Raw genomic sequence first — 55,315 nt, 5'->3', positions numbered from 1 at the left:
GACAGGTCGCCCGGAGGGACGGCCTCGCCGCCCGCGGACCGGAGTGGTCCCGAAAACGCACTCCCTCGATCCGGGGGTCGACGCGCGCGGGGGCCCGCTCTAGCCTTCAGGCACGTGCACGTCGTGACGACGCCGTGAACGATCACGGAAGGAGCCCGGATGGACACCTGGAGGCACCGTCTCCCGATCGAGGACTGGACCCCGCTGTTCTCCGGCCCCGTCGACTCCGTGCCCGCCGAGGCGCTCGACGCCGCGGCGCGCATCCTCCGCCTCCTCCCCGACATCGAGCGGCTCACCATCGGCACCCCCGACGGCCCGATCATCGCCGAGCGCGGCTCGTCGGCCTCGGCCTGGCAGGCGGCCGACCGGGTCGCGATGGCCCTGTTCGCCTCCTCCCCCGCGGTGACGGGCATCACCGCCTCCGCGTTCGACGCCCGCGACGGCGTCCGGCACGCCACCCCCGCCGACCCCTTCCTCACCCGCGAGGGCGGCCGGGCCGCGGCCCTGCGCGCCTCGATGGACCTCGGCGAGATCTCCGCCGAGGAGGCCGATCGCCGGCACGCCGAGCTCCTGGCCGGCGAGGACGCGGACGACCCGCTCGAGATCCTCTGGGACGCGGACACCTCTTCGCGCCACTGACGCGCACCGGCGGGGCCGGTCGCCCCGCCGCTCAGGACCCCCGGCGGTCGAGCCGGTCCAGCCGCGCGTTGTACGCCGCGAGCTCGGCCTCGCCGTCCCGGTCGGCGCGGCGGTCGTAGCGCTTGGCCGTCCGCTCCTCCGAGCGCACCCACTGCGCGACGACGACCAGCGCGATCAGCACCATCGGGATCTCGCCCGCCGACCAGGCGATCCCGCCGCCGACGCCCTGGTCCGCGAGCAGTGCCTCCGTGTCGGTGTACCCGAGCGCCGTCCACCAGGGCGCGGCGAGGACGGTGGTCTGCGACATGATCGCCAGGCCGAAGAAGGCGTGGAAGGCCAGCGTCGCCAGCATCACCAGGAGCCGCAGCACGTGCCCCGGGCGGTCCGGCCCCGGGTCGACGCCGATCAGGACCCAGAAGAAGAGGTAGCCGGTCGCGAGGAAGTGCAGGGTCATCAGCACGTGGCCCTGGTGGCTGAACATCGCCCACTCGAACCAGCCGGTGTAGTAGAACGCGACGAGGCTGCCCGCGAAGAGCACCGCGGCGACCGGCGCCTTCGACAGCACGGCGAGGTAGCGCGAGTGCACGACCGCGAGGATCCACTCGCGCAGCCCCCGCCCGCCGTCGCGGCGCACCGGCAGCACCCGCAGCGCGAGCAGCACCGGCCCGCCGAGCACGAGCAGCGGCGGCACGACCATCATCAGCAGCATGTGCTGGATCATGTGCGTGCTGAAGTGCACCTGCCCGTACACGCCCGGCCCGCCGCTGGTCGTGTAGGCGAGGGCGGCGCAACCGGCCACCCAGGCGAGCGTGCGGCCGAGCGGCCAGGCGTCGCCGCGGCGCCGGAGCTTCAGCACCGCGTGCACGTAGAGGGCGGCGCCGACGACGGCGATCCCGAGCCAGACGGCGTCGAGGTGCCACTGGTCGAGCATCCGCGCGGGCGTCACCTCGGGCGGGTAGCGGAAGCCCAGCAGGCTGCGGCGCGCGTCGCCGCTCACCGGGTCCTGCGAGACCGGTGGCGCGCTGTTCGAGAGCGCCACCGAGACGCCGATGGTCAGCGCCATCACCAGCACCTCGCCGACCGCGACCGCGGTGAACGCGCGGCGGTCGGCCGGGTCTGCGCGCAGCCGCGGGATCAGCCGCAGCCGGTGCCAGGCCCCCGCGCCGCCGAGCGCGAGCAGCGCGACGGCCTTCACGATCAGCAGCTGCCCGTAGGGCGTGCCGAGGTCCTCGACCCCCTCGATCCGGAGCGACGCGTTGACGAGCCCGGAGAAGGCGACCGCTCCGAACGCCCAGCCGGCCAGCACCGAGTAGCGCGCGACGACCGTGCCGATCTCGCCGCCGACGGTCCGCCGCAGCAGGATCACCGCGGCGAGCCCGCCCGCCCAGGCCGTCACTCCGATCAGGTGCACCGCGAGGCTGTTCACCGCGTTCGCGTGCTCGTCCGCGCCGGCCGCGTGCCCGGAGAGCGAGAGCGGCAGGAGCGCCAGCACCGCGATCGCGGTCGCCGCCGCCACCCAGCCGAGCCGCCGGGAGAAGAGGGTGAGCAGCAGCACCGCCGTCGCGCACGCCGTCGACGCCACGAGCGTCTGCCCCAGCTCGAGCTGCGTGGCGTAGAAGACCAGCTGGGTCCGGAAGCCCGGCGCGTCCAGCGGCTGCCCGATCGCGTTCGCCGCCGTGAAGACGAGCACGGCGAGCGCCGACGCCACCCAGACGGCCGCCGACCAGGTCGCCCAGCGCAGCGCCCGGTTCTGCGAGTACGAGACGATCCCGGGCGCGATCCGCTGCCCGGGCAGGAGGAAGGTCGCGGCCGTGAGCAGGCCGATCGTCAGCGACGCGGCGGTGTCGTGCACGACCCGCGCGATCGGCAGGCCGCGGGTCACCAGCTCGCCGGGATCGATCAGGCGGGTCTCGGTCGAGAACGCGCCGGTCCAGGTGAGCCCGGCGAGCGCGACCGCGACCGCCGCGGGGACGGCGAGCAGCAGGGTCGCCTCCGCCGCGCGGAGCGGAGCGGCGGCCGGCCGCCCGGGTGGGAGGAGGTCGTCGTCGTCGGGGCCGTCGTGGCCGAGGGGCGTGGAGGACGGTGCGTGCGCCACAGCAGTGGCTCCCTTCGCGCGGCCGGTCCGGAGGGACGGGGCATCGCGCACAGACCCCGCCCGCGGGCAGGGGTCGATGAGGACGCGCAGCGCGCGTCGAGGATCAGGAGGCGGGGGCGGCGGGCGGCCCGCGGCGGGGCACGGCGTCGGAGAGCACGTCCGCCACGACCGGGAGGATCGCGCGCGGCGCGGTCAACGAGCGGCGCCCGGTCGCCGACGCGAGGACGGGGACGGCCGGCACCCGCACGAGTCGCGCGGCCGCGTGGGCCGTCGTCGCGGCGACCGCGATCAGCAGCGCCTCGCCCCGGTGCAGGACGGCGATCGTGACGACCGCCGCGAGCAGGTGCGCGATCCCCATCGAGGAGTCGTGCCCGCCCGCGTGGGCCGTCGCGGCGCTGATGTCGATCGGGCCGCCGTGGGCGTGCGCGGCACCGGCCGGCCCGGCCACGGCGCCGATCTCGAAGAGCGCGTGGAAGAGCAGCTGGCTCACTCCGACCGAGACCGCCAGGCGCGCGAGCGAGAGCCCGCGGCCGGCGAGCGCGACGCAGACCGGCACCGACAGCACGAGCGGCACCGCGAGTCCGAGGAGACCCGGCACCTCGCCGCCGCCCGCGACGTGCAAGAACAGGGCCGTGAGGGTCGCCACCGTCGCCGCCACGACACCGCGGAGGGTGCGGAGCGAGCGGGAGGACGACACCTCTCCAGTGTCGCAGGCGGATCGGCGCGGGCACCCTTCGCATCCGAGTCCATATGTGCAAGAGTGTGCATACGACAATACGTCCGCGGTCGTCGCGGCGAGCGGAGCGCAGGGAGTCGCATGGGTCACGACCACGGGCACGCCGGCTCCGCCGCCGCCCGCCACCGGCGCCCCCTCGTCATCGCCTTCGTGCTCACCGCCGCCTTCGCGGTCGTCGAGTTCGTCGTCGGCCTCACCACCGGCTCGCTCGCGCTGATCTCCGACGCCGCGCACATGGGCACCGACGTGATCGCGCTCGGGATGTCGATCGCCGCGATCTCGCTCGCCGGCCGCCCCGCCGCGAAGGCGCGCACCTACGGCTCCTACCGGCTCGAGGTGCTCGCCGCACTCGCCAACGGCGTGCTGCTCTTCGGCGTCGCCGGCTTCGTGATCGTGGAGGCGGTCCGCCGCTTCGCCGAGCCGCCCGCGGTGCCCGGCGCGCCGCTCCTGATCACCGCGATCATCGGCCTGACGGTCAACCTGGTCAGCCTGCGCCTGCTCTCGGCCGGCGCGAAGGAGAGCATCACCCTGCGCGGGGCCTCGCTCGAGGTCCTCGGCGACGCCCTCGGCTCGATCGGCGTGATCCTCGCCGCGATCGTGCTGCTGACCACCGGCTGGGCCTGGGCCGACCCGATCGTCGGCGTGCTGATCGGCCTGCTGATCCTGCCGCGCACCTGGTCGCTGACCCGCCAGGCCCTCGGGATCCTGATGGAGTCGGCCCCCGCGCACGTCGACCTCGCCGCCGTCGAGCGCGACGTCCGCGCGGTCCCCGGCGTGCTCGCGCTGCACGACCTGCACGTCTGGACCATCACCTCCGGCATGGAGAGCGCCACCGGCCACATCGTCGTCGCCCCCGACGCCGACTACCGCGAGGCGCTCGCCGGCGTGCTCGCCGTCCTGCGCGAGGACCACGGCATCGACCACGCCACCATCCAGTGCGAGCCCGAGGCGTTCCGCGAGCGCCCGCGCTCGGTCTGAGCGCTGAGCCACTGAGGCGCTGAGCCGCCGACCGCCCTTCCGCCTGTTGACGTCAACATGTACAGTCGGAGGCCACGGGCGTGTTCACGTGAACAGCTCCCCTTTCAGAGTTGAAAGAGAGACGCATCGATGTCGATGTCCACTGCCAGACGCACTCGCCGGAAGGCGGGCCGGATCGCCGCGCTCGCCACGAGCGCCGCCCTCGCCGCCGGAGCGCTGCTCGCGCTCCCCGCGGCCGCCGCCCCCGCGCAGGCCGCCGACGCCTTCCGCATCACCCCCAACCCCGCCGCGGCGGGCGAGTCGTTCGAGGGCTGGGGCACGAGCCTGGTCTGGTTCGCGAACGCCACCGGGAACTACCCCGAGGCCCTCCGCGAGGAGCTGTATCAGAAGGTCTTCGGCGACGACGGCCTCGACCTCAACATCGCCCGATACAACATCGGCGGCGGCAACGCCTCCGACGTGAAGGACTACCTCCGCCCCGGCGGCGCGGTCGAGGGCTGGTGGAAGCAGAACCCGGCCGGCGACGCCGCGACCTACGGCGGCACGAGCACGAACTACGCCGACCGCGACGCGCTCCTGGCGAAGTGGAACGCCGGCGACGCCTCCTCCTACGACTGGACGAGCGACGAGACGCAGCGCTGGTGGGTCGAGAAGCTCGCCGAGGAGAAGCAGATCTCGCACTGGGAGGCGTTCGCCAACTCCGCCCCCTACTTCATGACCGAGAGCGGCTACGTCTCCGGCGGCTTCAACGCCTCGAGCGAGCAGCTGAAGCCCGCCGCCGAGGCGAAGTTCGCCCAGTACCTCGCGACCGTCACCGCGCACATGGAGGACGAGTACGGCATCGAGTTCGACACCCTCGACCCCTTCAACGAGCCGAACACGAACTACTGGGGCACGCAGCTCACCAACGGCGTCCCGACCGGCGGACGGCAGGAGGGCATGCACATGGGCCCGACCCGCCAGGCCGACCTGATCCCCGACGTCGCCGCCGCCCTCGACGCCTCGTCGAGCGACGCCGGCATCGCCGCGATGGACGAGACCAACCCCAGCATCTTCAAGACGAACTGGGCCGCCTACTCCGCCGCCGTCCGCGCCGAGGTGGACCGGATGAACGTGCACACCTACGGCACCTCCGACCGCCTCGCCGTCCGCGACCTCGCCAAGCAGGCCGACAAGGACCTCTGGATGAGCGAGATCGAGGGCAACTGGGTCGCGGGCTACGACCCGGTCAACATCGAGAACGGCCTCGGCATCGCGGGCCGCATCAACGACGACCTGCGCGAGCTCGAGCCGAAGGCCTGGGTGCTCTGGCAGCCGGTCGAGGACCTCTACAACATGAGTCCGAAGGGCGAGAACCTCAACTGGGGCTCGATCTTCATCGATCTCGACTGCAAGCCGTACCAGGAGGGCGGCGCCGAGGTCTGGAAGTCCGCGCGCCGCGTCGCGGACGCCGGCGGCGACTCCACGAAGGCCCCGGTCTGCGGCGTCGAGACGAACTCGAAGTTCAACACGATCCGCAACTTCACCAAGTTCGTCCACGAGGGCGACCACCTGATGCCCACGAACGACACCTCCTCCACCGCCGCCGTCCGCGGCGACGGCAGCGGCGCGACCGTGGTGCACACCAACACCGGCGCGACGGCGAAGACCGTCGTGCTCGACCTCTCCCGCTTCGGCAGCATCGCCGCCGGCGCGACGGTCACCCCCTACGTCACGACGCAGGCCGCCTCGGCCGCCGCGCCCACCGGCAACGCACTCGTCGCGAAGCCCGCGGTGACCATCGACCGGGAGTCGCGCACCGCGACCGTCACGGTGCCCGCCAAGTCGGTCACCTCCTTCTCGATCGACGGCGTCTCCGGCGTCGCCGACTCCGCCCCCGCCCTCCGCGACGGACACCGCTACCAGCTGGTCGGCACGCAGAGCGGCAAGGCGCTGACCGGCAACCCCACCGGCGCCGCGACCACGATCACCACCCTCGCCACCGACTCCACCGCCGCCGCGAAGCAGAGCTGGACCGTCCGCGAGGTCGCCCCCGGCGAGCGCGAGGCCACCCGCCGCGTCGTGCTGCAGAACGCCGACGGCCGCGTGCTCGGCGCCACGAGCGCCGGCACCGACCTGCGCACGCTCTCGGTCGACGCCGCGAAGGCCGACGCCGCCACCCGCTGGATCGTCAGCACCACCGACGGCACCGCCTACACGCTCGTCAACGAGTCGATCGGGCTCTCGCTCGACGTCAACGGCCAATCCAGCACCGAGAACACCACGGTCGGCGTCTACGGCTCGAACGGCGGAGCGAACCAGTCCTGGACGCTGCGCGACCTCGCCCCGTCCGCCGCGCAGACGGTCGCCGTCCGCACCACCGTCGGCGTCGCGCCGACCCTGCCCGCCTCGATCGCCCCGCAGTACGCCTGGGGCACCGGCGCACCGGTCGCCGTCACCTGGCAGCGCCCGGCCGACTCGGCCTACGCCGCCGCCGGCCGCGTCGAGGTGACCGGCACCGCGACCGACCTCTTCGGCCAGTCGATCCCCGTCACCGCGCTCGTCGACGTCGGCGGCCTCACCGCCACCGACCCGGCGTCCCTCACCGTCGCCGCCGGAGCCTCCGTCGCCGCGGTGCAGGCCGCGGCCCCCACGACCGTGCCGGCCCGCGTCGGCGCCTCGACCAGCACCTTCGCGGTGCCGGTCGCCTGGGACTGGACGCCGCTGACCACCGCCTCGCTCGCGGCGCCCGGATCGGTGACGATCTCCGGCACCGCGACGGCCGACGGCCAGACCCTCCCCGCGACGCTCACGGTGCTGGTCACCGCGGGCACGCTCCGGAACTTCAACCCCGATGCGGGCATCGTCGCGACCGCGACCTCGTCCGAGTCGGGCTACGGACCGGAGCGCACCCGCAACGGCGTCGACGGCGACAAGGGCTGGTCCAACTGGACGAGCGGCGCCAAGGCCGCGCAGAGCAGCCTGACCTACACCTTCCCCGCCACCCGCCAGGTGCAGCAGGTGTCGGTGCAGTTCCAGCGCGACGGCGGCACCAGCTGGGCGCAGAGCTACCAGCTGCAGTACCAGGGCGCCTCGGGCAGCACGTGGACCGCGGTCCCCGGCTACGAGTCCGCGGTCGCCCTGGCCGCGCCCGCCGACGGCACCGCGCCGACGCTGACCGCGACCTTCGCGCCGGTGACGGCCAAGGCCTTCCGCGTCGTGATGAACGCCTACGCCAACACGCACCTGATCGTGTCGGAGACGAAGCTGTACGAGTCGGTGGCGTCGCCCGCCGCGGTCGCCACCCTCGGCGCCCTGCGCGTGAACGGAGTCGGCGTCGCCGGCTTCGAGCCGGCCCGTGGCTCCTACGCCGTGACCGTCGACGGCACGACGATGCCGGTGCTCACCGCGGTGGCCACCGACTCGGCGGCCCGGGTGCGCGTCACGCAGCCGACCACCGCGAACGGCGGAGTGGGCACGATCGCGGTCACCTCGGCCGACGGCACCGTCTCGCAGACGACGACCGTGACCGTGACGCTGAAGGCGCCCGCCGCCCTCGCCGTCGCGGTGACGGCCACGACCCGCTGCATCGCCGGCAAGGTCACCCTGACGGTCACGGCGCAGAACAACGCGACCGTCCCCGTCTCGATGACCGTCGCCTCCGCCTACGGCTCGAAGGAGTTCACCGGCATCCTGCCCGGCAAGAACGCCTCCGCCGCCTTCTCGACGCGCGCCGCCTCGGTGCCCGCCGGCCAGGCCACCGTCACCGCGACCGCCACCGTCGACGGCGCCCCCGTCACCACGGTGATCCCGGCCGCGTACTCCGCACGCAGCTGCTGACGCCCTGCATGCTGGTCGAGTAGCCGCGCAGCGGCCCCCGTGCCGGCCACGTAGCCGCGCAGCGGCCCCCATGCTGGTCGAGTAGCCGCGCAGCGGGCGTATCGAGACCCACCCTCCGAACACGTGGATCTCGATACGCCCGCTCCGCGCTACTCGATCAGCATGCTTCCGCGAGTGGACCCGGAACGGGCCCAGCGCCCCCAGCAGGCCCCCGCACGCGTCCACTCGTCCACCCCACTTCCCGCGAACGGACCCGCATCGGGCCCCGCAACTCCGCCAGACCCCCTCCCACGTCCACTCGCCGGCGCCCCCTCCCTGCTGGTCGAGTAGCCGCGCAGGGGCCCCCTCATGCTGGTCGAGTAGCCCCGCAGGGGCGTATCGAGACCCACCGTCCTCAGCGCAGCGGGTCTGCAGACCCGTCCTTCTGACGGGGCGGATCTCATAGGCCCGCTCCACGCGCTACTCGATCAGCATGAAGGCGCGAGCGGAGCCGGAACGGGCCGCGCGCCTCCTGCAGAGCCCCGCACGCGTCCACTCGCACGCCCCGCCTCCCGCGAACGGACCCGCATCGGGCCCCGCAGCTCCGCCAGACCCCCTCCCACGTCCACTCGCCGGCGCCCCCTGCATGCCGGTCGAGTAGACCCGCAGGGGCGTATCGAGACCCACCCTCCGAACACGTGGATCTCGATACGCGCGCTCCGCGCGCTACTCGATCAGCATGAAGACGCGGACTCACACGGAACGCGGCGCGCCCCTTCCCTGCTGGTCGAGCAGCCGCGCTGCGGAGTATCGAGACCCGCCGTGGCCAGGACGCCGGCCCGTCAGTCCGTCACCGCGTCGTAGACCGCGAGCAGGCGGTCGAGGAAGGCCTGCACCGTCGCGCGCTCGGCCGAGTCGAGGTCAGCGACCGCCGCCTCGACGCCCGCGATCAGCGGGGCGACCCGCTCCTGCGCGCGCCGCGCCGACTCCTCCGAGGCCGTGACGATCAGCTTCCGCCCGTCCGTCGGGTGCCGCTCGCGGCGGACGTGGCCGGCCGCCTCGAGGCGGTTCAGCACGAGGGTCGTCGCCGCCGTCGAGACGCCGAGGCGCCCGGCCAGCTCGGTCGGCGTCAGCGGCCCTGCAGACATCAGGTGCGTCATCGCGTCGAGCCCGACGGCGTCGACGCAGAGCGCACGGGTCAGCGACTGCTCGAAGAGCCGCTGCCGCTCCGTCACCTGGCGGACGCGGGTCCGGATGCCGAGATCGGGCGCGCTGTCACTCATGCTTCCACGATAACGGTGTAGATTGCCAATCTCATTGATTATCAACGAAGGCGGCAACCATGACCCGTGTCCTGATCTCCGGCGCCAGCATCGCCGGCCCCGCCCTCGCGTTCTGGCTGCACCGCTACGGCGTCGAGTCGACGATCGTCGAGCGAGCGCCCGCACTGCGGCTCGGCGGGCAGAACGTCGACGTCCGCGGCGCCGGCCGCGAGGTCGCCCGCCGGATGGGCCTCGAGGACGACATCCGCGCCGCGACGACCGGCGAGGTCGGCACCCGCTTCGTCGGCCGCGGCGGACGCACCCTCGCCGAGTTCCCGGCCGGCACCTCCGACAGCGGCGGCGCGACCGCCGAGCTCGAGATCCTCCGGGGCGACCTCGCGCGGCTCCTCGTCGACCGCACCGTCGAGCACACCGAGTACCGCTACGGCGACCGCATCACCGGCCTCGACGACGACGGTGACGCCATCGGCAGAGCCGGCGTCACCGTCTCCTTCGAGAACGCCCCCGACGAGCGCTTCGACCTCGTCGTCGCCGCCGACGGCATCGGCTCGAGCACCCGCCGGCTCGTCTTCGGCACCGAGCCGGAGATCCGCTCGCTCGGCCTCGAGACCTCCTACGCCACCATCCCCCGCACCGCCGCGGACGACGACTGGTGGCGCTGGTACAGCGCGGCCGGCGGGCGCAGCATCACGCTCCGCCCGGACCCGCACGGCACGCTCCGCGTCGCGCTCTCGCAGGTGATCGACCGCCGGCTCGACCGCGCGAGCACCGAGCGCCGATCGATCGACGAGCAGCGCGCCCACCTCCGCACGGTCTTCGGCGACGCCGGCTGGGAGGCGCAACGCGTCCTCCGCGGGCTCGACGAGGCCGACGACCTCTACTACGAGCAGATCGGCCAGGTGCACGCGCCGCGCTGGTCGAGCGGACGGGTCGCGCTGGTCGGCGACGCCGCCTACTGCGCCTCCCCGGTCAGCGGGATGGGGACGAGCCTGTCGCTCGCGGGCGCGTACGTGCTCGCCGGCGAGCTCGCGGCGCACGTGGATCCGCGCGACGGCTTCGCGGGGTACGAGCGCGTCATGCGGCCCTACGTGATGCAGGCGCAGGCGCTCCCGCCGGGGGTGCCGCGGGTCGCGAACCCGGTGTCGCGGCTGGGAGTGGCGGCGTTCGGGCTCGCGGTGAAGGTCGCGGCGACGCCGGTGATCGGGCGGACGATGGGGCGGTTCTTCACGCCGCCCGCGGACGCGATCGCGCTGCCGGAGTACTCGCACCTCGAGCGCTGAGGACGCGGGATCTCGATACGCCCCTGCGGGGCTACTCGATCACCATGAAAGGGCGCGGCTGCCGGAGGGCGCAGCATGCAAGAGCTGCGGACCCATCCAGGCTGGTCGAGTAGCCGCGGAGCGGCGTATCGAGACCCGACCCGTCAGTGGGACGCCGCCGGCTCGCCGCGCTTCAGGACGCGGCGGACGCCCGTGACGGCGGCGACGACGATCAGGCCGAGCACGAGGCCGAAGATCATCGAGACGAAGGTGTCGGCGATCCAGACGACGACGGGGCCGGCGCCCTCGACCGCGTGGGTGACGACGTGCACGAGGTCGTAGGGGCCGTGCCAGAAGGTCTCGGCCAGGTTCGCCGTGACGAGGTGCCCGCCGACCCAGAGCATCGCGAGCGTGCCGATGATGCTGATGGTGCGGAAGACGGCCGGCATCGAGGCGACGATGCGCACGCCGAAGCGCCGGACGCCGCGCGCCGCGTTCTTCATCAGCCGCAGCCCGACGTCGTCGATCTTCACCAGCAGGGCGACCGCGCCGTAGACGAGCAGCGTCATGCCGAGGCCGACCACGGCGAGCGCCCCGAGCGTCCCGCCGAAGCCGAGGTCGGTGTCCAGCCCGTCGAGCGCGATCAGCATGATCTCGGTGCTGAGGATCAGGTCGGTCCGCACGGCGCCGAAGACGAGCTTCTTCTCGTCGCGCGCCTCCGTCTCGCCCGCCGCATGGTGCACGCCGAACCACTCGAGCACCTTCTCCGCGCCCTCGAAGCAGAGGAAGGCGCCGCCGACGATCAGCAGGTACGGCAGCACCCAGGGCGCGAACGAGGAGAGCAGCAGCGCGATCGGGATGATGATCACGAACTTGTTGACGAGACTGCCGAGCGCGATCCGCCCGACCACGGGCAGCTCGCGCGCCGGGGTCAGCCCCTGGACGTACTGCGGAGTGACGGCCGCGTCGTCGATGACGACACCGGCCGTCTTCGCGCTCGCCTTCAGGGCGGCGGTGAGGATGTCATCGACGACGGCGAGCAGGCCGACCGACATGGGTGCTCCTTAGCGAGGACGGGTGAGAAGCCTCACAGTATCGCCCGCAGTCGACACCTCCGAGCGACCAGGGCGGCCCCGGGCACCTCAGCGCGGCGCCGGCCCCGTGCTCTCGCGCACGACGAGCTCCGTCGGCGTCAGGGTCACGCCCGAGCGCTCGCCCGACTCCAGCTCGCGCAGCAGGATGTCGACCGAGCGGCGCCCGGTGTCGCCGAACGACTGGTGCACGGTGGTCAGCGGCGGCCAGAAGCTCGCCGACTCCTCCATGTCGTCGAAGCCGACGACGCTGACCTCGCCCGGCACCGCCCGGCCCGCGTCGTGCAGGGCCCGCAGCACGCCGAGCGCCATCTGGTCGTTCGCGGCGAAGACCGCCGTCACGGCCGGGTCCGCGGCCAGCTCCCGGCCGATCCGGTACCCCGACGCGCTCGACCAGTCGCCGACGAGCGCCTCGGGCACCGGGGCGCCCTGCGCGCGCAGCGTCGACTCCCACGCCTCCCGGCGCCGCTCGGCCGAGTAGGAGCGCTCCGGCCCGGCGATGTGGTGGACGGTGCGGTGGCCGAGCCCGAGCAGGTGCTCGACGGCCTGGCGCGCGCCCGAGACCTGGTCGGTGTCGACGACCGGGTAGCGGTCGCCGCCGGCCGAGTCGACGACCACGACGGGCAGGTCGGGCGGCAGCACGATGTCGGCCTCGTCGAGCAGGTGCGCCTCCATCACGATGATGACGCCGTCGACCGCCTCCTCGCTCAGGCGGTGGAAGGCGACGGACACCTCGCCCTGGGTCGGGTGCGGGACGGGGATGAGGGTGATCGAGTACCCCGCGTCGGCCGCGGCGACCGCGATGGCGTCGAGGGTGCGCATGTTGCCGAAGGAGGACAGCGTGAACATGATCACGCCGATGCTGTGGAAGCGGCCGGTGCGCAGGGCCCGCGCGGCGCTGTTGGGCCGGTAGCCGAGGGCGCGCATCGCCTCGAGCACGCGCTCGCGCGTCTCGGTGTCGACGTTCTGCTTCCCGTTGGACACCCGAGAGACGGTCTGCCCGGACACGTTCGCGCGTCGCGCGACGTCGGCCATCGACACGCTCCGTCGGCGTGGGACGGCGGTCGCCGCGTTCGTCTCGATGGCCATGCCGTCCCTCCACGAGTCCCGCGCCGGAGGCGGAACATCGTTTCCCCATCGAAACCTAACGGATCGTGCGCGTGTTGACGTGGCCATGCTACGGTGGCGTCCTGCCATGTTGACGTGAACATGTCGGAACCGACCCCGAACGGAATCCCGCCGATGACGACGACGTCTCCCCCTGTCCCGCTGCGCGAGGTCACCCCTCCGGCCGCACCCCTCGCCGTTCCGCGCAGTCGCGCGAAGAGCGAGTGGAAGGGCCTGGCCTTCGTGGCCCCCTTCCTCGTTGTGTTCCTGCTGGTCTTCATCGCGCCGGTGATCTACTCGATCTACCTCAGCCTGTTCCGCGAGCAGCTCATCGGCGGCAACGCCTTCGTGGGCTTCGAGAACTACCTGGCGATCTTCCGCGACCCGAACTTCTGGGAGGGCTTCGGCCGCGTCCTGCTGTTCCTGGTCGTCCAGGTCCCGGTGATGCTCGTGCTCGCGCTCGTCGCCGCCCTCGCGATCGACAGCGGCCGGCTGCACGGCACCGGCTTCTTCCGCATCGTCGTCTTCCTCCCCTACGCGGTCCCCGCCGTCGTCGCGGTCCTGATGTGGGGCTTCATCTACGGCGACAACTTCGGCCTCACCGCCAATGTCAACGACCTGCTCGGCTCCGACCTGATCGCGCCGTTCTCGCGCGACTGGATCCTGGTCTCGATCGGCAACATCGTCACGTGGGAGTTCGTCGGCTACAACATGCTGATCTTCTACTCCGCGCTGAAGACGATCCCCGGCGAGCTCTACGAGGCCGCCGAGATCGACGGCGCCGGCCCGCTGCGCGTCATCCGCTCGATCAAGCTGCCCGCCCTGCGCGGCGCGATCGTCATCGCCTCGATCTTCTCGATCATCGGCAGCTTCCAGCTGTTCAACGAGCCGAACATCCTCCGGACGCTCGCGCCGAACATCATCACCACCTACTTCACGCCGAACATGTACGCCTACAACCTGTCCTTCGCGGGTCAGCAGTACAACGCGTCGGCCACGGTCGCCATCGTCATGGGCGTGATCACCGCGGTGATCGCCTACGTCGTGCAGCTCCGCGGCGCGCGCAAGGAGAACTGATGGCCATCGCAACCGCACCCCGCCCCACGAAGGCCGCCCCGGCCAAGCGCCCCGCCCGCCGCGGCTCCTCGGTCGCCCCGAAGAAGTCGATCGCCTTCACCCTGCTGATGTCGGCGTTCATCCTCTACAGCCTCGTGCCGCTCGCCTGGCTCGTGATCAACGCGACCAAGACCCAGGCCGGCCTGTTCTCGAGCTTCGGCCTCTGGTTCGACGGCGACTTCGTCCTCTTCCAGAACATCGCCGAGACGCTCACCTACCGCGACGGCATCTTCCTCCGCTGGCTCGGCAACACGCTGCTCTACGTGGTGGTCGGCGCGGGCGGAGCGACCCTGCTCGCCACGCTCGCCGGCTACGGCCTCGCGAAGTTCCGCTTCGCCGGGCGCAAGGCGGTCTTCGCGGTCGTCCTCGGCGCGATCGCGGTCCCCGGCACCGCGCTCGCCGTCCCGACCTTCCTGATGTTCAGCCAGCTCGGCCTCACCAACACCCCGTGGGCGATCATCATCCCCTCGCTGATCAGCCCGTTCGGCCTCTACCTGGTCTGGGTCTACGCGGTCGAGTCGGTCCCGACGGAGCTGCTCGAGGCGGCGCGGATGGACGGCGCGGGCGAGTTCCGCACCTTCTTCACCATCTCGATCCGCCTGCTCGCCCCCGGCATCGTCACCGTGCTGCTGTTCTCGGTCGTCGCGACCTGGAACAACTACTTCCTCCCGCTGATCATGCTGAGCGACCCGCAGTGGTACCCGCTCACCGTCGGCCTCAACCAGTGGAACGCGCAGGCCACCGGCGTCAGCGCCCAGCCGATCTACAACCTGGTGATCACCGGCTCGCTGCTGACGATCATCCCGATCGTCGTCGCGTTCCTCGGCCTGCAGCGCTTCTGGCAGTCCGGCCTGAGCGCCGGCAGCGTCAAGGGCTAGGCCCTCCCCACGAACCCGTCCCCCGGTCGGAGCGTCCTGCCCCGCACCACTCCACCCGCACCACCCCACAGCACGAAGAAGTGAAGGGAATCACCATGAAGATCGCCCACTCCGCCCTCCGGCGGACCCTGACGGTCGTCGCGGCCGCAGCACTCGCCGCGGGCTCGCTCGCCGCCTGCTCGTCCGGCGGCACCACCGGCGGCGGCACGACCGCCTCCGGCACCGCGGCCGACCTCGACGCCGCGCTCGAGACCGGCGGGAAGATCACCTACTGGAGCTGGACCCCCAGCGCCGAGGCCCAGGTCGCCGCGTTCGAGAAGGCCTACCCGAAGGTCGATGTCGAGCTGGTCAACGCCGGCACGAACAAGGACGAGTACACCAAGCTCGAGAACGCGATCAAGGCCGGCTCCGGCGCCCCCGACGTCGTCCAGATCGAGTACTACGCCATGCCGCAGTTCGCGCTGTCGGACTCGCTGCTCGACCTCTCCCAGTACGGGATGAGCGACCTCGAGGACAAGTTCTCGGCGTCCACCTGGGGCAGCGTCAACATCGACGGCAAGCTCGTCGGCCTCCCGCAGGACTCGGGCCCCATGGCCATGTTCTACAACAAGACGGTCTTCGACCAGTACGGCATCGCCGTGCCGACCACCTGGGACGAGTACATCGCCGCGGCCAAGGCGCTGCAGGCGGCCGACCCGTCGAAGTTCATCACCGCCGACACCGGCGACGCCGGCTTCGCGACCAGCATGATCTGGCAGGCGGGCGGCGAGCCCTTCACGACCGACGGCACGAACGTCACCGTGAACCTCGAGGACGAGGGCACCGAGAAGTGGACCGGCGTCTGGAACCAGCTCATCGAGGGCGGCCTCCTCTCCGACACCCCCGCGTGGGGCGACGAGTGGTACAAGGGCCTCGGCGACGGCTCGATCGCCTCGCTGATCACCGGCGCCTGGATGCCCGGCGTGCTCGAGTCCAGCGTCCCCGACGCCTCCGGTGACTGGGCCGTCGCGCCCATCCCGACCTACGACGGCACCGCCGTCAGCGCCGAGAACGGCGGCGGCGGCCAGTCCGTCACCAAGCAGAGCGAGAACCCGGCGCTGGCCGCCGCGTTCCTGCGCTGGCTGAACAGCGACGAGGCCTCGGTCGACGTCTTCCTCGAGAGCGGCGGATTCCCGTCGACCTCGGCCGACCTCAGCAGCCCGGACTTCACCGGCGCCGAGTCCGAGTACTTCGGCGGCCAGAAGATCAACGAGGTGCTGACCCAGGCCTCGACGGACGTCCGTCCCGGCTGGTCGTACCTGCCCTTCCAGGTCTACGCGAACAGCGTCTTCGGCGACACCGTCGGCCAGGCCTACGCCAACAAGTCGAGCCTCGACGACGGCATCGCCGCCTGGCAGAGCAAGCTCGTCGAGTACGGCAACGCTCAGGGCTTCACCGTCTCCGAGTAGCACCCACGGCGTTCGAGGCCGGTCGGATCGCTCCGGCCGGCCTCGACCCGTCCCACGATCCTGAGGGGGATCCCGCATGACCACCGCTCCCGACTCCGCCGCGCCGGCCGCCGCGCCGACCGGCGCACCCCAGAGCCGCTTCGCCATCGGCGCGACCGACTTCGAGCTCGACGGCCGCCCGCACCGCATCCTGTCGGGAGCGCTGCACTACTTCCGGATCCACCCGGACCTCTGGGCCGACCGGATCCGCAAGGCCCGCCTGATGGGCCTGAACACCATCGAGACCTACGTCGCCTGGAACGCGCACGAGCCGCAGCGCGGCGCCTGGCGCGAGGACGCCGGGCTCGACCTGGGCCGCTTCCTCGACCTGGTCGCCGCCGAGGGTCTGCACGCGATCGTGCGCCCCGGCCCCTACATCTGCGCGGAGTGGGACAACGGCGGCCTGCCCGCCTGGCTGCTCCGCGACCCCGAGGTGGGCGTGCGCCGCTCCGAGCCGCACTACCTCGCCGCGGTCAGCGACTACCTCCGCCGGATCTCCGCGATCGTGGCGCCGCGCCAGATCGACCGCGGCGGGCCCGTCGTCCTCGTGCAGATCGAGAACGAGTACGGCGCGTACGGCTCCGACAAGGAGTACCTCGCCGAGCTGGTCCGGGTCACCCGCGACAGCGGCATCACGGTGCCGCTGACCACGATCGACCAGCCGACCCCGCAGATGCTCGCCGACGGCAGCCTGCCCGGCCTGCACCTGACCGGCTCCTTCGGCTCGCGGACGGCCGAGCGCCTCGCGACGCTGCGAGAGTTCCAGCCCACCGGCCCGCTGATGTGCATGGAGTTCTGGTGCGGCTGGTTCGACGACTGGGGCACCCAGCACCACACCACGGACGCGGCGGCGTCGGCGAGCGAGCTCGACGCGCTGCTCGCGGTCGGCGGCTCGGTCAACATCTACATGTTCCACGGCGGCACCAACTTCGGCCTGACCAGCGGCGCGAACGACAAGGGCCGCTACGCCGCGATCACCACGAGCTACGACTACGACGCCCCTCTGAACGAGAGCGGCGACCCGACGGCGAAGTACTGGGCCTTCCGCGAGGTCATCGCGCGCTACGCGCCGGTGCCGAACGAGGTGCCCGCGGTCTCCCCGCCGGCGCCGGTGCTCACCGCGCCGCTCGTGCCGGGCCCCGCGCTGCTCGGACTCGACGCGGTCTTCGGGCCGGCGACGCGCCTGGAGTCGATGGCGAGCTTCGACGACCTCGGGCTGGCCGGCGGGTTCGCGCTGTTCACGACGATGCTGACGGCGGGCGACGCTCCCGCCCGGCTCGTCGTCGGCGAGGAGGTGCGCGACCGCGCCTGGGTGCTGCTCGACGGCGTCCCGGTCGGCGTGCTCGCGCGCGACGACCACGAGCGGGCGATCACGCTCCCCCGCGGCACCGGCGAGCTGGCGGTCCTGGTCGAGGACCAGGGCCGGGTGAACTACGGCGAGCGGATCGGCGAGCACAAGGGGCTGATCGGCGGCGTGCGGCTGGACGGCGCGGAGCTTCCCGGCTGGGTCGCCCGGCCGCTCGCGCTGGAGTGCCTGCCCGAGTGCGGCCGGGTGCCCGGGAGCGGATCGTTCGCCGCCGGACCGGGCCTCGCCTCCGGCTCCTTCGAGCTCGACGCGCAGGCCGACCTGCACCTCGACACGCTGCACTGGGGCAAGGGCCTGGTCTGGGTGAACGGCTTCCTGCTCGGCCGCTACTGGCGGCGCGGGCCGCAGCGCACGCTGATCGTGCCGTCGCCGGTCACCCGGGTCGGGCGCAACGAGGTGGTCGTGCTGGAGTTCGAGTCGATCGCGGAGCCGGAGATCCGGCTGCTCGCGCACGCGGACCTGGGGCACACGGAGATCTAGCGGACGGGCCTGCGGGGCGGGGCGGGCCGGGCTGCGGCGGGAGTGTCCGAGGCCTCTGCTAGCCTCGGGCCGCCTCCGCCCCGACGCGGCGCGGGAGCAGAGGGGGAACAACCATGACGCACACCACCGCCGCCCGAGCCGGAGTCGCCCGAGCCGGACTCGCCCTCACGGGCGCTCTGCTGCTCGCGCTGACCGGCTGCACCGCCGCCGCCGAGCCCGAGCCGACCGCCGAGGCTCTGCCGCAGCACACCGACGCCGAGCTGGCGACGATCTTCGACGACATCCAGTTCGTGCCCGCGGAGTTCACCAGCACCGAGGAGATGCTCGGCTCGGTCTACCCGGGGCTCACCGCGACGGACGCCTCCTGCCTCGCGCCGTTCGGCGTCGGCTGGGACGCGGACGACACGCTCACCGACGCGGGCCTCGCCTACGGGACGAGCGCCGACCGCTCGATGACCTCGGTCGTCGCGAGCACCGGCGACGCGGACACCGCCTCCGCCCTCGTCGCCTCCGCCGAGGACGCGCTCGAGCGCTGCGCCGACGGCTCCGAGCTGTTCGCCCTGCAGGGCACCCCTGTGCAGACCACCGTCGAGCAGACCGAGCCGACGATCACCGGCACCGACGAGGCCGTCGGCTGGACCGTCACCGGCGACGTCGGCGGCGCCCCCTTCGCCCTCGTCGGCATCACCACCCGCGTCGGCGGCGACGTCGTCGCCCTCGTCGGCTGGGACCCGTCGACGAACACCTCCTACGTCCCCCAGGCCACCCAGCTCTTCGTCGACGCCCTCTAGCAGCGCGGCTCAGTGGCGAGGGAGAGCGCTCGGGCGCTGCAGAACATCAGCTGAGAAGGGGTGGCCTCCGCTGTCAGGGGAGGGACCCTGCTCTCAGCTGATGTTGTGCGCACCCACTGCTGGTCGAGCAGCGCGCAGCGCGTATCGAGCCGCGAACCCGCTTCGCGTCTCGGTGGTGAGGGAAAGGACGCGGCGGCGCCGCGTCATGGTGGTCGAGTAGCCCCGCAGGGGCGTATCGAGACCCGCCGTCACCAGCAGGGCGGGTCTGCGGACTCGCGTTCTGACGGTGGTGGATCTCGATACGCCCGCTCCGCGGGCTACTCGATCAGCATGCTTCTCCCCATACGGACTGGGTGATCTTTCCTAGGAGACCCCCGTGGTCGGCGTCAGCTCAGCCAGGAGAGCCGGCCGCCGTGCGGCGCCGCGAAGGCGAGCGGCACCCCGTCCGCCGCGAGCAGGAACGGCGTGCGCTCGGGCGCTGTCAGCGAGGCGGCCTGCTCCCGGAGCGACGGCAGCAACGCCTCCGCCTCGAGCGTCACCAGGCTCGCGCCCGACTCGGCGACCGTCGCCAGCACCCGCTCCCGCGCGGCCCACGGCAGGTACACCAGCGTCCCGAGGGACACGACGACCGTCCGCAGCCCGCGCGGCACCGCGGCGAGCACCTCCGGCAGCGCCTCCGCCGCGTCGCCCGCGACGATCGCGGGCGGGTCCTCCCGCAGCGTCGCGACGGCGGCCCGGAGCCGCGCCGTGCGCTCCGGCCGATCCGGCGGCAGCAGCGCCTCCAGCCAGGCGCGGTCCTCGGCGGAGCCGACGTCGAGCGGACGCAGGTCCAGCCCGCGCCGCCACGCCACGACGGGGAGCCGCGAGGGCGCCGCTCCCCCGGTCACCGCGCACTCGAGCACCGGCTCGCCCCGCCCCAGCCGAGTCGCCCCCTCCGCCCCCGTGAACACGTACGAGTACCGCTCCGGCGCCAGGCACAGCCCGGCCGAGGCGCCGATCTCGATCAGCGCGACCGGCTCTCCCGGCTCCGTGATCCGCTCCAGCGCCGCGACCAACGGGGCGCAGCGCAGCGCCTCGTTCGTCTGGGTGAGGCGCTCCGCTGCCACTGGCGCGACCCGCGGCCACTCCCGCCGCAGCCACTCCGCGAAGGCCGCGCCGTCCACCGCCGGCGCCCCGAGCAGCCGCGCCACCGAGAACAGCAGCGACGGCTGCCGGTGGGCGGGCGGCAGCTCGTCGATCAGCGCCAGCAGCGCCCCGTCGCCGGCGACGGCGAGCGCCCACTCGATCTGCAGCTCGGAGGTCTGCGCCAGCTCGACGGCGGCGCGGCGGTAGCGGTCGGCGGTCGGCTCCATGCCTCCATCCTCCGCGATGCCCCACATACCGCGACGGCCCACATGCCGTGACGGCCCCCTCAGCGATCCAGGTGCGGCGGGTGGTCGCCGTGCCGGTGCACGATCCGCCAGCCCTGCCCGTCGATGCGGCGGTAGACGTGGGTGACCCGGATGATCAGCGGAGCCGTCTCGCGCCCGTCGATCCGCGTCGCGCCGATCTCGCGGCCGACCGTGTAGGCCAGGTCGCCGGCGACATGGATCAGGTCGTAGTGCGGCGTCAGCCCGCCGCCGGCGAAGCGGCCCGCGACCCAGCCGAGCGTCTCGTCGATCGCCGCGCGGCCCCGCTCGATCGTGCCGAACGCGCCGTAGAGCGTCGAGTCCGCGGTGTCGGCCCAGCAGCGGCGGTACGGCTCCGCGTCGCCCGCGGCCATCGCGGCGAGCGCCTCGCCGACGGCCACGAGGGCGAGCACGAAGTCGGGCGGCAGCTCGGTGACGGCGGCGGCGCCGAGGGCGGAGGAGGCGGCGGCGTCCATGCGCGGGACTCTACTCCCGAGGTCACCCGCACCGTCGGCGGGTCGGCACTGCCGATCCCGATCACTGTCGGTGGTCGCCGGTAGAACGGACGCATGTCCGGCACCCGTCAGCGCACCCTCCTCGACGTGCGGCGCATCTACGCCGAGCCGGCCGCGCTCGAGCTGCCCCGCGGGCAGGAGATCGTCGAGCGCTGGCCCGCGGCCGAGATCGTGCCGGTCGACTCGCACTGGAACATCCCGGAGGTGCACGGCGACGAGGCGAACGTCGCGCGCTGGGTGCGGATCAAGACGGAGGCGCTCGTCGTGGGCGTCAAGAAGTCGCTGGTCACCCGCCCCAACGGCCGCTCCGCCGACTTCATCGCCCCCTCCTCCGCCAACGGCTGCGCGATGGCCTGCGTCTACTGCTACGTGCCGCGGCGGAAGGGCTACAGCAACCCGGTCACGGTCTTCGCGAACATCGAGCAGATCCAGCGCCACCTCGCCCGCCACATCGCGAAGCAGGGCGTGAAGGCCGAGGCGAACCAGTGCGACCCCGACGCCTGGGTCTACGACATCGGCGAGAACAGCGACTGCTCGGTGGACGCGCTGCTGAGCGACAACGTCCGCGACCTCTGCGACCTGTTCCGGATGTCGCCGACCGCCAAGGCCTCGTTCGCCACCAAGTACGTCAACCGCGAGCTGCTCGAGTGGGACCCGCTCGGCCGCACCCGCCTCCGCTTCTCGCTGATGCCCGCCGAGACGGCGAAGGTCACCGACGTGCGCACGTCGCCGATGGCCGAGCGGATCGCCGCGATCAACGACTTCGTCGACGCCGGCTACGAGGTGCACGTCAACTTCTCGCCGGTGATCCTCACCGAGACCTGGCAGCGCGACTGGACCGAGCTCTTCGATCAGCTCGACGCGGCCCTGCACCCGCGGGCGAAGGCGCAGCTCGCCGCCGAGGTGATCCTGCTCACCCACAACGCGGGCCTGCACGAGGTCAACCTCGGCTGGCACCCGAAGGCCGAGGACCTGCTCTGGGCGCCCCGGATGCAGGAGTCCAAGGTCTCCGAGAACGGCGCCGTCAACATCCGCTACCGCCGCGACCTCAAGCGCGCGGCCCTCGACCGCTTCCTCGCCCTGCTCGCCGAGCGGCTGCCCTACTGCCGCGTCCGCTACGCGTTCTGATCGAGGGTCCGGAGGAAGAGCGACGCCCCCGCGGCCGCATCGGCGCGCAGCCGCTCCTCCAGCTCCTCGTCGCCCGCCTCCCGCATCTGGGCGGCGAAGTGCCCGGCCCACCGGCCCTGCGGATCGAGCAGCATCGACACCGCTCCGCGGGCGACGGCGGCAGGTGGCCGTCGATAGCTGACGGCCGGCAGCTCCAGGATCGATTGCGCGGCCTCCCGCGGACCACCGGGGTTGAAGAGCACGACGAACATCAGGTCGTAGGCGTCCTTAGCCGTGGACCGCGACAGAAGTGCGGCTGATTTCGCGGTCAGGTATCCGGCGAGGGAAGCGAACCGCAGTTCGACGCGGTCAGGAGCGTCGACGTGGTCCGCTCTGACGCGCGGAGAGACGGAGAGTTCTCGAAGGATCGGCTGGACCAGGGCCGCAGCGGGCCCCTCCAGGTTCTGCACGGCAGCGCTCTCGGCGCCGGGGAGGCTGACGGTCTGTCCCGGCTGATCGACCACGTCGCACAGCGGATCCAGGCGCACCAGAGCGTCGCCGAGAACCGCGTCCCACTGCCACCCCGCCGCCCCTCTCCGGGCCCGGAAGCCGGACGTCCGCAGCACCCGATCCAGCCAGCCGAAGTCGAGCTCCTCGCGGTCGTAGACGAAGCCGAGCTCGAAGAGGAGATCGACATCGGTGGTCCCCAGGTGAGCGGCGGGCGCCGAGGGGGCGAGGAAGTCCGGGTTCAGCCCGCCGATGACGACGAAGTCCTGCGCGTGCGCTCCGGCGAGCAGCGCGAAACGGACCAGCGCGTCCTCCGCTCGGGCGCGCGCCGCTCTCGTCCTCGCCTCAGAAGCCAATGACCCTCTCCCTCAAGAACTCCGCCGCCTCGGCGCTCCGGCCCCCCGCCCGCAGGAGATCGGCGTAGACGCGAACCGGCGACGCGACCGTCACACCCTGCACGGACGAGGCCGAGGCCAGGATCTGAGGGGGCGAGGCAAGGAGGTGGATCCGACCGCCGGTCTCGACCTCGACCGCGCCCCCCTCGCCGCTCAGATCCTGGCAGGCCCGGTCGAAGTCCTCTGCCGTGACGCGGATCAACAGGTCGGGGACCCTGGTGAGGAAGGGTGCGAGCCGATCCGCCGCAGCGCTGCCGGAGGCGCACCAGCCGGTGGTCACGGTGCGCTCGACCAGGTCGAGGGAGTCCGCGACGTCTCGCCAGGGGACGTGGAACTGGCGCGACTCGTCCGCTCCCGCCGCTCGAGCCGAGTGCCCGGCCCAGTCGCTCAGCAGCCTGCCGGGGTCGCGGAACTCCCGGCCGGCCGTCCTCCCGCGCTCCGGACCCACCTTCGCGGTGTAGCCCTCCGCGTCGAGAGCGGCGAGCGCCTTGGAGGTCTGCTGATAGGAGAAGCCCGTGGCGGAGACCAGCTCGGCAGCCCGCGCCGCGGAACCACCCGGCCCTCCCCCACCGCGGACGAGAGCGGCGAGCGCGGCCTCCGCTGTAGCGAGCCTCGCGGCGCTCCACGCCCCGACGCGCGGGGGCCTGCGGCGCTCGGGCGGCAGCCGCACGATCAGGAGATCGGGATCGATCCGGATCACGGCGCTCCCCGACTCGTCAGCCCACGATGCGCCCTGCTCATGCAGGAGTGCGCGTGCGCCGGGCGACATCCCGCGGGCGAGGAAGACGGGCACGTCGTTGCGCCCTCCCGGCAGGTCGCGCTCGGGCGCCCGGCGCACGTCGGCCGGCAGTCCCTCGCCGATCCACACCGGAACCAGCGACCATCGCGCCGGCCGACCGACGACGACCCTGCCCGCGTCCACCCGCGGTGACGCCTCCTCGGGCAGGGCGCTGCGCAGGAGCTCCAGCAGCGACTTCTCTCGTCTATCCACGGTTTTCATCGTACTTGGAGAAAACCTTTCTTTCTCGAAAATAATCGAGTCCAGGCTTCGGGGGAGAGAAGTACGGTCTGAGTGCGTCGGGGCGCCCGGCATCGCATTCCTGGGAGTCCGCCCGCCGTGCCGCGGCGCCGCTTCGCAAAGCGGATAGCGGCCCCCGTTCCAGGGCCGCTCCCCGTACCTTCGGAGAACGGTCGTTCCTGCGACCACTCGCTCGACTCCCCCCTCCGCCCGGCACCCGGCAGAGGGAGTCGCCGCCAGGGCCCTTCGAGCCCGGCGGTGGGTCGGCCTCCTCCGACTCGCACGACGTCCCGGCGCTCCGCCGGTTCCCCCACGTCCCGTCGCGGCCGACACCGCGACTCCCACACAGAACGGCGGCTCCGCACATGGGCGCTCTCCTCTACGGCACTCCGGCCACCTCCCACGAGATCGACGACCGCGCGCTCGCGCACCTGCAGATCGTGATGATCAACAAGTTCCGCCGCAACGAGGCCTTCGCCTTCCAGCTGGACGCCTCGAGCGCGCACGGCACCGGCCGCCAGACGCTCTGGCTGCACCCGACCATCCCGCTGCAGTTCTCCTTCCACGGCAGCCGCGTCCCTGCCATCAACGCCGCCTGGGTGCGCGCGCTGATGGAGGAGGCCAACAGCGGCCGCGGGCTGCGCATCGTCCCCGAGCCGGCGCAGCAGCCGGACTCCGCCGTCGCCACCGCCGCGGCCTGATCCCGTCACGCAGCCGGGGGGCGGGGAGACGATGATGCACGGCACCGAGCACTGGGCCCCCGACTTCCTGCGGCTCGCCGGGCCGGCGCACCACGACGCGGACTTCGCCTGCTCCACGACGCTCGACGGCGTCACCGGCTCGCTCTGCGTCACCGAGGGACTGCTGGTCCTGGGCGGCACGCAGCCGACCGTCCGGCTGCGGGCGCTCGACATCCGCTCCTGGTGGGACACCTCGACGGGCGGCACGTTCTCGCTCGCCGTCGAATCCGGCGCCCGGCACTCGGTGGTGCTGCTCTCGCAGTTCCGCGGCGCCACGGTGGTCGCCATGACGCAGGCCTTCGGGCCGCGGAAGCGCCGCGCCGCCGCCTAGGTCGTCTCCGCAGGCTGTATCCGCCCAGCGAACTTCCGCGCCGCTGCTCTCGACCTCGATGCGCACGCATGCGACGCTTGGGGGTGATGGACGACTCGAACGGCGAGGTCATCCGCTCCGACATCGGCGGGCGGGACTTCGAGCAGGCACGCGCGCTGCTCGAGTCGGTGTACAACGGGCACCGCTTCTCGGTGGAGCCGGGCGAGGACTTCTCCTACCGCTACACCTCGGTCGGCGACGGCGACGTCACGCTCCGCGGCAGCCAGTTCGCCGGCTCGATCGAGGGGCGGATCCAGACCGACGGCGAGTACGTCGTCTCCTGGCTCACCGCGGGCGAGGGCGTCACCGACCTCGACCAGGCGCCGATGCGCCAGATCTACGGCCGCCCCGCGATCTTCGTCACCGGCCGGCCGAACGCCTTCGAGTTCCACGACTACCGGCAGAACCTCATCCACTTCGACGGCGGCTACCTCGAGGGCGTCGCCCAGGAGGTGGAGGGCACGGCGGGCGGACCGCTGCTGTTCGACACCACCGCGCGCCCCGAGGGCGAGGCGCTGCGCCGCTGGTCGGCGACCGTCGCCGCGGTCGCCCGGGTGATCTACGACGTCGACAGCTCCGCGCTCCTGCGCCAGGAGGCCGACCGCGCCGTCGCCGTCGCGCTGCTCGAGACGTTCCCGCACGAGTCGCTCGCGGCGCCGACCGACCTCGCCGTGCCGCGCAGCGGGCGCCTGCGCACCGCGATCGAGTTCATGTACGCGCATGCGCACGAGCCGATCCGCACCGAGACGATCGCCGAGGCCTGCGGCGTGGGCCTGCGCACTCTGCAGTCGGAGTTCCGCCGCGAGTTCGGCTTCACCGCCGTCGACTACCTGCGCCGCATCCGGCTCGACGCCGTGCGCAAGGAGCTGCGCGCCAAGGCCTCGGGCGAGGTCAGCGTGACCGAGGTGGCGCACCGCTGGGGCTTCGCGCACCTCGGCCGCTTCTCGGCGTCGTACGCGCACCGCTTCGGCGAGCGGCCGAGCACGACGCTCGAGAAGTGACGCGCACCCGAGTGACCGGCGCCTAGAAGAAGTCCCCGCCGCTGTCGTGGTCCTCGCTCGCGCGGGCCTCCGTGGTGGGCCGGGCCGGCAGCAGCCGCCGCGTCTTGTCGCGCATGGACTCGACCGCCTCGTCGTCGTCGAGGTCGATCCCGCGGTCGAGCGCCGGGCTGGTGAAGAGCTGGCTGGCGGGCCCGAGCAGCAGGCGGGTCTCGCCGCGCAGCCCCTCGTCGGAGAGCCCCGGGACGACGACGAGGTCGGACTTCCCGACGTTCGCCAGGGCCTGGGCGTACTCGACGACCGCGGTGCACACCGCGTCCCCCAGCAGCACGAATCCGCTCGCGTAGTACAGCTTCTGCATCGTCTTCCCCTCTCGCGCGCACGACCGCGCCGAGATCCGACGCTAGAACGCGGCGCTGAGAGCTCCCACCCCCTTGACGGAGGGCCCGAGAGCTCCCCTCCCCCTACTCCTCCGCGCCGCCGACGGGCGTGCGGTTGAGCGTGTAGGCCTGCTCGCTGCCGGCCACGCCCGCGACGATCACCGTGATCGGCGCCGTGTAGGTGCCGAGCGGCCAGGTCAGCAGCAGGTCGGCGGTCTGCTCCTGGGTGCGGCCGTCGACCGGGACCCAGGCGATGGTCTTGCGGTACGAGCCGTCGGCGAGGTCCCGGTTGGTGCGCAGCAGGAGAGTCTGCGACCCGTCGGAGCCGACGCTCGAGGAGACGACCGAGAAGTTGGGGCCGTCGGCGGCGGTGATGCGCAGCGGAGTCGCGCGCGAGTCGCCGGAGCCGGAGCGGGTCATCCGCGGCGCGACGGTCAGGGTGACGAGCTCGCCGGCGGTGAGCTGCCCGGTGATCGCGATCGCGAGCGGGCGGTTCACGTTGATCTGCTCCTCGCGGAAGCTCTCGGCGGTGAAGGAGGTGTACTCGACCGAGCGGACCGACGGCGGGGGCGGCGGCGTGGTCGAGGCCGCGGCGAGCGGGGCGGCGGCGGCGACCGCGACGATCGGGACGCTCCAGGCGGCGGCGGTCGTGAGCGTGCGGCGGCCGAGGGTGCGGGACGCGGTGGTGCGGGACGCGGTGGTGCGGGACGCGGTGGTGCGGGATGCAGTGGTGCGGCGGGAGGGGGCGGTGGTCATGTCGTCTCCAGACGTCGGCGCGGTGCGTCCCCCTTCCGGGGACACGCGCCCACGCTAACCGACACCTGACGGCCAGCCGAGTCCCTGCGAGCCCTCTCAGCCCGAGTGCCACCCCTACGGGGGAGGTGGCGCCCGGGAGCCCCGCCGGGAGCGCTACTGCTCCGCCGCGCGCGCCACCGCCTCCAGCCGGGTGACGTGCTCCGGCCACCACTCGGCGGGGACCGGCGGCAGGTTGTCGCCCGGCGTGCGCAGCCCGACGCGGCCGTCGATCAGCTCGCGGACGATGTCGGCGTGCCCCGCGTGCCGGTGGGTCTCGGCGGTGAGGTGCACGAGGATCCGGTGCAGCGTCACGTCCCGGGTCGTCCACCACGGCACGACGCCCGGGGCGTCGAGGTCCAGCGCGGCCACCGTCGCGTCGGAGTGCGCCCACACCCGGCGGTACTGCTCCACCACCTGCTCGCGCGACTCCTCCGCCGTCGCCCACATGTCGGAGTTCGGCTCGGACTCGTCCTCCATCCAGGGCATCGGCTCGGGGAACGGCCGGCCGAAGACGGCGCCGAGGTAGCCGGCCTCCGTCCCCGAGACGTGCTTCACCAGGCCGAGCAGGTTGGTGCCGGTGGGCACCAGCGGCCGGCGGAGGTCGTACTCGCCCAGGCCGTCGAGCTTCTGCAGGAGGGCGTCGCGGCCCTCCTGCAGGTAGCGGAGGAGAGTCTGCTTCTGAGGGGCGCTGCTCGGATCGGTGCTCATGCCCCCCAGCCTGGCCCGGGCCTCAGAGCACCGCCACCCGCGCGTCCTCGCGCACGACCTCGGTCAGCACGGTGCGCCGGGTCTCGGCGCCGACGGGCGACACCTCGCCGGTCAGCACGACCTCGGCGGTCGCCTCCTTCGTGGCGCAGTCCGGGCCCACCCAGAGCTCGACGAGCCCCGGCTCGACCGAGCGCACGCCGCGGCGGTCGGTGAAGGCCAGCCGCGCGGAGGGGACGTCGAAGCGCACCAGCGCCTGCTCCCCCGCCGCGAGCTCGACCCGCGCGTAGCCGAGCAGCTGCGCGACCGGGCGGGTCACCGAGGCGACCACGTCGCGCGCGTAGAGCTGCACGACGTCGACGCCGTCGCGCTCCCCCGTGTTGCGCACCCGCACGGTCGCGGTGAAGGCGCCGTCAGTGGGAGCCTCCGCCGCTCCGGGATCCGCCGACTCCAGCGCCAGCTCCGAGCGGGTGAAGGCCGTGTAGCTCAGCCCGTGCCCGAACGGCAGCACGGGCGTGCTGTCGGCGCTGGTCACGTCGGAGGGCCCGCCGAGGATCGGGTGCAGGTAGGAGAACGGCTGCGCGCCGGCCGAGCGCGGCAGCGAGACCGGCAGTCGGCCGGACGGCGAGACGCGGCCCGAGAGGACGCCCGCGATCGCGCCGGCCCCCTCCTCCCCCGGGAAGAACGCCTGCAGCACCGCCGCGGGGGCGGAGGCGCCGCGGATCGCCCAGTCGATCGCGTAGGGGCGGCCGGTGAGCAGCACCAGGGCGACCGGCGTGCCGGTGGCCACGACCGCCTCGACCAGCTCGCGCTGGCGACCGGGCAGCTCGAGGCTCTCGACGTCGTTGCCCTCGCCGACGGTGCCGCGGCCGAAGAGCCCGGCCCGGTCGCCGACGACGACCACGGCGATCTCCGCGCCGCGGGCGGCCTCGACGGCCTCCGCGATCCCGGCGGTGTCGGCGGAGGAGTCGTCGCCCTCCACCGAGCAGCCCTCGGCGAGGAGCAGCTCGCTCCCCGGGAACTCGGCGGCGAGCGCCTCCCGCACCGTGCGGATCTCGAAGCCGAGCGGCACGCCCTCGTGGTGCGCCAGCACGTGGTTGGCGAAGGAGTAGCAGCCCATCAGGGCGGGCGCGCTGTCGGCGTTCGGGCCGATCAGCGCGATCCGGCGCGGCTGGGCGAGCGGAAGTCGCCCGTCGTTCGTCAGCAGCACGAGCGACTCCTCGGCCAGGCGGCGGGCGAGGTCGCGGTGCGTGGGCGAGTCGAGGTCGATCGACTCGGGCGCGTCGTCGAAGCGGGCGTCGAGCAGGCCGAGCCGCTCCTTCTGCGCGAGCACCCGCAGCAGCGCGCGGTCGACGATCGCCTCGTCGGCGCCGCCGGAGCGGATCCGCTCGGCGAGCGGCGCGAGGAAGGCGTCGCCGGTCGGCAGCTCCACGTCGATGCCGGCCTCGAGCGCCAGCTGCGCGGCCTCGCCGAGGTCGGCGGCGACGGCGTGCATCAGATGCAGGAAGGCGACCGCGAAGTAGTCGGCCACCACCACGCCGTCGAAGCCCCAGCGCTCGCGGAGCACGCCGGTGAGGTAGGCCGGCGTCGCGCCGACCGGGTCGCCGTCGATCTCCGCGTAGGAGTTCATCACCGAGCGGGCGCCGCCGTCGCGGATCGCCATCTCGAACGGCGGGAGCAGCACGTCCGCGATCTCGCGCGGTCCGGCGTGCACCGGTGCGTGGTTGCGGCCGCCGCGCGAGGCGGAGTAGCCGATGAAGTGCTTGAGCGTCGCGTCGACGCCCGCCGACTGCAGGCCGCGCACGTAGGCGGTGCCGATCGTGCCGACCACGTACGGGTCCTCGGCGATGCACTCGTCCACGCGACCCCAGCGGGGGTCGCGGATCACGTCGAGCACGGGGGCGAGGCCCTGGTGGATGCCGAGCTCGCGCATCGAGCCGCCGATGGCCGCGGCCATCTCCTCGACGAGCTCGGGGTCGAACGAGGCGCCCCAGGCCAGCGGCGTCGGGAAGGTCGCCGCCTTCCACGCGGCCAGCCCGGTCAGGCACTCCTCGTGCACGATCGCCGGGATACCCAGCCGGGTCTCCTCGACCAGCCGGCGCTGCTCGGCCCACAGCCACTGCGCGCGCTCGACCGGGTCGACCGGGCGGGTGCCGTACACGCGGGTGAGCTGGCCGATGCCCTCGCGGGTCGCGTCGGCGTAGCCGGTGGAGGTGGCCATCTCGCCGGCCAGCGGCGCGACGACCTCGCCGCCCTGGTCGACCCAGTAGCCGACCAGCTGGGTCAGCTTCTCCTCCAGCGTCATCCGGCCGATCAGGTCGGCGACGCGCGCGGACGGGGCGGGAGTCTCGGTGGTCGGGCTCTCGTTCATGGGGGTCATCCCTTCACCGCTCCGGTGAGTCCGCCGACGATGCGGCGCTCGAAGACGCTGAAGAAGATCAGCGCCGGGATCATCGACAGCGACACGAAGGCGAGCACCTTCGCCGTGTCGACGGAGTACTGCGACGAGAAGGCCTGCACGCCCAGCGGCAGGGTGAAGCTCGACTCGTCGCTGAGGATGAACAGCGGCAGCAGGTAGCTGTTCCAGCTCGCGATGAAGGCGAGGATGCCCGTCGTGATGACGCCCGGCATCGCCAGGCGGACGACCATCCGCCAGAAGAAGCCGATCCGGCTGCAGCCGTCGATGAAGGCCGCCTCCTGGATCTCGTCGGGGATCGCCCGCAGGAACGGCACCAGGATGATGATCGTCGTCGGCAGGCCGAACGCGATCTGCGGGAGCACGACGCCGGCGAGCGAGTTCATCAGGCCGAGGCTCTTGATCACCAGGTAGAGCGGGGTGATCGCGACGGTCATCGGGAACATCAGTCCGGCTGCGAAGAGCGCGTAGAACACGCCGCGGCCGCTGAAGCTGTAGCGGGCGAGCACGTAGCTCGCCATCAGCCCCAGCACGACGACGCCGAGGGTGGTCGCTCCGGCCGCGATCGCCGAGTTGCCGACCTCGCGCCAGAAGATGCCGCCGGTGATGACATCGAGGTAGTTCTGCACGTTCCACGGCGCGGGGAACCCGGACGGGTCGGTGGTGATCTGCGCGTTCGTGCGGAATCCGCCGATGATGATGTACGCCACCGGCGCGAGCATCAGGGCGATCACGACGATCGCGACGACGTAGGCGATGATCGTGCCGCGCCCCAGCGGGCGGCGGCGGGGCTTGGGCGGCCGCGGCGAGAGCGGCGTGGTCGCGGTGGGCGGCTTGGTGCCCGGGGGCACCGCTGTCAGGGTCGTCATCTCTTGGCTCCGGCCTTCCTCGTGTCTCCCGTGAGGGCGCCTTCGGTGTCCCGCCGCAGCACGAAGCGCTGGTAGAGCAGCGCGACGATCAGCGAGACGAGGAACAGGACCACGGCGACCGCGTTGCCGTAGCCGTAGTTGCCGGCGTTGCGGCCGTTGGTGACGAGGTACGTCGCCATGGTCGAGGTGCCGGCGGTCGAGGACACGTACTGCCCCCAGATGATGTAGACGAGGTCGAACAGCTGCAGCGCGCCGATGATCGACAGGAACGCCCAGATCCGCAGGGTCGGCGCGAGCAGCGGCAGGGTGATCCGCCGCTGCACCTGCCAGTAGGACGCGCCGTCGATCGACGCGGCCTCGGACAGCTCCTCCGGGATGCCCTGGAGGCCGGCGAGGAAGAGGATCACGGCGAAGCCGATGTACTTCCACGTGATGATCAGCATCAGGGTCCAGATGGCGATCGCCGGGTCCGAGAGCCAGTCCTGCTTCAGCGCGCCGAGCCCGACCTTCTCGAGGAAGCCGTTGACGGCGCCGCTGGTCTGGAGCATGAGGCTCCAGCCGGTGCCGACGACGACCTCGGAGATCACGTAGGGCACGAAGATCAGCACGCGGATGATCGACTGCCCGCGCAGCTTGCGGTTGAGCAGCAGCGCGATCAGGATCGCGGCCGGCCCCTGCAGGACGAGCGAGAGCACCACGATCGTGCCGTTGTGGCTGAGCGCCTCGTGGAAGGTCGGGTCCTGCAGGATCGTCAGGTAGTTCTTGAACCCGACGAAGTCGGTCGGGACGCCGTAGCCCTGCCAGCTGAAGAAGCCGTAGTAGGCCGCCATCACGACCGGGAAGATCACGAAGGCGAGGAAGACGATCAGCGCCGGGCCGACGAGGATCGCGACCTCGAGGCGGCCCGACCAGCCCAATCCTCGAGGGCGCAGGCCCCGGCGGCGTCGCTTCGCCGCCGGGGCCTCGGGGCGCGCGTCCTCGCGGAGCGCTGTGGTCGTCACGGTCAGGCCTTGGCCGCGGCGGCGTCGACGGCCTCGACGAGCTGCTCCGGGTCGCTCTTGCCGGCGAGCAGGTCGACGACGGCGACGTTCAGCGCGTTGCCGACGTTCTGGCCGTAGACGGTGTCGAGCCACTGCGAGACGTAGGGCGCCGAGTTGTACGCGGCGAGGATGTCCTTCAGGTACGGCTCGGTGACGGCCTCCTGCGCGACGGTGTTCACCGGCGGCGCGTTGAAGGCGGCGTAGTACTCCTTCTGCACGTCGGAGGTGGCGAGGTAGTTCAGGAAGTCGACGCACTCGTCGGGCGCCGCGGTGGAGCAGGAGTAGCCGTCGACGCCGCCCATGATCGAGCCGGGCGCGCCGGCGCCGCCGTCCACCTCGGGGAAGGGGAACCAGCCGAGGTCGGGCAGGGGCTTCTCGTCGGGGGTGAGCGAGGCGATGACGCCGGGGTTCCAGGCGCCCATCAGCTCCATGCCGGCCTGGTGGTTGGCCAGGAGTCCGGCCGAGGATCCGGCGCCCTGCTGGGCGGCGGTGGTGAGGAAGCCCTCGTTGAACGGCTCGGTGCCGGCGAAGGACTGCAGGTCCTCGCCCGCCTTCAGCCAGCAGTCGTCCGAGAAGTCCTTGGAGTCGGCCGCCTCGGCCATGGTGTCCGCGCTGCACTCGCGCAGGGCGAAGAAGTAGAACCAGTGCGCGGCGGGCCAGGCGTCCTTCGCGCCGAGCGCGATCGGCTGCGCTCCGGCGCTCTTGAGCGCGGTGACCGCGGAGTCGAGCTCGTCGAGGGTCTTCGGCGTCTCGGTGATGCCGGCCTCGGTGAAGAGGTCCTGGCTGTAGAAGAGGCCGCCGGGGAGCACGGCCACGGGCATCGCCCAGACCTTGTCGTCGAGCGTGTTGGCGAGGAACGAGCCCTCGGGGATCTCGCTGCGCGCCTGGTCCGAGATGCCGCCGGTGAGGTCCTTGACCAGGCCGCCGGCGACCATCGCGGCGAGCTTGCCGCCGCCGCGCTGGAGGAAGATGTCCGGGGCGTCGCCCGAGTTGAGCGCCGTCTGCAGCTTGCCGTCCAGGTCCTCGTTCTGGATGGCCTGCGACTCGATGGTGACGCCCGGGTTGGCGGCCTCGAAGTCGGCGATCGTCTTCTCCCAGAACTCCTGGCCGGGGCCGGTGGTGGAGTTCTGCCACAGGGTCATCGCGACGGTGCCGTCGGAGGATCCCGCGTCCTGGGCGGAGCAGCCGCTGAGGGCCGCCGCCGCGCCGAGCAGGGCCACGGTGGCCACCGCCGTCTTCCTGAATGCTGATCTCGTGAACTTCATCGTTCGAACCGTTCTCTTCGCTGAGAGGCGCCGCCAGGGAGAGCGGCGCCGGGGTGCGCCCGTCCAGGACGGGCCCGATCAGTCTCAGAGCGGCCGAAAGGATCGGCAAACGTTTTCGAAACCATTTTCGAAGCGCCGGGCTGAGGATCTGGATCGCGCTCTCATCGGCGCGCTTCCGGGGTCTAGGGTCGACCGCATGTCCCTCCGCCCGACCATCCACGACGTCGCCGCCGCCGCCGGCGTCTCGGTCGCGACCGTGTCGAAGGCGATGAACGGCCGCTACGGCATCGCGCCCGCGACGGCGAACCGCGTGCTCGAGATCGTGCGCGAGCTCGGCTACGAGTCGAGCCTGGTCGCCAGCAGCATGCGCTCGCGGCGCACCGGGGTGATCGGCGTGCTGGTCGCCGGCTTCGAGCCGTTCAGCGCGGAGATCCTCAAGGGCGTCGGCTCGGTGCTGCGCCGGTCGCGCTTCGACCTGCTCGCCTACAGCGGCTCGCACGAGGGCGAGCAGGAGGGCTGGGAGCGGCGCTCGCTCAGCCGGCTCAGCGGCACCCTGATCGACGGCGCGATCGTGGTGACGCCCTCGGTGGTGAGCACGCCGTCGGACATCCCGCTGGTCGCCGTCGACCCGCACACCGGCCGCGCCGACGTGCCGACCGTCGAGTCCGACAGCTTCGGCGGCGCCCTCCAGGCCGTGCGCCACCTCGTCGCCCTCGGCCACCGGCGCATCGGCTTCGTCGCCGGCCGCGTCGACCTCCGCTCCGCCCGGCTGCGCGAGGCCGGCTACCGCGCCGGGCTCTCGGAGGCGGGGATCGCGTTCGACGAGCGGCTGCTCCGGGTGGGCAGCTACCACCACGACACGGCGCGGCTGCCGGCCTCGACGATGCTCTCGCTGGCCGACCGGCCGACCGCCGTCTTCGCCGCGAACGACGTCTCGGCCCTGGCGATCATCGAGACGGCCGCGCACCTCGGGCTCGACGTGCCGCGGGACCTCTCGGTGGTCGGCTTCGACGACGTGCCCGAGGCGGCCCGCTTCGACCCGCCGCTGACCACGATCCGGCAGCCGATGCAGACGCTCGGCGCGACGGCCGCCGAGATGCTGATCACGCTGATGGCGGGCGGCACCCCCGCCTCGCTGCACGTGCAGCTGCCGACCCAGCTGGTGCGGCGCGCGACGACCGCGCCGCCCTCGATGCGGAGGACACCCTGATGCCGGACGCGCTGACACCGGACGACCTGACACCGGACGACCTGACACCGGGCGAGGACGGGGCCGAGCCCCGCGACGCGCACGACGAGCTCTTCGACGCGCTGGTGTTCGTCGACCTCCCCGTGCTCGACGCGCTGCTCGACACCCGCTTCGTGATCGAGCACCCGACCGGGCTCGTGCAGTCGAAGCTCGACTGGATGGACGACATCGCCGAGGGCCTGAAGGAGTACCACGCCATCGATCACGTCGAGAGCGCGGTCTCCGGCACGGCCGCGCACCCGGTGCTCGTCTCGCGCACCCTGACCGAGGCGACGATCGGCTCGCTGCACGCCACCTGGCGGCTGCAGCTCACCAGCCGGCTGGTGCCGATCGGCGACGAGTGGGTGATCACCCGGACGACCGTCAGCACGTGGTGAGCCTCACTCCACCCCCTTGAGGGCGCTCGCCATCTCGATCCGGCGGACCCGCCGGGTGAGCAGGAGCGTCGCCGTCGAGGCGAAGCCGAGGGTGATCGCGGACGCCGCCAGCACGCTCGGCAGCGACACGTACGGGGCGTAGACCGCGCGGTCGTCGCTGAAGATGTCGGTGTAGCGGCCGAGGAACCACAGCCCCGCCGGGATGCCCGCGAGCCAGCCGAGGACGGCCGTGATCGCGTTCTCGGTCAGCGCGAGCGTCCGCAGCTCGCCGTCGCGCGTGCCGAGCACCCGGAGGGTCGCGTAGGAGCGCTCGCGCTCGGAGAACCCGAGGGCGCCGAGGTTGTAGAGCGAGACGACGACCAGGAGGATCGCGAGCACCTTCATCAGGGTGAACACCCCCGAGAGCGCCGCGACCACCGACTCGGCGTTCGCCCGCTGCTCGGACAGGGCGAGCACCGGACCGGCGGCCGCCGAGGCCGGCGCGCCGTCGAGCGGAGCCTGGGTGAGGTACGCGGTGGGCGCGAAGTCCTCGCCGAGACCGGTCCAGGCCGCCTCCGAGAGCAGCAGGCCCTGCGGCTGCGACACGTCCGCGACGGCCGCGACCATCGCCGCGACCGGACCCGCGCCGCCGACCTCGAGGTCGACCCTCGAGCCGACCCCGCCGCCGGTCGCCTCCTGGATCCGCGAGGTCACCACCGGCCCGTCGACGAGCGACAGCGGGGTGCCGGAGGCGTCGCGGAGCAGGTAGAGATCGCCCGGCCCGAGCACCGTCAGCACGTACTCGGCGGGGCCGGCGCCCGCCCCGGTCAGCCGGAACGGGCGCTGCTGGATCCACTGCCCCGGCCCCGCCTGCGCGGCGAGCTCGGCGAGCTGCTCGGGCGTCGCTCCCGGCGCCACCTGCACCGAGGCGGCGTACCGGTACTGGTCGCCGTAGCCGCGCTCGATCTGGCGCGCGAGCGACTCCGGGATCCCGAAGCCGGCGACCAGCAGCATCATGCAGCCCGCCGCCGCGACGACCCCGACCGCGACCCGCACCGGGTTGCCGGCCGCATCGCGCAGCGCCCAGCGCTCGCCGAAGCCGATCCGCGACCACAGCGCGGGGAGGCGCTCGATCGCCATCCGGTGCGAGTGCTCGGCGGGCGGGCGCATCCCCTCGGCGGGAGTGAGCCGGCGCGCGCGGGCGGTGACCGCCCAGGCGCCCGCGCCGCAGGCGAGCACGAGACCCGCGGCGAGCGCCGGCGAGGTCCAGGTGTAGGCGATCCGCCACTCCGGCAGCGCGAAGCTTCCGCGCTGCGTGTCGAGCACGTAGAGCGAGAGCACGGGGGCGAGCGCGCCGCCGAGGAGCACCCCCGTCCCGACGACGACCGAGGAGAGCCCGGCGTAGTAGAGACCGATCGCGCGCCGTCCCATGCCGAGTGCGCCGAGCGTGGCGATCTCGGTCCGCTGGATGTCGACGAGCCGGCGGATCGAGGTGAACACGGCGAGGAGCGCGACCAGCACGAAGAGCGCGCTGAACAGCACCGCGAGGCCGCGGATCTGCTCGATCCGGTCGTAGACGGGCGCGATCGCCGCGTTCGTGCTCCGGTCGGCGACGCCGAGGTAGCGCTCGCCGAGGATGCCGGGGGCGGCCTCGCGCACCGTGTCCGCGTCGCCGAGCACGCGGAGGGTGTCGCCGACGAGGGGCACACCGAGGGCGGCGGCCGTCTCGGGCGCGATCACGGCGGCGGCGTAGCGGCCCGGCTCCGGCGCGATCATGCCGGGCTCGGTGAGCGCGAGGGCGTCGGGCACGAGCACCAGTCCGCGCACCTCGAGCGTGCTCGCGACGCCCGCCCGCGAGAGCGGCACCTGGTCGCCGACCGCGATGCCGTTGAGCCGCGCGTAGCCCTCGTCGATCCAGACGCCGCCGCCGTCGGCCGACAGCGCGGCGCCCTCGAGCACCAGGGGCACGTCGACCGCGTCGGACCCGGTCGTCGTGGTCGTGGTCGTGGTGAGCAGCGTCCCGGTGCCCTCCGCGAGCGGATGCGCGAGCGCGAAGGTCGTCGTCCGCGCGACCGCGGTCACCCCGGGCAGCGCCGCGAACGCCGCGACGTCCTCGTCCGTCGAGCCGAGCGCCGACACCCAGGCGTCCGGGAGCGCGTTCTCGGCCGCGAAGGAGTCGATCTCGACCTGCATCCCCCGCCACGCGCCCTCGAGGCCCGCGTAGACCGTGACGCTCAGCGCCGACATCAGCAGCACCGACACGAACTGGCTGCTGTAGCGCAGGAGGTCGCGGCGGAGCTTGCGGACGAGGAAGCGCACGTCAGGCGGTCTCGGCGACGAGGTCGCCGTCGTGCAGGCGGATCAGCCGGTCCGCCGTCCGCCCGATGCGCTGGTCGTGCGTGACGACGACGACCGCGGTCCCCGCGTCGCTCGCCGTCTCGCGCAGCAGCGCCATGATCTGCTCGCCGGTCTTCGAGTCGAGCGCGCCGGTCGGCTCGTCGCAGAGCAGGAGCGCCGGCCGCTTGGCGAGCGCGCGGGCCAGCGCGACGCGCTGCATCTCGCCCCCGGACAGCTGCCCGGGGAAGTTGCCGGAGCGGTGCCCGAGCCCGACCCGCTCGAGGCCCTCGTGCGCGCGGTGCTCGGCGCTGACCCGGTCCGTCGTCAGCGCGGCGGCGAGCGCGACGTTCTCCATCGCCGTGAGGTTCGGCACCAGGTTGTAGAACTGGAAGACGAAGCCGACGCTGAGCCGCCGGTACTCGGTCAGCTGCCGGTCGCGGAACGACGAGATCAGCTGATCGCCCACCCGGATGCGCCCGCTGGTCGCGCTGTCCATCCCGCCGAGCAGGTTGAGCAGCGTGCTCTTCCCCGAGCCGGAGGGGCCGAGGACGACCGTGAACCGGCCCTGGTCGATCGTGAGCGACGCGCGGCGCAGCGCGGTGATCCGGCGCGTCCCGGCGCGGTACGACTTCGACACCGCCTCCAGCTCGATGAACGCCGGGCCCGTCGGGACAGCCGGGCCCCTCGAGACAGCCGGGCCCGTCAGCACTGCAGGATCACCGCGCCGTAGTGCGTGCCCGCGCCGGTGCCGACGAGCAGCAGCTGCTCCCCCGGCTGCGGCTTCGCGCGGTGCAGCGCCAGCGGGATCGCCGAGCCGATCGTGTTGCCCACCTCGGGGAGGGTGATCGTCATCGTGTGCCGGCCCCAGAGCCGCGCCATCCCCTCCATCCCCGCCTTGCTGGTCTGGTGCGGGATGACCCGGTCGATCCCGGGCGTCCCCTTGCTCAGGCCGGGTCGCACGGTCTCGAGGAACCGCGGGAAGTTGCGCAGGGCGTCCACGAGCAGCTGGCCGCCGTGCATGTCGAACTTGAAGTCGGCGACCCGCTCCGGCGCCTCCTCGATCCGGATCCGCGAGCCGAAGCCGCGGATCTCGGCGTGCCGCACCCCGCTGACCTGGGTCTTGAACCGCGAGGTCACGATGCCCTGGCCGGGCGTCTCGGCGCGGCCGATCACGACCGCCGCGGCGGCGTCGCCGAAGAGGATCGCGCTCTCGGCCTGCGCGAAGTCGATGCCGCGGCTGCCGCCCTCGGTCGACACGATCAGCACCCGCTCCGCCCGGCCCGAGCCGATCAGGAAGCCGGCCTCCTGCAGCGCGAACAGGAACGACAGGCAGGTGGCGTGCAGGCTGTAGGCGAAGACGTCGGCGAGCCCCAGCCCGGCCGCGATCAGCGCGCCGCCGTCGGGGATCGCCTGCAGCGAGGTCCCGGAGGCGTTCAGCACGACGTCGACGTCCTCGGCCTCGATCCCGGCCGCGGCCAGCGCCCTCCGCGCGGCGAGCAGGCCGAGCTCGAGCGGATCCTCGTCGTCGGCGAGCCAGTGCCGGGTCTCGACCCCGGTGCGGCGGATCGCCTCCTCGGTCGAGATGCCGCAGAGCGCGGCGACCTCGGAGGTGGGCACGATGCGGGCGGGGAGCGCCTCGCCGGTGCCGAGGATGCGGATGGGGAGCACGTCGGACACGAGGGCGTCCTTCCTGTTCCGGATCGGCGGAATCACCGGAGCGAGTCCTGTATAGCGCTGTTCACGTTTCCGCGGGATGAAGTTCTGCATTCGGCGGTGCCGTCGAATTGACGCCGGAGAGAGGCGCCGCCACTATGGGCCGGGGCGAGAGGGGCGGAATGAGCGAGAAGAACTTCTGGGTCGTGATCCCTTTCTTCGACGAGGAGAAGCTGATCGGCGGCACTCTCGAGGCGCTCGCCGCTCAGGACGACCGCGACTTCGAGCTCCTCCTCGTCGACAACGCGAGCACCGACGGCTCCCGCGCGGTGATCGACGCGTTCTCCGCTCAGCACCCCGAGATGAGCATCCGCACGATCGAGGAGGCGCAGAAGGGCACAGGCGCCGCCTCCGACACCGGCTTCCGCCACGCGATCGCTGCGGGCGCCGCGATCGTCGCGCGGACCGACGCGGACTCCCTGCCCGACCCCCGCTGGGTCGGCCTGCTGAAGGCGGATTTCCGCACGGGGGCGCGGATCGTGGGCGGCAAGGTGAAGCCGCGGACCGACGAGCCGGAGTACCGCTGGTACGACGGAGTGATCGGCGCGGTGCTGATCGGGATCATCGAGCGCGCGCCCCGCTACCTCTACCGGCGGCCGGGCCAGCGGTACCCGATGTTCATGGTCCCGGGGCTCAACATGGCGATCGACGCCGACCTCTACCTCGAGGTGGACGGCTTCCCGCGCTCCAGCATCGACGACACCGACGAGGACCTCGAGCTACACCTGAAGGTGTGCCAGCTGATCCCCGGCGGGCAGGCGAGATTCGATCGCGAGGCCGTGGTGCGCTGCTCCATCCGGAAAGGCAAGAAGCTCGGCTATCTCGGAATCCTGCTCTGGTATTGGGGCCGCAAGAAGCGCACGGACGTGGTGGACATCCGATGAGTGGCAGTGTTTCTACCGTATTTCCCGGAAAGACTTCTGTCCTCGGAAAGGGGACGTCGTGCGGATACTGATCACCGGTGCGACCGGATTCCTCGGCGGTCACGCCGTGCGCGCCTTCCTCGACGCCGGCGACGACGTGATCGCCACCGGCCGCAACCGCGCCGCCCTCGAGCGGCTCTCGGCCGACGGCGCCGAGACGGTGCCCGACGACCTCGCCGGACTCGCGAGCCGGACGATCCGGGCCGACGTCCTGGTGCACTCCGCCGCGCTCTCGAGCCCGTGGGGCACCTGGGCGCAGTTCCACGAGGCGAACGTCGCGGGCACGGCGGCGATGATCGACCTCGCCGAGCGCAGCGGCATCCGCAGGATCGTCTTCGTCTCGTCGCCGAGCATCTACTCGGCCCGGCGGCACCAGTACATGGTGCGCGAGGACGAGTTCGATCCGGCCAGCCGGATGAGCCTCTACATCCGGAGCAAGATCGAGGCCGAGCGGCTGCTCCAGACCGCGCACGCGGCCGGCCGGATCCCCGAGCTCGTCGTCCTGCGTCCGCGCGGCCTGATCGGCGTCGGCGACCCGAGCCTGATCCCGCGCTTCCTCGCCGCGAGCCGGCGCCGCGGCATCCCGCTCTTCGACGGCGGGCGCAACGTCGTCGACGTGACCTGCGTGGAGAACGCCGCCGACGCCCTCGTCCTCGCCGCGCGCACCCGGCACGCGGGCGGGAGCGTCTACAACATCACCAACGGCGAACCGGCGCCGCTCGGCGAGCTGCTGCGCCGCTTCTTCGCGGCGATGGGCGAGGAGCCGCGCTTCATCACCGTCGACCTCCGCGTGCTGAGCGCCCTCGCCGTGCTGCTCGAGCAGGTCTACGCGCGACTCCCCTCCGGCGCCGAGCCGCCCTTCACCCGCTACACGGTCGCGACCCTCGCCTACGCGCAGACCCTCGACATCTCCCGGGCGCGGGCCGAGCTCGGCTACCGGCCGGCCGTGCCGCTGGCCGAGGGCATCCGCCGGGTCGGCGAGCACTATCGAGAACAGCGTGCCTGAGCAACGCGGGTCGCTCCGGGTGTTCTCCTGCGGCGACACGACGTTCCCGCTCTCCCGGGCGTTCCGCGGCGAGGGCCTCCCGCGGCGCACCTTCCCCTCGGCCGCCTTCCTCTACACGCACCCGGACGGCCGCCGCGTGCTCTTCGACACCGGCTACCCGCCGACGCTCGAGGGCACGGGACCGGTCGGCGCGCTCTACCGCCGGATCCTGCCGGCCCGGATCGCCCCGGGCGAGACCGTCGACGCGCAGCTGCGGCGCGAGGGGATCGAGCCCGGCGCGATCGACTTCGTCGTGCTCTCGCACCTGCACCCCGACCACGTCGGCGGGCTGGCCGCCTTCCCGGACACGACGCTCGTGCTCTCCGCGGGACAGCTCGAGAAGGTGCGGCGCAGCCGGATCACCGACGGGGTGTTCGCCGCGCTGATCCCGCCGTGGTTCGCCGACGCGACCCGGATCGTCGTCGACGAGCAGCCGCGGACCGAGACCGGCGGGGTGAGCGGCTTCGACCTCTTCGGCGACGGCCGCTTCGTGGTGACGCCGCTGCCCGGGCACGCCCTCGGCCACCTCGGCGCGCTCGTCGAGGGGCGCGTCCTGCTCGCCGGCGACGCGGCCTGGGGCCGGGAGTTCCTGGAGTGGTCCGACCGCCTCCGGCCGCTGCCCCGCCTGATCAGCGACGACTCCGCCGCGCACCACCGCACCTCGGCCGAGCTGCTGCGGCTGGAGGCGTCGGGCGTGACGCTCTGCTTCAGCCACGACGCGTACCCCTCGCCGATCCTCCTGCCGTGACGGGCCGAGTGCGCTGATGTGCGGAGTGCGCTGATGGGCCGGCTGCGGATCGTCCGGGCCTTCGCGCAGGCCCGGTGGGGCCGCCGGTTCCGCTCGCGCGCGGCCCTCGAGGCGGCGCAGCGGCGGCTGCTCCGGCGGCACCTCCGCTTCCTCGAGCGGCACTCCCCGTACTTCGCGCCGCTCGTGCGTGGACTCGGCGCTGGGCTCGACCCCGAGGATCTGGCGCGACTGCCGACCATGACCAAGGCCGTCGGGATGGAGCACTTCGACGCGATGAACACGGTCGGCGTGCGCCGCGACGAGGCCCTCGCGCTCGCGCTGGCCGGCGAGCGATCGCGGGACTTCTCGCCGACCCTCAACGGCGTCGCGGTCGGGCTCTCCTCGGGGACGAGCGGGCACCGCGGGCTGTTCGTGATCAGTCCGCGCGAGCGGGAGGAGTGGGCCGGCACCGTCCTCGCCCGCTTCCTGCCGCCCGGGCGGATCCTCGGGCAGCGGATCGCGTTCTTCCTCCGCGCCGACAACTCGCTCTACGAAACGGTCGCCTCGCGCGCGGTCGCCTTCCGCTTCTTCGACGTCTACGACTCCGCCGCCGCGAACGTCGAGAAGCTCGGCGCCTTCGCGCCCACGCTCCTCGTCGCGCCGCCGTCGGTCCTGCTGATGCTCGCCGCGGCGGCCGAGCGGGGCGAGCTCGTCGTCGCGCCGGAGCGGGTGATCGCGGTGGCGGAGGTGCTGCAGCCGGGCGACGCGGCCGTGCTGCGGAGCGCCTTCGGAGTCGCCGTGATCCACCAGGCGTACCAGTGCACGGAGGGCTTCCTCGCGCACACCTGCCGCCTCGGCACCCTGCACCTCAACGAGGACGCCGTGCTGGTCGAGCGCGAGGAGCTGGGCGACGGCCGCTTCGTGCCGATCGTCACCGATCTGCGCCGCCGGGCGCAGCCGATCGTCCGCTACCGCCTCAACGACGTGCTGCGCGCCGCCCCCGCACCGTGCCCGTGCGGCAGCGTGCTGACGACCCTCGACGCGATCGAGGGGCGGGAGGACGACGTGCTGCTGCTGCCCGGGACGGACGGCGAGCCCGTGCGCGTCTACTCGGACGTGGTCGTCCGCAGCATGATGTTCGCCGAGGGGTTCCGCGAGTTCCGCGTCGTGCAGTCGGGGCCGTCGACCCTCACCGTCGCCGTCGATGTGCTGACCCCGGCGGTGCGCGCGTCGGTCGCCGCCGAGTTCGCGCTGCTCGCCGGCCGGCTCGGCCTCCGCCCGCCGACCCTGGTCTTCGAGGCGTACGCGCACGACCCCGCCCTGAAGCTGCGGCGGGTGCAGCGCAGCACGCCCTGACGAGCGGCGGGACGGTTCAGCCGCAGCTCAGCTCGCGAACTCCTCCGGCCGGTCGTGCTCGGCCAGCGAGAGCCGGACCCGCTCGATGTCGGCGTCCGACGGCAGCTCCGAGGTGACCGCGGCGATCGCCGTGCCGACGTCGACGCGGCTGGCCGGCAGCCCGCCCTCCGCCGCCAGGCGCGTCGCGACCTCGGCGACCTCCTCGTCGGAGAGCCGGCGGCGCAGCAGCGCGATCAGCGGCACGAAGTCCTGCTCGGGCAGCCCCGCGGGGTAGCCCGCGCGCAGCCAGCGGACGACGCGCGTGACGAGGCCGGCGCGCTCCGAGGCCGGGCGCTCGGGCTCGGCGAGCTCCTCCGGGCGGGCGAGCGGCCAGCCGGCGCTCGCGAGCCGTGCCGAGACCCGGACGAGGTCCTCGGGCAGCGCGGGGCCGAGGAGCGTCTCCTCGATGCGCTGCCGCATCCTCGCGGCGGAGAACTCCTCGCCGGCCGCGTCGGCGCGCACCGCGTCGGAGAGCAGCTGGCGGACGACCTGCTCCAGCTCGTCGCGGGTCAGGCTGCGCTGGAGGAGGCCGAGCAGCGGAACGTAGTCGGTCTCCGGCACTCCGGAGGGGTAGCCCGCGCGGAGCCAGCTGACCACCCGGGCGACGACGCCGTCCGCGGGAGCGGGAGCCGCCGCGTCGGGCGCCGCCGGGTCGGTCGCCGCCATGCTCAGCCCTTGGGGACGAACGTCGGGAAGACGTGCTCGAAGCTCACGGCCTGGCCGAGGCCGGTCGCGATGATGATGCTCAGGCCCACCGCCACGGCGGCGACCACGATCACGAAGCAGAGCACGCCGAGCGCGCGGAGCAGCGGCGCGGGGAGGCCGGGAGCCTGCGCGGTCGAGGCCGCGGTTCCGCTGGCTCCGTCACCGCCGGCGAGGGCGAACGAGCGGACGCCGACGGCGAAGAGCACGGGCAGGCCCGCGCCGAGGAGCACGGCGATGAGCGCCACCTGGCCGGCGGCAGTGAAGAAGAGGGAGAGCACGGGTCGGTCCTTTCGAGTCGGTACGGAGGGATCCGGGCTAGACGCCGGCGGTCTGCTTCGCCGCGGTGCCCGCGTCCGACCACTCGTCGTTGACGTTGTGCGCGCCGATGCTGTCGCGGCGCGAGCGGACGTAGATGAAGACGGCGACGGCGACGAGGACGGCGGTCATCGGGATGCCGCCGGCGGCCCCGCCGACCAGGTGGCCGATCCACCACATCACGGCGCCCATCAGCGCGGCGGCCGGGAGCGTGATCACCCAGGCGATCACCATCCGCAGCGCGACGCGCCAGCGGACCTGCGCGCCGGGGCGGCCGACGCCGGAGCCGAGGATCGAGCCGGTCGCGACGTGCGTGGTCGAGAGGGCGAAGCCGAGGTGGCTGGAGGCGAGGATGACCGCTGCGGAGGCGCTCTCGGCGGCCATGCCCTGCGGGGTGTCGATCTCGACGAGGCCCTTGCCGACGGTGCGGATGATGCGCCAGCCGCCGATGTAGGTGCCGAGCGAGATGGCGAGCGCGCAGCTGAGCTTGACCCAGAACGGGACGGACTCGGTGTCGCTCCAGCCGCCGGCGGCGATCAGCGCGAGGGTGATGACGCCCATGGTCTTCTGCGCGTCGTTGGTGCCGTGCGCGAGCGAGACGAGCGAGGCGCTGCCGATCTGGCCGATCCGGAAGCCGCGGTGGATGCGGCGGTCGGCGAGGTTGCCGATCACGCGGAAGACGAGCCAGGTGCCGATCGCGGCGACCGCGCCGGCGAGCACCGGGGACATCAGCGCGGGCAGGATCACTTTGCCGACGACGCCGTCGAGCTTCGAGCCGTCGCCGGCCCAGTTGACGCCGTTGAGGCCGAGGCCGGCGAGCGCCGAGCCGATCAGGCCGCCGAAGAGGGCGTGCGACGAGCTGGAGGGCAGACCGAGCAGCCAGGTGAGGAGGTTCCAGACGATGCCGCCGATCAGGCCGGCGAGCACGATCAGCAGGAGCGCCGAGCCGCCGCCCTCGAGCAGCGCCGGGTCGGGGGCGCCGGTGGAGTCCTGGATCTTGACGACCGCGTTGGTGACGGTCAGCGCCACCTCGATGCTGAGGAACGCGCCGACCAGATTGAGGACGGCGGAGAGCGTGACGGCCACCTTCGGCTTCAACGCGCCGGTCGCGATGGACGTGGCCATCGCGTTCGCCGTGTCGTGGAAGCCGTTGGTGAAATCGAACGCCAGAGCGGTGACGATGACGAGCGCGAGAAGGATGAAGGGATCCACGGAGGAGATCCTCTCGCCCGCGCAGGCCGCTCGGAAGGGTTCGCCGGGGCGTTCACCGGCTGTTCACCTCTCCGAGCGGCGCGCCGGGCTACCCTGTGCAGTTTCTCAGGGTAGGGGCGTCCCGCGGGGCTCGCTCAGTTCGAGGAGCGCGGCAGCGGCAGCGTGAGGTCCGGCACGTGCTCGGGGTCGGCGTCGGGCTGCTGCTCGGGCTGCTCCTCGGGAGCCTGGTCCTGCTCCTGCTCGTCGCGCGCCGCGCTCGGCAGCGGCGGCGTGAAGTCGGGCGTGACCGACGGGTCGGCCGCGCCGACGGCGATGTGCTCGCGCTCGACCACGTGCTTCGGGGCGGAGGGAGCGCTGCGCTTCTCGGCCTGGGCGGCCTTCTTCGCCGCCTTCTCCTGCCGGCGCTTGAGCGTGTCGGTCTGCTCGGCGAGCTTGCGGGCCTTCTTGCGCAGCTTCTTGCTGGAGTCGCGCACGGCGTCGTGGGCCGCGCGGACCGACTTCTCCGCCTTCGCCAGAGCCTTCTTCGCGCGCTTCTGCGCGGCCTTGTCGTCGGTCTTCTGCGACGACTTCTTCGAATCGGACTTCTTATTCTGCGCCATGCCGGCTCCTCACACTCGTCGACCCGATCGGTCGTGGGTCCACCGTAGCGAGCGGGCACCGCACGGGGCCTGGGCAGAACGGCCGGCCGGGGAGTACAACTGCCGCATGAACGATGCGATCTCCCCGCGCGACTTCCGCGCCGCCCCCGGCACCGCCGACTGGCGGGTCGTCGGCGACGGCGCCCGCGCCTACTTCCGCACCGGCGATCGCGGTGCCGGCTCCTTCGCCGCGGGCGCCGCCCTGGTCACCGCGATCGCCGACCTCGCCGAGCAGGCCGGCCACCACCCCGACGTCGATCTGCGCTACGGCGGCGTCGGCGTGCGCCTGATCAGCCACGACGTCGGCGACATCAGCGAGCGCGACCTGGCCCTCGCCCGGGAGATCTCGGCCGCCGCCCGCGCGCTCGGCCTCCCCGCCGAGCCGGCCGCGGTGCAGAGCCTGCAGATCGCGATCGACGCCGTCGACGTCGCCGCGGTCCGCGCCTTCTGGCGGGCCGTGCTCGGCTACTCCCCCGTCGAGGACGCCGACCTGGCCGATCCGCGCGCCCTCGGCCCGAACCTCTGGATCCAGCGGATCGAGGGCCCGCGCCCCGAGCGCAACACGATCCACCTCGACCTCTACCTGCCGCGCGACGTCGTCGACGCCCGCCTCGCCGCGGCCCTCGCCGCCGGCGGGCGCGTCGTCGACGACTCGAACGCGCCGGAGTGGTGGACCCTCGCCGACCCGGAGGGCAACGAGGTCGACCTCGCGCCCTGGCGGGACGACAGCGAGTGGAGTGCGTGAGGCCGTGACCCGGCGAGCCTGGTGAGGCAGGCTGGAGTCATGGTCTTCACTCCGAACCACGGCGGCTACTCCGGCAGGCACGGGCTGCGCCGCCCGATGCGCGGCCCCAAGCGCGACCGCTGGATGTGGTGGCGCCTCGGGTCCGGCGTCGCCGCGACCGTCGCTGGCCTGATCGCCCTGCTGGTCTTCACGAGCGGCCGGTACTGATCGTGTCGCGCGAGAGGGTCACGGGCATCGGCGGCTTCTTCTTCGCCGCGCGCGACCCGGCGGCGCTGGCGCGCTGGTACGCCGAGCACCTCGGCATCGACGAGGTGCCGATGGAGTACGGCGCCCCCTCCTGGCGCCAGGACGCCGGCACCACCGTCCTCGCCCCGATGCCGACCGGCTCCGAGCCGCTCGGCCCCGCCGGCTGGACCCTGAACCTCCGCGTCCGCTCACTCGACGCGCTCGTCGCCCAGCTCCGCGCCGCGGGCATCCCCGTCGAGATCGACCCCGAGACCTACCCGAACGGCCGCTTCGCCGACCTGCACGACCCCGAGGGCAACCGCCTCCAGCTCTGGCAGCCGGCGGGCGTGGACGCCTAGCGTCTCGCAGTCGCAGCCGCGTCAGGCGCGGTCGTGGAGGGTGATCAGGTAGCCGTCCGGGTCGGCGAAGGCGAAGGTCAGGCCGAAGGGGCCCTCGGCGGGGGCCGACGTGATCGGGACGCCGGCGGCGGCGAGATCGTCGTGCAGGGCGGCGACCTCGGTCGCGTGCAGCCAGAGGGCGACGCCGCGGCCGGGTTCGGCGGGGAGCTGGGTGCCGGGAACGATGTCCCGGATCGCGAACGGGATCGGCGCGGTGTCGAAGACGACGGCGTGCGGCGGGCCGGGGCGGCGGGAGAGGCCGAGGCGGGTCTCGTAGAACTCGGCGGAGCGCTCGAGGTCGCGGACCTGGAGGGAGAGGAAGTCGGGGCCGGTGATCGCCATGGGGGTGCCTTTCGTCGGGGGTGGGTGTCAGTTTCCTTACATCGAGCGTATGTCAGACTACTGACATGAGTCAACAGGGCGAGAGCACGGCACGGATCGAGCTGGACACCTCCGTCGGCTACGTGCTGAAGGAGGCGTCGAGCGCCCTGCGCGTCGCGATGGAGGCGGCGCTGCGGCCGCTCGGGATCACGGTCACCGCCTACTCCTGCCTGGAGCTGCTGGCGCACCGGCCGGGGCTGTCCAGCTCCGAGCTGGCGCGGGGCGCGTTCGTCACGCGGCAGTCGATGCACGTGCTGCTGCAGTCGCTCGAGCGCGACGGTCACCTGATCCGGGCCGAGACGGCGCCGAGCGGCCGGGCGCTGCCGATCCGGCTCACGGCGTCCGGCGAGGAGCTGCTGGGCGAGGCGAGCGCGGCCGTCCGGGCGGTCGAGGAGCGCATGCTGACGGGGCTGGACGGGGCGCGGATCCGCGAGCTGCACGCCCTGCTCCGCCACTGCGCGGAGGCGCTCGCCTGAGCCTGCGGCATCGATACCGTGCGCCGCTCGGCATTCTCCCAGTGGCGTTCCGGAGCTGCGCAGGTACTCTGGAGGGTCGCCGCGCGGCCCCCTGAGCCCCGGCTGACATCCCCCTGAGCACCACCTGCTGAGCGCTGCTGAGCGCCCCGCCGCCCCGACCCGCCCTGCCGCGCCCCCGTTCCCCCGCGGCGAACGACCCGGAAAACCACGACTGCATGCACCACTCCGACCACGCCCCGGCCCCCGTCTCCGCCGCGACCGCGCAGGCCCTCCCGACCCGCCGGCAGCTGCGCGAGCAGCGCGAGGCCGAGCAGGTCGCGGCGCGCAGCGTCGCCCGCACCGCCGCCGCCCGCACCGCCGCGGCGCGCAGCACGGCCCGGAGCACCGCCGTCCGCCGCCCCTCGACGCGCCGCGTGTCCGCCTTCGCCGCGATGACCTTCGTGGTCGGCCTGGCCGTCACCTCGACGATGCCCGCCTTCGCCGTCGGCGACACCCCGGAGTCCGCCGTCGCGACCGACACCGCGAACGCCGTCGCCGCAGCCCGCCCGCAGAGCTTCGTCGCCGCGGGCGTCGTGCAGCAGAGCGTCACCCGCGACGCCTTCGCCGCCGAGGCCAAGCCCGAGGTCCTCGTGCCCACCGCCTCCCTCGACGCGATCACCGCCGGCGCGGGCGAGTCGACCGCCGCGGCCGCCGGGGTCTCCGGCACCTGGGTGCTCCCGATCGCCGGCCACATCAGCAGCAGCTACGGCCCCCGCCCCGACCAGCCGGTCGCCGGCGTGAACCTCTTCCACAAGGGCACCGACCTGGCCGGCGCCTGCGGGACCCCGGTCCTCGCGGCCGCGAGCGGCACCGTCGAGGAGGCGGCCTACTCCGGCAGCTACGGCAACTGGATCCTGCTCGACAACGGCGGCGGCATCGAGACCGGCTACGCGCACAACACCGACCTGCTCGTCGACGTCGGCGACACCGTCGTCGCGGGCGAGGTCATCGCGACCCGCGGCTCGACCGGCGCCTCCACCGGCTGCCACCTGCACTTCGAGACCCGCGTCGACGGCGAGGCGGTCGACGCCGTGCCGTTCATGGCCGCGCTGGGCGTGCCGCTGGGCTAGCGCGCCGCGCCCTCCCGCAGAGGGCGCATCGCGAATGGACGCTCGACGGGGTTCGACCCGCCCACAGGACCCTGCTCGCGTCGTTCCGCGAGTCAGGTGACGCGAGTGGACGCCCATCGGGCTCGAGGACTCTCGCAGACCCCGGCTCGCGTCCAGTCGCGCAAGCCGCACAACGCGAGTGGACGCTCATCGGGCTTCGGTCCATGCGCAGGCCCCCGTTCGCGTCGACTCGCGTGGAGTCCCTGTGCCGCGAGGGGGACCGGACTGCGCGTCAGCCCAGCGGCACGGTGCGCGGGCCGGTCGAGACCGCGCCGGACCAGTGGGCGTCGGCGGGGTCGGTCGTCACGGTGATCCGTGCGTCCTGGTCGACGGCGATCTCCATCGAGCCGGTGTTGCCGCCGCCGTTGCTCGTCGTCCGGGTGGTGCCCGGGTCGTAGACGCAGGACGAGCCGGTGGTCATCAGGCCCTCGACCTCGACGGTCACCTCGGCGTCGGCGGTGTCGCAGACGACCGAGACGGTCACGTAGAGCGGCTCTCCGGCGAGGCGCACGGTCCGCGGCTCGACGGTGCCGGTCTCATCGACCCACTCGACGGCGGCGGTCGCCCCCTCGGGCAGCCGGACGGGCCCGATCGGGCGGTCGCCCGGCGAGGCCGAGGCCGAGGCGGTCGAGGAGGCCGCGGGCGCCTCCGAGACGGTCGGCGTCGCCTCCGCTCCGCTCTCCGCCGGGGCGGTGCAGGCGGCCAGCGCCAGCCCGGTGAGGGCCAGCGCGGCCCCCGTGGTCATCGTTCTTCTCCTGCTCTTCACGGCTCCCCCTGCTCGTGTCGGCGGTCGTGCCGGTCCCTCCGGTCTACCCGAGGCGGCCGCCGAGCGGGTCGGTCTCTGCGGCGGTTGCCAGGGACGCGGAGCACCGGTCGCGGCGGCTCCGGGCATCGGATCCACGGAGCCCGCGCCCAGATTCCCGAGTACTACTAGGTATATAGTGCACCTATGGATATCAGCAGCACCCGCTTCACCGATCGCGTCGTCCTCATCACCGGCGGCGGCTCCGGCCTCGGCCGCGCCACCGCCGTCCGCCTCGCCGCGGAGGGCGCGAAGCTCGCCCTCGTCGACGTCTCCGAGCAGGGTCTCGCCGCGACCGTCGAGGCGCTCCCCGAGGGCACCGAGTCGCTCACCGTGATCGCGGACGTGTCGAAGGCGTCCGACGTCGACGACTACGTCGCGCAGACCCTCGCGCGCTTCGGCCGCATCGACGGCTTCTTCAACAACGCCGGCATCGAGGGGCGCCAGAACCGCACCGAGGACTTCACCGCCGACGAGTTCGACAAGGTCGTCGCGATCAACCTCCGCGGCGTGTTCCTCGGCCTCGAGAAGGTGCTCAAGGTGATGCGCGAGCAGGGCTCGGGCATGGTCGTCAACACCGCGAGCGTCGGCGGCATCACCGGCATCGGCAACCAGTCCGGCTACGCGGCCGCGAAGCACGGCGTCGTCGGCCTCACCCGCAACTCCGGCATCGAGTACGGGCAGTACGGCATCCGCATCAACGCGATCGCCCCGGGCGCCATCTGGACGCCGATGGTCGAGAACTCGATGAAGCAGCTCGACGCCGAGAACCCGCGGAAGGCCGCCGAGGAGTTCATCCAGGTGAACCCGACCAAGCGCTACGGCGAGGCGGCGGAGATCGCCTCGGTCGTCGCCTTCCTGCTCTCGGACGACGCCTCCTACATCAACGCGGTCGTGCTGCCGATCGACGGCGGGCAGTCGATCAAGTACTGAGCCCTCACCTCGAAGCCGTCGCGGCGCGAGAGGATGGTCGGATGAACCCCACCGGGCGCCTCCGCGCCGCGCGCGACACCCTGCTCGAGCACCGCACCGACGCGGCGGCCGCCACGGACGCCTTCCGCTGGCCGGACGTCGGCCCGCACTTCAACTGGGCCGTCGACTGGTTCGACGAGATCGCCATCGGCAACGAGAAGACCGCCCTCTGGATCGTCGAGGAGGACGGCTCGGAGACGAAGGTCTCCTTCGACGAGATGCGCTGGCGCTCCGACGAGGTCGCCGCCTGGCTGCACTCCGTCGGCGTCGAGCAGGGCGACCACGTGATGCTCATGCTCGGCAACCGGCTCGAGCTGTGGGAGTCGATGCTCGCGATCATGAAGCTCGGCGCGGTCATCCTGCCCACCACGACGCTCCTCTCCCCCGCCGACCTGGCCGACCGCCTCGAGCGCGGCGAGGTCGCGCACGTGATCGCGGACGCGACCGAGACCACGAAGTTCGAGGGCCTCACGGAGGACGTGGGACTGATCGCGGTGGGCGGCGCGGCGGGCGTGCCCGAGGGCTGGCTCGACTACGCCGACTCGATCGAGGCCCCCGGCATCGCGCCGAGCGTCGTCGTCGACAGCGCCGACGCGTGCCTGATCTACTTCACCTCGGGGACCACCTCGAAGCCGAAGATGGTCGTGCACACCCACGAGTCCTACCCGGTCGGGCACCTCAGCACGATGTACTGGCTCGGCGTCCAGCCGGGCGACGTGCACTCGGCGATCAGCTCGCCGGGCTGGGGCAAGCACGCCTGGAGCTGCTTCTTCGCGCCGTGGAACGCCGAGGCGACGGTCTTCGTCTACAACTACTCCCGCTTCTCGCCGGTCGCGCTGCGCGAGCAGCTCGACCGCGCGGGCGTCACCACCTTCTGCGCGCCGCCGACGGTCTGGCGGATGCTGATCCAGTCCGACCTCGGTGCCCGCCCGCGCGCGCTCAGCGAGATCCTCTCGGCCGGCGAGCCGCTGAACCCCGAGGTGATCGCAACCGTCGAGCGCGACTGGGGCCTCACCATCCGCGACGGCTACGGCCAGACCGAGACCACGGCGATCATCGCCAACCCGCCCGGCGCCGAGGTCGTCTCCGGAGCGATGGGCCGGCCGCTGCCGGGCGTCGCGATCGCGCTGATCGACCCGGTCACCGGCGAGTCCTCCTCCACCGGCGAGATCTGCCTCGACCTGTCCACCGAGCCGGTCAACCTGATGTCCGGCTACCACGGCGACGACGAGCGCACCTCGCGCGCGCGGGCCGACGGCTACTTCCACACCGGCGACGTCGCCGTCCGCGCCGTCGACGGCACCATCACCTTCCTCGGCCGCACCGACGACATCTTCAAGTCGTCCGACTTCAAGATCTCGCCCTTCGAGGTCGAGAGCGTGCTGCTGCAGCACCCGGCCGTCGCCGAGTCCGCGGTCGTCCCGGCGCCCGACCCGACCCGGCACAGCGTGGTCAAGGCCTACGTCGCTCTGGCGGACGGCTGGGAGCCGACCGCCGAGACCGCCGCGGCGATCTTCCGGCACACCGACGAGCTGCTCTCCTCCTTCGAGCGGGTGCGCCGGATCGAGTTCCACGAGCTGCCCAAGACCATCTCGGGCAAGATCCGCCGCGTCGAGCTGCGCGAGCGCGAGGAGCAGGCCTTCGCCCGCGGCGAGGAGCTCGCGGCGGAGTGGCGGAGCGACCGGCTCTAGCCCCGGTCCTGCGTGCTCAGTCCTCCGTCGGGCGGCGGCGCTGCTGCTTGGTGGCGGAGCGCTGCTGCTTGCTCGCGAGGTGGCGGCGGCCGGAGCCGCGGGTGGGGCGGGTCGGCCGGCGCGGAGCGGCGGGCGGGGCGAGGGCCGCGGCGACGAGGTCGCGGAGGGTCGTGAGGGCGACCTCGCGGTTGCGCAGCTGCGAGCGCTCCTGCGAGACCGTGACGGTGATCGCTCCGGAGACCAGGCGCTGGGCGAGCCGCTGGAGAAGGCGCTCCCGCTGGTCGTCCGTGAGCGCGGCGGACTCCGTGACGCTCCAGGTGAGCTGCACGCGGCTGTCCGAGGTGTTGACGTGCTGCCCGCCCGGGCCGGAGGAGCGGGAGAACCGCCACTGCAGCTCGGACGCGGGGATCGTCAGGCGCGCGGACACCTCGAGATCCGCACCCACCTCGACAGCCATGCGGCAAGCCTGGCACGCCGAGCGCGGTCAGGCCGAGGGCGGACGGCCTCCGCCCGCGCCGCCGCCGCCGCCCGAGGGCACCGACCCGCCGGTCGGCTCGGTCGTCGTGTCGACGCGGACGGTGAGGGCGAAGCGGTAGCCGGAGGTGGCGTCGCCGGTCGCGGTCGGCAGCTGCAGCTCGCCGCCGTCGTCGCCGAAGACGTTGTCGTCGTCGAGGCTCACCTGGGCGAGGTTCTCGCTCGAGCCCTCGTAGCCGCTGAGCGCGTAGACCGCGGTGCAGGCGTCCTCGGGGACGGCCAGCTGCGAGGTCGCGATCGCGTTGCCGGAGTCGCTGATCGAGTCGACGTCGGGATAGACCTCGAAGTGGATGTGCGGCCAGCGGCCGGAGTAGCAGGCCGGGAAGATCGAGGTGTAGCCGACCTCGCCGTTCGCGTCGGCGACCTGCACGCCGCGGAGGTAGGTCTCCTCGGTGATGCCGTCGGAGTACATCGAGTAGCCGCCGGACGCGTCGCAGTGCCAGACGTAGACGGCGGCGTTCTCGAACGGCACGCCGCCGTTCGCGGTGTCGAGGATCGTCAGGGTGAAGGAGAGCGGTACGCCGGCCGCGGTGGCGCCGCCGTCGATGCTCGAGCGGATGTCGCTGCGGACGATGCCGGAGTCGCTCAGCACGTCGGGGCCGTTCGAGCCGTCGCCGGGGTAGGGGCCGGCGGTCTCGTCGGGGATCTCCCCGGTGGTCGCTGCGGCACTGCTGCTCGCGCTGCCCGTCGCGGTTCCGGAGGCGCTGCCCGCGACGGCCGAGCACGCGGCCAGCGCCGTGGTGGCGGCGCCGACTCCGATGAGGCCGAGCACGCGGCGGCGATCGAACATCCGGCGGCTCAGCAGGGTGCCGACGTCGAAGGAGAGGCCCTGGTCGACGACCTCGTCGTCGGGGCGGACGAGGGCGCGGCCCTCGTAGCGGAGGCCGTCGGGGGTGCGGTCGGGCTCGGGGATGCGGGACATCGGGGGATCCTTGTCGCTCGGGGGCTCGGGGAACCCCAGAGTGACCGGCGCGGCAGGCGGGACCCTTTGCGTCGCCTACGAGCCTCCGATGTCCCGGCGCGACCGCCGCCAGAAGGCCTTGAGCCGGTCGACCTGCCGGTCGGTCCACGCGTTCGACAGCGCGAAGGCCGCGGCGGCGGGATCGCCTCCGCTGCTGATCCGCTGGATCGCCTCGAGCGCCTGCTGGGCGGGATCACGGTCGTCGGGGACTTCGGGATCGTGGGCGTCTCGATCGTGACGCGACTCGGTCACGATGCGCTCTCCGGGTACGGCGTGCTCGCCGCCGGCCAGTCCGAGGCCAGCAGCTCGCCGCGCAGCCGGTGGTACTGCTGCACGGCGCTGAGCGAGTCGGTGCGGAACGCGATCGCGACGGCGGCGTCGCGCCAGTAGCCGTCCCAGCCGCTGTACTGCGCGAAGACGCGGGAGCCGATGCTCTCCAGCAGGTCCCAGGCCCGGTCGGCGGTCAGGTAGCCGGCGACGTACGCGTAGCGGATCGCTCCGATCGTGCGCTCGGCGTCGCCGGCGAGCAGCAGCACCGGCGGGCGGCCGCCGACCGGCTGCGCGCGCTCGAGCAGGTGGAACTCGCTCTCGCCGGTGAGGGCGGCGATCCGGGAGCGCATCCGCTCGGCGTCCTCCGAGGCGGAGACCTCGGCGAAGCGCGTCGACAGCGGACCGCGGGCGAGGACGTCGGCGACGAACAGCTCGACGTCCTCCGCCGAGGCGATACGGAAGTCGCGGTCGAGCGCGCCGCGCTG

At 73.0% G+C, this 55,315-nt stretch carries 55 protein-coding genes (1 of these 55 running past the window's edge); 26 read left to right on the top strand and 29 right to left on the bottom strand.

The window, feature by feature from the left end; all coding sequences use genetic code 11:
- Nucleotides 1-159: 159 nt before the first annotated feature.
- Nucleotides 160-639 carry a hypothetical protein gene (locus tag MT355_RS11770; RefSeq protein WP_243599667.1) on the top strand — a complete coding sequence of 160 codons (480 nt, stop codon included), beginning with the start codon at nt 160-162 and terminating at the stop codon, nt 637-639.
- A 31-nt stretch (nt 640-670) separates the two neighbouring features.
- Here the strand turns inward: MT355_RS11770 and MT355_RS21610 are convergent, their stop codons facing one another.
- Both MT355_RS21610 and MT355_RS11760 read right to left on the bottom strand, forming a co-directional pair.
- Nucleotides 671-2,734, bottom strand: a complete 2,064-nt coding sequence (locus tag MT355_RS21610) for a cytochrome c oxidase assembly protein (protein WP_243599666.1) — start codon at nt 2,732-2,734, stop codon at nt 671-673.
- Between the two features lie 103 nt (nt 2,735-2,837).
- On the bottom strand, nt 2,838-3,431 hold the full coding sequence (locus tag MT355_RS11760) for a hypothetical protein (protein ID WP_243599665.1): 594 nt from the start codon (nt 3,429-3,431) through the stop codon (nt 2,838-2,840).
- Nucleotides 3,432-3,551: 120 nt separating this feature from the next.
- Between MT355_RS11760 and MT355_RS11755 the strand changes: the two genes are divergently transcribed.
- Together MT355_RS11755 and MT355_RS11750 are read left to right on the top strand one after the other, a co-directional pair.
- The gene (locus MT355_RS11755) at nt 3,552-4,448 is read left to right on the top strand and encodes a cation diffusion facilitator family transporter (RefSeq protein ID WP_243599664.1); all 897 of its coding nucleotides are present in this window, start codon (nt 3,552-3,554) and stop codon (nt 4,446-4,448) included.
- 135 nt (nt 4,449-4,583) lie between these two features.
- The gene (locus MT355_RS11750) at nt 4,584-8,267 is read left to right on the top strand and encodes a discoidin domain-containing protein (protein WP_243599663.1); all 3,684 of its coding nucleotides are present in this window, start codon (nt 4,584-4,586) and stop codon (nt 8,265-8,267) included.
- A gap of 821 nt (nt 8,268-9,088) precedes the next feature.
- Here the strand turns inward: MT355_RS11750 and MT355_RS11745 are convergent.
- The gene (locus MT355_RS11745; protein WP_243599662.1) at nt 9,089-9,529 is read right to left on the bottom strand and encodes a MarR family winged helix-turn-helix transcriptional regulator; all 441 of its coding nucleotides are present in this window, start codon (nt 9,527-9,529) and stop codon (nt 9,089-9,091) included.
- A 59-nt stretch (nt 9,530-9,588) separates the two neighbouring features.
- On the opposite strand from MT355_RS11745, the gene MT355_RS11740 reads away from it, so the two are divergent.
- Nucleotides 9,589-10,809, top strand: coding sequence for an FAD-dependent monooxygenase (locus MT355_RS11740; protein WP_243599661.1), 1,221 nt, complete (start codon nt 9,589-9,591; stop codon nt 10,807-10,809).
- 143 nt (nt 10,810-10,952) lie between these two features.
- Here the strand turns inward: MT355_RS11740 and MT355_RS11735 are convergent, their stop codons facing one another.
- Both MT355_RS11735 and MT355_RS11730 read right to left on the bottom strand, forming a co-directional pair.
- Nucleotides 10,953-11,843 carry a DUF808 domain-containing protein gene (locus MT355_RS11735; RefSeq protein ID WP_243599660.1) on the bottom strand — a complete coding sequence of 297 codons (891 nt, stop codon included), beginning with the start codon at nt 11,841-11,843 and terminating at the stop codon, nt 10,953-10,955.
- Nucleotides 11,844-11,930: 87 nt separating this feature from the next.
- Nucleotides 11,931-12,968, bottom strand: coding sequence for a LacI family DNA-binding transcriptional regulator (locus tag MT355_RS11730; protein ID WP_127888132.1), 1,038 nt, complete (start codon nt 12,966-12,968; stop codon nt 11,931-11,933).
- Nucleotides 12,969-13,121: 153 nt separating this feature from the next.
- Between MT355_RS11730 and MT355_RS11725 the strand changes: the two genes are divergently transcribed.
- The 5 genes from MT355_RS11725 to MT355_RS11705 all read left to right on the top strand — a co-directional run bounded on the left by MT355_RS11725 (nt 13,122) and on the right by MT355_RS11705 (nt 19,104).
- Nucleotides 13,122-14,063 carry a carbohydrate ABC transporter permease gene (locus MT355_RS11725; protein WP_123444496.1) on the top strand — a complete coding sequence of 314 codons (942 nt, stop codon included), beginning with the start codon at nt 13,122-13,124 and terminating at the stop codon, nt 14,061-14,063.
- Entirely contained in the window at nt 14,063-14,980 is a 918-nt protein-coding gene (locus MT355_RS11720) for a carbohydrate ABC transporter permease (protein ID WP_123444435.1), read from the top strand. Before MT355_RS11725 ends, MT355_RS11720 begins: the two co-directional genes overlap by 1 nt.
- Before the next feature lie 95 nt (nt 14,981-15,075).
- Complete coding sequence (locus MT355_RS11715) at nt 15,076-16,428, top strand: sugar ABC transporter substrate-binding protein (RefSeq protein ID WP_243599659.1); 1,353 nt, start codon at nt 15,076-15,078, stop codon at nt 16,426-16,428.
- Between the two features lie 76 nt (nt 16,429-16,504).
- A complete protein-coding gene (locus MT355_RS11710; RefSeq protein WP_243599658.1) occupies nt 16,505-18,313 on the top strand; it encodes a beta-galactosidase family protein in 1,809 nt (602 codons plus the stop codon).
- A gap of 113 nt (nt 18,314-18,426) precedes the next feature.
- Nucleotides 18,427-19,104, top strand: a complete 678-nt coding sequence (locus tag MT355_RS11705) for a hypothetical protein (RefSeq protein WP_243599657.1) — start codon at nt 18,427-18,429, stop codon at nt 19,102-19,104.
- A gap of 386 nt (nt 19,105-19,490) precedes the next feature.
- Here MT355_RS11705 and MT355_RS11700 read toward each other — a convergent pair whose 3' ends face one another.
- Entirely contained in the window at nt 19,491-20,456 is a 966-nt protein-coding gene (locus tag MT355_RS11700) for a DUF2332 domain-containing protein (RefSeq protein WP_243599656.1), read from the bottom strand.
- A 59-nt stretch (nt 20,457-20,515) separates the two neighbouring features.
- Entirely contained in the window at nt 20,516-20,968 is a 453-nt protein-coding gene (locus MT355_RS11695; RefSeq protein WP_243599655.1) for a DUF4440 domain-containing protein, read from the bottom strand.
- A gap of 93 nt (nt 20,969-21,061) precedes the next feature.
- Between MT355_RS11695 and MT355_RS11690 the strand changes: the two genes are divergently transcribed.
- The gene (locus MT355_RS11690; protein WP_243599654.1) at nt 21,062-22,135 is read left to right on the top strand and encodes a spore photoproduct lyase family protein; all 1,074 of its coding nucleotides are present in this window, start codon (nt 21,062-21,064) and stop codon (nt 22,133-22,135) included.
- On the opposite strand, the gene MT355_RS11685 is transcribed toward MT355_RS11690, so the two are convergent.
- Together MT355_RS11685 and MT355_RS11680 are read right to left on the bottom strand one after the other, a co-directional pair.
- Complete coding sequence (locus MT355_RS11685; RefSeq protein ID WP_243599653.1) at nt 22,123-22,977, bottom strand: hypothetical protein; 855 nt, start codon at nt 22,975-22,977, stop codon at nt 22,123-22,125. The genes MT355_RS11690 and MT355_RS11685 overlap by 13 nt on opposite strands.
- Nucleotides 22,967-24,109, bottom strand: coding sequence for a type IV toxin-antitoxin system AbiEi family antitoxin (locus tag MT355_RS11680; RefSeq protein ID WP_243599652.1), 1,143 nt, complete (start codon nt 24,107-24,109; stop codon nt 22,967-22,969). The genes MT355_RS11685 and MT355_RS11680 overlap by 11 nt, the downstream gene beginning before the upstream one ends.
- A 290-nt stretch (nt 24,110-24,399) precedes the next feature.
- Here MT355_RS11680 and MT355_RS11675 point away from each other — a divergent pair, with 290 nt between their 5' ends.
- The 3 genes from MT355_RS11675 to MT355_RS11665 all read left to right on the top strand — a co-directional run bounded on the left by MT355_RS11675 (nt 24,400) and on the right by MT355_RS11665 (nt 26,145).
- Nucleotides 24,400-24,735: an ATP-dependent DNA ligase gene (locus MT355_RS11675; protein ID WP_123447516.1), complete on the top strand. Its 336-nt coding sequence runs from the start codon at nt 24,400-24,402 to the stop codon at nt 24,733-24,735.
- Between the two features lie 34 nt (nt 24,736-24,769).
- Nucleotides 24,770-25,105 carry a hypothetical protein gene (locus tag MT355_RS11670; protein WP_133672107.1) on the top strand — a complete coding sequence of 112 codons (336 nt, stop codon included), beginning with the start codon at nt 24,770-24,772 and terminating at the stop codon, nt 25,103-25,105.
- 86 nt (nt 25,106-25,191) lie between these two features.
- Entirely contained in the window at nt 25,192-26,145 is a 954-nt protein-coding gene (locus MT355_RS11665; protein ID WP_243599651.1) for an AraC family transcriptional regulator, read from the top strand.
- Between the two features lie 22 nt (nt 26,146-26,167).
- Here the strand turns inward: MT355_RS11665 and MT355_RS11660 are convergent, their stop codons facing one another.
- The 7 genes from MT355_RS11660 to MT355_RS11630 all read right to left on the bottom strand — a co-directional run bounded on the left by MT355_RS11660 (nt 26,168) and on the right by MT355_RS11630 (nt 33,612).
- Nucleotides 26,168-26,503, bottom strand: coding sequence for a hypothetical protein (locus MT355_RS11660; protein ID WP_123447513.1), 336 nt, complete (start codon nt 26,501-26,503; stop codon nt 26,168-26,170).
- A gap of 103 nt (nt 26,504-26,606) precedes the next feature.
- A complete protein-coding gene (locus MT355_RS11655) occupies nt 26,607-27,278 on the bottom strand; it encodes a hypothetical protein (protein ID WP_243599650.1) in 672 nt (223 codons plus the stop codon).
- 153 nt (nt 27,279-27,431) lie between these two features.
- Nucleotides 27,432-28,025, bottom strand: a complete 594-nt coding sequence (locus tag MT355_RS11650; RefSeq protein WP_243599649.1) for a DinB family protein — start codon at nt 28,023-28,025, stop codon at nt 27,432-27,434.
- A 22-nt stretch (nt 28,026-28,047) separates the two neighbouring features.
- Nucleotides 28,048-30,393 (bottom strand): glycoside hydrolase family 3 N-terminal domain-containing protein, encoded by a 2,346-nt coding sequence (locus MT355_RS11645; RefSeq protein WP_243599648.1) that lies wholly within the window; start codon nt 30,391-30,393, stop codon nt 28,048-28,050.
- 5 nt (nt 30,394-30,398) lie between these two features.
- The gene (locus MT355_RS11640; RefSeq protein ID WP_123705808.1) at nt 30,399-31,307 is read right to left on the bottom strand and encodes a carbohydrate ABC transporter permease; all 909 of its coding nucleotides are present in this window, start codon (nt 31,305-31,307) and stop codon (nt 30,399-30,401) included.
- Nucleotides 31,304-32,239: a carbohydrate ABC transporter permease gene (locus MT355_RS11635; RefSeq protein ID WP_243599798.1), complete on the bottom strand. Its 936-nt coding sequence runs from the start codon at nt 32,237-32,239 to the stop codon at nt 31,304-31,306. Before MT355_RS11635 ends, MT355_RS11640 begins: the two co-directional genes overlap by 4 nt.
- 71 nt (nt 32,240-32,310) lie before the next feature.
- A complete protein-coding gene (locus tag MT355_RS11630) occupies nt 32,311-33,612 on the bottom strand; it encodes an extracellular solute-binding protein (protein WP_123731686.1) in 1,302 nt (433 codons plus the stop codon).
- A 196-nt stretch (nt 33,613-33,808) separates the two neighbouring features.
- Between MT355_RS11630 and MT355_RS11625 the strand changes: the two genes are divergently transcribed.
- Nucleotides 33,809-34,822 carry a LacI family DNA-binding transcriptional regulator gene (locus tag MT355_RS11625; RefSeq protein ID WP_123705810.1) on the top strand — a complete coding sequence of 338 codons (1,014 nt, stop codon included), beginning with the start codon at nt 33,809-33,811 and terminating at the stop codon, nt 34,820-34,822.
- Nucleotides 34,822-35,238 (top strand): nuclear transport factor 2 family protein, encoded by a 417-nt coding sequence (locus MT355_RS11620; RefSeq protein ID WP_243599647.1) that lies wholly within the window; start codon nt 34,822-34,824, stop codon nt 35,236-35,238. Before MT355_RS11625 ends, MT355_RS11620 begins: the two co-directional genes overlap by 1 nt.
- 3 nt (nt 35,239-35,241) lie before the next feature.
- Here the strand turns inward: MT355_RS11620 and MT355_RS21605 are convergent, their stop codons facing one another.
- The 3 genes from MT355_RS21605 to MT355_RS11605 all read right to left on the bottom strand — a co-directional run bounded on the left by MT355_RS21605 (nt 35,242) and on the right by MT355_RS11605 (nt 39,231).
- Complete coding sequence (locus MT355_RS21605; RefSeq protein WP_243599646.1) at nt 35,242-37,536, bottom strand: ABC transporter permease; 2,295 nt, start codon at nt 37,534-37,536, stop codon at nt 35,242-35,244.
- Between the two features lies 1 nt (nt 37,537).
- Nucleotides 37,538-38,191, bottom strand: coding sequence for an ABC transporter ATP-binding protein (locus MT355_RS11610; protein ID WP_243599645.1), 654 nt, complete (start codon nt 38,189-38,191; stop codon nt 37,538-37,540).
- A gap of 65 nt (nt 38,192-38,256) precedes the next feature.
- Nucleotides 38,257-39,231 (bottom strand): 3-oxoacyl-[acyl-carrier-protein] synthase III C-terminal domain-containing protein, encoded by a 975-nt coding sequence (locus MT355_RS11605; protein ID WP_243599644.1) that lies wholly within the window; start codon nt 39,229-39,231, stop codon nt 38,257-38,259.
- Nucleotides 39,232-39,389: 158 nt separating this feature from the next.
- Here MT355_RS11605 and MT355_RS11600 point away from each other — a divergent pair, with 158 nt between their 5' ends.
- Genes MT355_RS11600 through MT355_RS11585 form a run of 4 tightly spaced genes read left to right on the top strand, consistent with a single transcriptional unit; the run spans nt 39,390 to nt 43,318 of the window.
- The gene (locus tag MT355_RS11600) at nt 39,390-40,151 is read left to right on the top strand and encodes a glycosyltransferase (protein WP_243599643.1); all 762 of its coding nucleotides are present in this window, start codon (nt 39,390-39,392) and stop codon (nt 40,149-40,151) included.
- A gap of 58 nt (nt 40,152-40,209) precedes the next feature.
- Nucleotides 40,210-41,196 carry an NAD(P)-dependent oxidoreductase gene (locus tag MT355_RS11595; RefSeq protein ID WP_243599642.1) on the top strand — a complete coding sequence of 329 codons (987 nt, stop codon included), beginning with the start codon at nt 40,210-40,212 and terminating at the stop codon, nt 41,194-41,196.
- Nucleotides 41,189-41,983 (top strand): MBL fold metallo-hydrolase, encoded by a 795-nt coding sequence (locus tag MT355_RS11590; RefSeq protein ID WP_243599641.1) that lies wholly within the window; start codon nt 41,189-41,191, stop codon nt 41,981-41,983. Before MT355_RS11595 ends, MT355_RS11590 begins: the two co-directional genes overlap by 8 nt.
- A gap of 33 nt (nt 41,984-42,016) precedes the next feature.
- Nucleotides 42,017-43,318 carry a F390 synthetase-related protein gene (locus MT355_RS11585; protein WP_243599640.1) on the top strand — a complete coding sequence of 434 codons (1,302 nt, stop codon included), beginning with the start codon at nt 42,017-42,019 and terminating at the stop codon, nt 43,316-43,318.
- Nucleotides 43,319-43,345: 27 nt separating this feature from the next.
- Here the strand turns inward: MT355_RS11585 and MT355_RS11580 are convergent, their stop codons facing one another.
- The 4 genes from MT355_RS11580 to MT355_RS11565 all read right to left on the bottom strand — a co-directional run bounded on the left by MT355_RS11580 (nt 43,346) and on the right by MT355_RS11565 (nt 46,188).
- On the bottom strand, nt 43,346-44,023 hold the full coding sequence (locus MT355_RS11580; RefSeq protein WP_127888116.1) for a DUF3349 domain-containing protein: 678 nt from the start codon (nt 44,021-44,023) through the stop codon (nt 43,346-43,348).
- A 2-nt stretch (nt 44,024-44,025) separates the two neighbouring features.
- Nucleotides 44,026-44,340, bottom strand: a complete 315-nt coding sequence (locus MT355_RS11575) for a hypothetical protein (protein ID WP_243599639.1) — start codon at nt 44,338-44,340, stop codon at nt 44,026-44,028.
- A 37-nt stretch (nt 44,341-44,377) separates the two neighbouring features.
- The gene (locus MT355_RS11570) at nt 44,378-45,589 is read right to left on the bottom strand and encodes an inorganic phosphate transporter (protein ID WP_243599638.1); all 1,212 of its coding nucleotides are present in this window, start codon (nt 45,587-45,589) and stop codon (nt 44,378-44,380) included.
- A gap of 134 nt (nt 45,590-45,723) precedes the next feature.
- Nucleotides 45,724-46,188, bottom strand: coding sequence for a hypothetical protein (locus MT355_RS11565; RefSeq protein ID WP_243599637.1), 465 nt, complete (start codon nt 46,186-46,188; stop codon nt 45,724-45,726).
- Between the two features lie 106 nt (nt 46,189-46,294).
- Here MT355_RS11565 and MT355_RS11560 point away from each other — a divergent pair, with 106 nt between their 5' ends.
- Genes MT355_RS11560 through MT355_RS11550 form a run of 3 tightly spaced genes read left to right on the top strand, consistent with a single transcriptional unit; the run spans nt 46,295 to nt 47,556 of the window.
- Nucleotides 46,295-46,972, top strand: coding sequence for a VOC family protein (locus MT355_RS11560; protein ID WP_243599636.1), 678 nt, complete (start codon nt 46,295-46,297; stop codon nt 46,970-46,972).
- A 39-nt stretch (nt 46,973-47,011) separates the two neighbouring features.
- Nucleotides 47,012-47,179 (top strand): hypothetical protein, encoded by a 168-nt coding sequence (locus MT355_RS11555; protein WP_164874583.1) that lies wholly within the window; start codon nt 47,012-47,014, stop codon nt 47,177-47,179.
- A gap of 2 nt (nt 47,180-47,181) precedes the next feature.
- A complete protein-coding gene (locus MT355_RS11550) occupies nt 47,182-47,556 on the top strand; it encodes a VOC family protein (RefSeq protein ID WP_308197363.1) in 375 nt (124 codons plus the stop codon).
- A gap of 21 nt (nt 47,557-47,577) precedes the next feature.
- Here MT355_RS11550 and MT355_RS11545 read toward each other — a convergent pair whose 3' ends face one another.
- Nucleotides 47,578-47,937, bottom strand: a complete 360-nt coding sequence (locus tag MT355_RS11545) for a VOC family protein (RefSeq protein WP_243599635.1) — start codon at nt 47,935-47,937, stop codon at nt 47,578-47,580.
- Nucleotides 47,938-48,002: 65 nt separating this feature from the next.
- Between MT355_RS11545 and MT355_RS11540 the strand changes: the two genes are divergently transcribed.
- On the top strand, nt 48,003-48,452 hold the full coding sequence (locus MT355_RS11540) for a MarR family winged helix-turn-helix transcriptional regulator (protein ID WP_123731675.1): 450 nt from the start codon (nt 48,003-48,005) through the stop codon (nt 48,450-48,452).
- A 215-nt stretch (nt 48,453-48,667) separates the two neighbouring features.
- The gene (locus MT355_RS11535) at nt 48,668-49,561 is read left to right on the top strand and encodes a M23 family metallopeptidase (protein ID WP_123447495.1); all 894 of its coding nucleotides are present in this window, start codon (nt 48,668-48,670) and stop codon (nt 49,559-49,561) included.
- 271 nt (nt 49,562-49,832) lie between these two features.
- On the opposite strand, the gene MT355_RS11530 is transcribed toward MT355_RS11535, so the two are convergent.
- On the bottom strand, nt 49,833-50,345 hold the full coding sequence (locus tag MT355_RS11530; protein ID WP_243599634.1) for a hypothetical protein: 513 nt from the start codon (nt 50,343-50,345) through the stop codon (nt 49,833-49,835).
- A 204-nt stretch (nt 50,346-50,549) separates the two neighbouring features.
- Here MT355_RS11530 and MT355_RS11525 point away from each other — a divergent pair, with 204 nt between their 5' ends.
- On the top strand, nt 50,550-51,335 hold the full coding sequence (locus tag MT355_RS11525) for a glucose 1-dehydrogenase (RefSeq protein WP_123734567.1): 786 nt from the start codon (nt 50,550-50,552) through the stop codon (nt 51,333-51,335).
- Nucleotides 51,336-51,376: 41 nt separating this feature from the next.
- The gene (locus MT355_RS11520) at nt 51,377-53,065 is read left to right on the top strand and encodes an AMP-binding protein (RefSeq protein WP_243599633.1); all 1,689 of its coding nucleotides are present in this window, start codon (nt 51,377-51,379) and stop codon (nt 53,063-53,065) included.
- 16 nt (nt 53,066-53,081) lie between these two features.
- Here the strand turns inward: MT355_RS11520 and arfB are convergent, their stop codons facing one another.
- From arfB to MT355_RS11500, 4 genes are all read right to left on the bottom strand, one after another.
- Nucleotides 53,082-53,522 (bottom strand): alternative ribosome rescue aminoacyl-tRNA hydrolase ArfB, encoded by a 441-nt coding sequence (gene arfB, locus MT355_RS11515; RefSeq protein ID WP_243599632.1) that lies wholly within the window; start codon nt 53,520-53,522, stop codon nt 53,082-53,084.
- 27 nt (nt 53,523-53,549) lie between these two features.
- Entirely contained in the window at nt 53,550-54,521 is a 972-nt protein-coding gene (locus MT355_RS11510; protein ID WP_243599631.1) for an intradiol ring-cleavage dioxygenase, read from the bottom strand.
- Between the two features lie 75 nt (nt 54,522-54,596).
- On the bottom strand, nt 54,597-54,812 hold the full coding sequence (locus MT355_RS11505; RefSeq protein ID WP_243599630.1) for a hypothetical protein: 216 nt from the start codon (nt 54,810-54,812) through the stop codon (nt 54,597-54,599).
- Nucleotides 54,809-55,315, bottom strand: partial view of a DUF1266 domain-containing protein gene (locus tag MT355_RS11500; RefSeq protein ID WP_243599629.1) — the 3' end only. It continues 516 nt past the right edge of the window; the window shows 507 of its 1,023 coding nt (coding positions 517-1,023); the start codon falls outside the window, past its right edge; its stop codon occupies nt 54,809-54,811. The genes MT355_RS11505 and MT355_RS11500 overlap by 4 nt, the downstream gene beginning before the upstream one ends.

This window comes from Rathayibacter sp. VKM Ac-2929, assembly GCF_022815495.1.
Taxonomy (GTDB): Bacteria; Actinomycetota; Actinomycetes; order Actinomycetales; family Microbacteriaceae; genus Rathayibacter; species Rathayibacter festucae.
Note: the sequence above shows the minus strand (reverse complement) of the source record. Positions and strands in the feature narration are given on the sequence as shown.

Bases quoted from the DNA above. Each gene is read 5' to 3' on its own strand.
- MT355_RS11770 (WP_243599667.1), top strand. From the start codon at position 160: ATGGACACCTGGAGGCACCGTCTCCCGATCGAGGACTGGACCCCGCTG.
- MT355_RS11755 (WP_243599664.1), top strand. From the start codon at position 3,552: ATGGGTCACGACCACGGGCACGCCGGCTCCGCCGCCGCCCGCCACCGG.
- MT355_RS11750 (WP_243599663.1), top strand. From the start codon at position 4,584: ATGTCCACTGCCAGACGCACTCGCCGGAAGGCGGGCCGGATCGCCGCG.
- MT355_RS11745 (WP_243599662.1), bottom strand. From the start codon at position 9,529: ATGAGTGACAGCGCGCCCGATCTCGGCATCCGGACCCGCGTCCGCCAG.
- MT355_RS11740 (WP_243599661.1), top strand. From the start codon at position 9,589: ATGACCCGTGTCCTGATCTCCGGCGCCAGCATCGCCGGCCCCGCCCTC.
- MT355_RS11735 (WP_243599660.1), bottom strand. From the start codon at position 11,843: ATGTCGGTCGGCCTGCTCGCCGTCGTCGATGACATCCTCACCGCCGCC.
- MT355_RS11730 (WP_127888132.1), bottom strand. From the start codon at position 12,968: ATGGCCATCGAGACGAACGCGGCGACCGCCGTCCCACGCCGACGGAGC.
- MT355_RS11725 (WP_123444496.1), top strand. From the start codon at position 13,122: ATGACGACGACGTCTCCCCCTGTCCCGCTGCGCGAGGTCACCCCTCCG.
- MT355_RS11720 (WP_123444435.1), top strand. From the start codon at position 14,063: ATGGCCATCGCAACCGCACCCCGCCCCACGAAGGCCGCCCCGGCCAAG.
- MT355_RS11715 (WP_243599659.1), top strand. From the start codon at position 15,076: ATGAAGATCGCCCACTCCGCCCTCCGGCGGACCCTGACGGTCGTCGCG.
- MT355_RS11710 (WP_243599658.1), top strand. From the start codon at position 16,505: ATGACCACCGCTCCCGACTCCGCCGCGCCGGCCGCCGCGCCGACCGGC.
- MT355_RS11705 (WP_243599657.1), top strand. From the start codon at position 18,427: ATGACGCACACCACCGCCGCCCGAGCCGGAGTCGCCCGAGCCGGACTC.
- MT355_RS11700 (WP_243599656.1), bottom strand. From the start codon at position 20,456: ATGGAGCCGACCGCCGACCGCTACCGCCGCGCCGCCGTCGAGCTGGCG.
- MT355_RS11695 (WP_243599655.1), bottom strand. From the start codon at position 20,968: ATGGACGCCGCCGCCTCCTCCGCCCTCGGCGCCGCCGCCGTCACCGAG.
- MT355_RS11690 (WP_243599654.1), top strand. From the start codon at position 21,062: ATGTCCGGCACCCGTCAGCGCACCCTCCTCGACGTGCGGCGCATCTAC.
- MT355_RS11680 (WP_243599652.1), bottom strand. From the start codon at position 24,109: ATGCCGGGCGCCCCGACGCACTCAGACCGTACTTCTCTCCCCCGAAGC.
- MT355_RS11675 (WP_123447516.1), top strand. From the start codon at position 24,400: ATGGGCGCTCTCCTCTACGGCACTCCGGCCACCTCCCACGAGATCGAC.
- MT355_RS11670 (WP_133672107.1), top strand. From the start codon at position 24,770: ATGCACGGCACCGAGCACTGGGCCCCCGACTTCCTGCGGCTCGCCGGG.
- MT355_RS11665 (WP_243599651.1), top strand. From the start codon at position 25,192: ATGGACGACTCGAACGGCGAGGTCATCCGCTCCGACATCGGCGGGCGG.
- MT355_RS11660 (WP_123447513.1), bottom strand. From the start codon at position 26,503: ATGCAGAAGCTGTACTACGCGAGCGGATTCGTGCTGCTGGGGGACGCG.
- MT355_RS11655 (WP_243599650.1), bottom strand. From the start codon at position 27,278: ATGACCACCGCCCCCTCCCGCCGCACCACTGCATCCCGCACCACCGCG.
- MT355_RS11650 (WP_243599649.1), bottom strand. From the start codon at position 28,025: ATGAGCACCGATCCGAGCAGCGCCCCTCAGAAGCAGACTCTCCTCCGC.
- MT355_RS11645 (WP_243599648.1), bottom strand. From the start codon at position 30,393: ATGAACGAGAGCCCGACCACCGAGACTCCCGCCCCGTCCGCGCGCGTC.
- MT355_RS11640 (WP_123705808.1), bottom strand. From the start codon at position 31,307: ATGACGACCCTGACAGCGGTGCCCCCGGGCACCAAGCCGCCCACCGCG.
- MT355_RS11630 (WP_123731686.1), bottom strand. From the start codon at position 33,612: ATGAAGTTCACGAGATCAGCATTCAGGAAGACGGCGGTGGCCACCGTG.
- MT355_RS11625 (WP_123705810.1), top strand. From the start codon at position 33,809: ATGTCCCTCCGCCCGACCATCCACGACGTCGCCGCCGCCGCCGGCGTC.
- MT355_RS11620 (WP_243599647.1), top strand. From the start codon at position 34,822: ATGCCGGACGCGCTGACACCGGACGACCTGACACCGGACGACCTGACA.
- MT355_RS11600 (WP_243599643.1), top strand. From the start codon at position 39,390: ATGAGCGAGAAGAACTTCTGGGTCGTGATCCCTTTCTTCGACGAGGAG.
- MT355_RS11585 (WP_243599640.1), top strand. From the start codon at position 42,017: ATGGGCCGGCTGCGGATCGTCCGGGCCTTCGCGCAGGCCCGGTGGGGC.
- MT355_RS11580 (WP_127888116.1), bottom strand. From the start codon at position 44,023: ATGGCGGCGACCGACCCGGCGGCGCCCGACGCGGCGGCTCCCGCTCCC.
- MT355_RS11565 (WP_243599637.1), bottom strand. From the start codon at position 46,188: ATGGCGCAGAATAAGAAGTCCGATTCGAAGAAGTCGTCGCAGAAGACC.
- MT355_RS11560 (WP_243599636.1), top strand. From the start codon at position 46,295: ATGAACGATGCGATCTCCCCGCGCGACTTCCGCGCCGCCCCCGGCACC.
- MT355_RS11555 (WP_164874583.1), top strand. From the start codon at position 47,012: ATGGTCTTCACTCCGAACCACGGCGGCTACTCCGGCAGGCACGGGCTG.
- MT355_RS11545 (WP_243599635.1), bottom strand. From the start codon at position 47,937: ATGGCGATCACCGGCCCCGACTTCCTCTCCCTCCAGGTCCGCGACCTC.
- MT355_RS11540 (WP_123731675.1), top strand. From the start codon at position 48,003: ATGAGTCAACAGGGCGAGAGCACGGCACGGATCGAGCTGGACACCTCC.
- MT355_RS11535 (WP_123447495.1), top strand. From the start codon at position 48,668: ATGCACCACTCCGACCACGCCCCGGCCCCCGTCTCCGCCGCGACCGCG.
- MT355_RS11530 (WP_243599634.1), bottom strand. From the start codon at position 50,345: ATGACCACGGGGGCCGCGCTGGCCCTCACCGGGCTGGCGCTGGCCGCC.
- MT355_RS11525 (WP_123734567.1), top strand. From the start codon at position 50,550: ATGGATATCAGCAGCACCCGCTTCACCGATCGCGTCGTCCTCATCACC.
- MT355_RS11520 (WP_243599633.1), top strand. From the start codon at position 51,377: ATGAACCCCACCGGGCGCCTCCGCGCCGCGCGCGACACCCTGCTCGAG.
- arfB (WP_243599632.1), bottom strand. From the start codon at position 53,522: ATGGCTGTCGAGGTGGGTGCGGATCTCGAGGTGTCCGCGCGCCTGACG.
- MT355_RS11510 (WP_243599631.1), bottom strand. From the start codon at position 54,521: ATGTCCCGCATCCCCGAGCCCGACCGCACCCCCGACGGCCTCCGCTAC.